The sequence below is a fragment of the Acidithiobacillus sp. YTS05 genome (assembly GCF_024396695.1).
Lineage (GTDB): Bacteria > Pseudomonadota > Gammaproteobacteria > Acidithiobacillales > Acidithiobacillaceae > Igneacidithiobacillus > Igneacidithiobacillus copahuensis.
Genome location: NZ_CP094359.1, coordinates 1,642,791 through 1,697,932, shown reverse-complemented (window position 1 = coordinate 1,697,932; position 55,142 = coordinate 1,642,791). Strand labels below are relative to the sequence as shown.

The window sequence follows — 55,142 nt, the reverse complement described above, 5'->3', positions numbered from 1 at the left end:
AGGCACCAGTGGCGCTCGCCACCAGTGCCTGCAGATTCTGTGGATGCTGGTTAGCGTTAGTTGGCCCACTTATAACTAAAAAAGCGCTATGTTCTGGGTAGTTCTTCGTGTGTCCAACCCCCTACCGATCCCCTTTGGTGCTGGCTATACCTCCACGGAGTCTTTCTTTTGTGAGGTATCGATGCCATGAAACACAAAGCCCTTTCCTCTGCCGTTCTTTTGGTCCTGTCCCTGGGACTGGTCATACCACTTCCTGCACTTGCCGGCGGTGCCGTAACCGGGGGTGCGACGTTTCCCGAGCAGATCGTGCAAGAAGCGACGTTACTCCAATCGAAGGTGGAAGGCGCCGAGCGCTTGGTGCAGCAAATCCAGATGTACGAAAACATGGCCCAGAACATGGTGAATCTGCCCCAAAGCATGATCGGAAAAATTATGCAGCCCATCGATCAGCTCTACGGCATGGCTGGGCAGGCTCAGCAGCTGGGCACCAATGCCATGAATCTCGCCAATCAGTTTCAGAACCTAAATGCGAGCTTCAATCCCCAGCTGACCTCGGAATACACGGATCATTACGAGAGCATCACCACCGGACTGAACAATGCCCTCAACACCGCCCTCGAGGCTGCCAACCTCAACCCCGATGCCTTTACGACCCAGGCACAAGCGGAAGAATCGATCCGGCAGGCACTCAGCAATCCCAATAGCCGGGATGCACTCTTGCAAGGCGCCGTTGCAGCGGGGCAGGCCACGGTATCGGCACTCACCCAGATGCAACAGACGGCCAACACCGAGGCGACAGCGGAGCTGACCTGGCGCAAGGCCCAGTTGGCGGATCAGACGGGGCAGACTGCGGCTGTAGACGAACTCAACAACGATCTCAATGGTACTGGGCAGACCGTCACCTACGGCAACCCGAACTTTGGTTGGCTGAATTGAGGACATGACCATGAAACTCCGATCTCTAGCAATTCTCACCCTGTCCGTTCTGGCCATGTCTGGTTGCAGCCACACGCCGGTGTACACCCAGGCGTACTACGTGAAGCATAAAAAAGCCCGTGACAAGGCGATCAACTACTGCCAGAAGCACAAAGAAGTTTCCCGTACGCGCGAGGCGGATTGTCAGGCGGCAGCCAATGCTGCATGGCAGATTTACGACAACGGGAAGAAGCCTGCCAAAACTGTCACCTACGGCAATCCGAACTTCGGCTGGCTGAACTGAGGAGGGATCTCCATGCGCACACGCTTTTCCATCCTCACCCCGGCACTGCTGGGAGTCTTGCTTCTCGCGGTTTCCCTTCCAGCCAGCGCGGCGACCGGCACGGTATCGCCCTTCATCAGCGCGTTTACCACGGTTGCGATCGGCTGGTACTCCGAGATTCTCAAGGTATCGGAGGAAATCTTCTACTTCCTGTTCGGCGTGGACTTTGTGTATCTCGTCGCCCAATGGCTCATCGGCGGCAAGGACGTCCACGAGATTTTTACGTCCTTTCTGAAAAAGCTCATCTCTATTGGCTTCTTCTACACCATCCTGCTGAATAGCCAGCAACTCCTCAAATGGGTATTCCAGGGCTTTCACCAGACCGGAGTGCAGGCTGGTGGAGCGCATGCGGTAGGAGTGAGTGCGATATTCAACACGCTCATGCAAATCTGGAATGCGCTGCTCAAGGGCCCCAAAACGGCACACCACGGCTGGCTCTATGATGTTACCCACATCGGGACGGCCGCACTCAGTGACGTTCTGGCCATCATGATGGCGGGAATCTGTTCGCTGATCGTCCTCATGATCATGGTCTACGTGGTCATCGAGTATTTTGCCGTAAAGCTCGAGGCGCTTCTCGTGGGATCAGTCGGCGCACTCATGCTGGGTTTTGCGGGTAGCCGCTGGACGGTGCAATACGCCGAGGGTTTTTTCAAATATGCGGTTTCGGTGGGTGTCCGACTCCTTGTACTCACGCTCTGGATTGGCTTCGTCGAAACTCAGCTGGGGACCAGCATTACTCGCATCCTGAACATTGCTTCGCACAACGGCACCAATATCGTTGGGCAGTTCGAGGGCTACGGAGAGATCCTGATCTTCTTCCTCCTGGTCGGCTGGCTGACCAAGAAGCTGCCTAGCATAGCAAACAGCGTGCTTGCGGGGTCTTCCTCGCTCTCTGGCGGAGAACTCGTCACGGCCGGGGCGACTGCGGCCGCATTGGGAGCAGCAGCGGTGGCAACCGGAGGGGCAGCACTCGCCGGTGCCGGTGCGGCAGGAGGTGCCGGAGCGCTCACCGGGGCGCAGGCTGCGGCAATGGATGCCGGGGCCGCGGGTTCCATGAGAGGGGCTGCCGGTGGCGGTGCCACGGAAATGGCCGGTGGCAGCGGCCTGGGTGCCAGTGCCGTGGATACGGGCATGGCACATGCAGTGCAGCCTCCGCCACCACCTCCGCCCCCGAAGCCCGCGGGTGTACAGCCTCCGCCTTTTCCTTCAGCAGCCGCGCGAATGGCGGACATGGCGCCTCAAGAGTTTCATGCTACCATGGCAGATGCCGTGCGCACGGGCATGCAGAGCGATCGTCCCATGTCTCTGGCGGAGAGGTTTAGAAAAACATACAAAGATGGGGCGGGGTTACACCAAGAGTTGGAGAAGCATTTGTCCCTTGGTGAGGCCTCACAAGAGGGTGTACAAGCCCCCGGCGCTGGTTTGAAGCACAGCGAGTAGTTTCGACGAGACAAACTGTGCTATCGGTAGGAGAGGATGCTGGGGAATTGATGAGGTCCCAGGAGGGTGTCATGAAGGTTGTGCTTGGTATCATTGGTTACCTGATCGTTGCCAGTATTTTGGGGCCCATCTTTCTGTTTGACATGCCCGGGATCGGGCCTTACCTATTCGCTGGGTTAGTTTTCGCACCCCTCGGATCTTTTTTGTTTTGGTTCTTTTTCATCCGCACACCTACCGGAAATGTTGGCCTTCTGTATAGCAAGGCTGACATTGATCGTGCTCGCCATAGGGGCTTCCAGGAAGGCCGCCGTAGCGCTCGCTGGTGACCCCCTTGGTGCACTGGTGATGAGAAGCCTCGCTTGCAGCGGGGCTTTTTGGTATCGGGGTCGAACCTTAGCTATGACATCTGGGCTTCGGCTGGTTGAAGTGAGTCGCAACCCAAGCGCTATTTGTTCAGATTACCAGATTGGTGGACGCGACGTTGCCATAGGTATAAACTCATTTGACACAAAATTCTGTGCGAAATGGCGTGAAACGGTGAGAAGACTATGCTGCACAGCTATGCGGTGACCAATTTTCAGTCTTTTAGAGACCGGGTCGAGGTTGATTTTACGGCTAACCAAAGGGCTTCCGACTCCGACTGGCTCGTGACCGATGGTGGTGGCCATAAGGTATCCAAGGCGATGGTGATCGTCGGTGCGAATGCCTCCGGCAAGACGGCACTGTTGAAGCCGGTAGCCTTTCTGGGTTGGTTCTTGAGCTCCTCCTTTTTGCAGACACAGCCTGGTTCCCCAATACCCCTGTCTCCACATTTCGCCAACGCTAATAGTCCAATAGAGATTGAATGCATCGCGGAGGTCGGAAACGTTCTCTGGAAATACCTACTTCGCTGCACACCGCAGCGTGTCCTACATGAGTCGCTCCATCGCAAGCAGGGTCGAAGGTATCGCCATGTGTTTATCCGCGATTGGAATGAGACAAAAGTAGGATACACCGTGAAGCAGCAGGAGTTTGGATTAGACCAAAACAAGGCACAGGAGGTTAGGCCAAACGTCTCCTTGGTAGCTTGGGCAGCACAATACGGTGTTCCTTTGGCACTGACGTTGGCCACTCCTATTGTGAGCAGCAATGTCAATATGATTGGTCGTGTCCAGACGGGTGACATGGCGGTTATTCAAGCTGGAAAAAGCCTGGCCGAAAACCCAAAGTTGCTCGAGCAGATTCAGAATCTGTTGCGGGGCTGGGATTTTGGGCTATCCGGCGTGAGCATACGTGAGTCGAACATGATGGTGCAGGCCGTGGACTTAAGCAGCCCCGATGCCGGCCAAAAAATTTGGGTTCCTATCGGTCATCATGACAGCCGTGGGAAAAGTTACGAATTACCATTTTTCTTGGAATCAAACGGCACCAAAACCGCGTTATCGTTGCTTTCGTTACTGCTACCAACGCTGAGCCGTGGTGGTCTAGCGGTGATCGATGAGTTTGAGAGTGACTTGCATCCCCATATGCTCTCTGCAATCCTGGATCTGTTCGCCAGTCGCTATACAAATCCGCATAACGCGCAGCTGCTATTTACGAGCCACGCGATTGAGGTCCTAGATTTATTGGGGAAACATCAAGTGATGTTGGTGGAGAAAAACGAAGAGTGCGAAAGCAGTGCTTTCCGTCTTGATCAGATCAATGGCGTTCGCTCCGATGTCAGCCTATATGGTAAATACATGGCCGGTGCATTTGGCGCCGTTCCCAATCTGTAATGCCAAGTCGTCGGAGGTTACGTCTGCAGCAATGTCGTACTCTTCTCCTTGTCGTCGAGGGGGAGACGGAAGAAGCTTTTGTGAATCACCTCCGAAAAATGTACGTATCACGTGGAAGCGGCCTGAAAATTACCGTGCGATGTGCTCATGGTAAAGGCGCAAAACATGTTGTTGAATATGCTGCTCGACTACGCGGGTCGGCCAGTTTTGACCGTGTGGCGGTGTTATTGGACACAGATACGGACTGGACGTCAGAGGTGCAAAGACTCGCAAAAGAAAAAGGGATTCACGTATTGGGGTCCCAGCCTTGTATCGAGGCTGTACTGTTGCGTGCCATAGGGCAACCAGCGGAGGGAAAGTCTCGGGAGTTGAAATCGCGCCTAGCTCCATTTGTCAACGATAATGCCCTAGATTCTCGCAATTATGATTCCCACTTCGGGGATGATGTATTGCAACGTGCGAGGACCACAGAGCCGGTGCTGAACGATTTATTAGGGCTACTCAACATCGAGCAGTGGTAAAAGTAGGCCCCACTCCGGTTTGGATTTATGGGGTTGGATGTGTAGCTAGGCGAAGTATTGTGGTTCTTGGTCTACGGTTGAAGCATTGCGTGTTCAGCCAATTCCGCATCAATAAAGCCGGCAATCATCGCACGATAGACCCGCTCCGTAACCGTAGAATTTGCTCCGAGCTCTTCAGGCAGGGCAGTGACTCTGGCAATGACCTGCTCAACCCGCTGAGGCGCTTTGACTGCATCAGTACTTTTCTTGAACCGTGCCGCCTGCTTGACGTAGGCCCCTCGTTCAGCCAGAAGGGCAACAATGTTTCGGTCGATATCGTCAATTTGCTGGCGAACCTCCTCAAGGCTTTGACAATTCTTGATGTGGTCCAAAAGCTTCATCCCCTAGTTGCCCATCGTCACGATTAGGACATGAGTATATCTTGATTCTATGCGGTTGGGCAGTTCGCCACATGTAGGCCAAGGGTGGCTGTTTCTTCCCTACCTATCCCCTTTTCGGCTGGCTATACCAGAACAGGAACTGGTTTTGGCCTGATGAGAGGATTGCCCGATGGCAAAAAAACAACCCCCTTCCTCCTTGGAGGAGCTGGATACATTTCTGGAGAGACTGGATGGCGAGGAAAGTTCTGCCGTCAAGGCGTATCTCGTGGCACAGCGCATCTGGCTGGAACGCTACGGAACGCATATTGCCGGCGAACGGAACTGGCGCAAGGTGGCTTTTGCGGCGCTCGGGATTGCCGCGCTGTTTGGGGCGGGTATGGTCTACGAGGCGGATCGGGTCCATACCATCCCCTGGGTGGTCCAGGTCAATCACCTGGGACAGGCAGTACACCTGGCTCAGGAGGTACAGGAGGGTACCCTGGACCTCCCCGTCGTGCGTCACGTCATCGCCAATTGGGTAGTCAAGGTTCGCGAGCGCATTCCGGTCGTGGCTGCCGAAAAGCAGATCTACAAGTCGACCTATGATGTTGTGGGCAATCGCGAAAGCGGGCGGCTCACTGCCTATTACCAGCACCACAATCCCTACTCCAACTTTACCAAAAACGAAGGTGGGCGCACCGTCAAGATTCTTTCCGTACTGCCGGTTGGGACAGTGACCGCCAAGGGCGGAACCATGCAGGTGGAGTGGCAGGAGACGCAGTATGGTTCCAGTGGCTCCATCCAGTGGCAGAAGGAATACCAGGGTACGGTCACGTATCGCGTACAGCCTCCCTCGGACAACCCCAAAGTCCTGCAGGCCGATCCCTTCGGCATCTTCATCACCTCTTTCACCTGGAACCCCATTCCATAAAGGAGAATTCTCATGCGTCAGTCGATTCTTTGTGCGGCCGTCGCCGCATCCCTCTTGAGCTGCAGTGGACTTGCTGTTGCTCATGTCGTCACCACGTCCCCGGCACCTGATGGTATCTCCGGGCAGGTACCGGCCATTCACCAGAGTATCCAGACCGTTGACCAGCCCAATGTCACTACCAATGGGGTGTCTGCAGAATCGTCTGCGGAGATCTGGCAGCAGGCGATCAAGGCGCCACCCGAGGGGAAAATCTCGGCGCGCTCCAAGAAAGCCATGGAAGCGGCCCTGGTCGCCGCCTATGAGGCAGGCAAGACCCAAAATCTACCCCCCATTGCCGGCACGAATGGGGAAGTCCTCTATGCCTTCGGGCAGAGCCTGCCGACGTTGGTGACAGCACCACTACATACCTCCCTGATCTTGCTGCAACGCGGAATGAAGAATCCGCAAGGCCAGGGGTTGACCCCTGGGTACTGGCAGCTAAAAACCCTCATGGCGGGGGATCAGCCGGAATTGGCGGTCACACCGCGCTTTGCCGGCCTGCATGGCAATCTCGTGATCACCGGCAGCTCTCGTAGCGGAAAGCCGATGATCTATGTCGTCGAGGTGACTTCCGATGCCCGCCGTTACACGCCGATGATCGGGTTTTATTACCCCGGCAGTATCGAGTATTCCTGGAAGCAGGATCAGCAGGCTTCCGCGGCCAAGGCTAAGCAGGTAGCGACCGAAACCGTCGCCACCCTCCCCAGCATCAATGCCACCGATCTCGACTTCTCCTGGAAGATGCGTTGCGCCGGTGGCGGCTGGTTCAGCAGCAGCGACTGCCGTTCCATCCTGCCAGAGCGGGTCTTTGATGATGGAAAGCAGACCTTCATCCAGTTCAAGCCGGGACAGGGAAGCCATGGCGGCATTCCCTCGATCCTCGCAGAAAATGTCGCAGGCCAGCCGGCCATCATCAATACCACGTTCCGCGACGGGTACTACATCGTCGATGGCGTGCCCCAAAAGATTCTGCTTCTCGCAGGCAAGGGGAGCAGTGGCAAGGTGGTCAAGCTCATCCACGAGCGCCCCTAAGGAGGGAAGTCATGGCAAACAACGACACTCCCCTGGGCGAGGGTTCTGCAGGCAAAGTCCACGGAACCCTGCTACCCGACAAGAATCGCCTGGGAGCGCATCTCAAATCCGGGCGGATCGTGGCCTACACGGTTGCCGGGTTCGTCATCGTCGGTGGTGCAGGTTTCGCCGCCATCGATCTGTTTCACGGGTTTGGAAGTGGTACGGGCCCTGCCAAGGAGGTCATTCATAGGCCACCCAACATCGCGCCGGGAAAGCGGGAGTCGGCTTCGATTCATAGCCCGACCAGCAAGACGCAGTCTTCCACGGCAGCAACCCAGTCGGGTGCGAAGGCGTCCACTCAGTCTCCCGTCACGCCGGCGACTACGACCCCAGCACAGCCGGACCCGCAGGTTACTGCGCTCTATCAGGCGCTCAAAGGCGCGGGCTCTACGGTGACCTGGGGAAACGATCGGGAGAGCAAGACTTCGGCGGCTTCGAGTCGGCCGATTGCGGGCGCGGTGCAGCTGGCAGCCGCGCTGGCCAAGAAAGCCGAGCACAAACAGGCGGAAAACGTATACAGCACCCATCTGGTGCGACGAGAGGTGAGCCCGTATGAACTGCTCCAGGGAACGGTCATCCCGGCCATTCTGACGCAGGGAATCAAATCAGACCTCGCTGGCCGGGTAAAAGCTGTCGTCGCCCATCCAGTCTACAACAGCCTGAATGCCTCGTATGTACTCATCCCTGCCGGATCGACCCTGATCGGCAGCTATCGCAATGCGGTGGCCATGGGACAAGACCGTCTGGGCGTAGAGTGGACGCGCATCGAATTCCCGAATGGCACTTACCTCCAGCTCAGCCGGATGCCGGGCACGTCGCCTCGCGGCTATGTCGGCTTCCATGACCTGGTGGACGACCATACCTGGGAGATTTTCAAGAACGCCTTGCTGCTCTCCCTCATCGATGTGGGCATGGCCGTTGCGAGTCCCGTCAGCACCGAGAACAACACCACGGGCGTGACGGGGAATGAGGCCTTGCAGGATGGGGAACAGGCCCTGGCGCAGACCTTTGGCCAGGCCGAGGCGCAGCTCTTTCAGCGCTACATCAATGTGTCGCCGACTCTGACCATTCGCCCGGGCTATGCCTTCAACGTGGTGGTGACCAGGGACCTGGTATTTCCCGGTCCCTATCGCCAAGGTGTCAATGACGTGGGTACGGGTGTGGGATCGGTCTCCGTCGCGGGTCCGGCGCTACCCACTGAACCCAACCCCTACGGATAAGGGAGAAAGCTCATGAGGGAATTGTTATGGAAAGGAATCGACTGGCGGGCTGTCGCCAGAGCCGAAGGGAAGTGGGCACTGGGTTTCGTGCTTTTTTGGTTGATTCTCCTGGATATTGTCCTGATTTTGATCTGCAGCAGTGCCCAATCCCTGGGTGAGATTGGGAGACAGATTGCATTGCACCCGCAAAGTGGGCCGGATATCCACCATGTTATGGCGATGTTCGGTGGATTAGTGTTTCTGGCGCTCGTGGTGATAGAAATCACTCGCCTCATAGGCACTGTGCATCGGCGGATAGCTGCCCAGGACCCTGTTCTGGCAAAGAAGATTCAGGCCTATGCCCTGATCTTCGGAGGTATCTTTCTGGTGGGGGGAAGCTCCTTTCTCCTGCACTTTGGCACGGGTTCTCGTCCGGTTCCGCCGCCGAAGCCACCAGTTTTCCATCCCTTTGTGGGTACTCGGTACCGGGCGCTGATTCACGAAAAGACGATTCCGGGCAAACTGGTGTCGGAGTACACCAAAAACATCGTTGGGCCCGCACAGGTCAAGTCGCTCGGCGCAGGTCGCTACCTGGTGCAATTCGAAAAAAGGGGGATGCCGGAATGAAGAGCCGGATCATTCCCCGCCTGCGTCGGGATTTGATGGATCCCTTGTACCTCGAGGATGCGGATGCCCGCTCGAAGCGGGTCTGTGAAGAAATCGTCCGTCGCCCCCTCGAAGAACTACGCTCCCTGGGCCTGCGGCGGGCCAATCGTCCCGCCCCGGAGCCACCCTACGAGCCGTTTGCGGTAGCACTGACCCCAGATGCCGCTGCCAAGCTTGCGCGGCTGCCGGCAAGCGTCAGCGTCTCGGCAATCGTCCAGGAGTTTCTCAGACCGGCAGGTAAAATCCAGAAGCGCAACGGATGAAGGCTATACCCGATCAGCTACCATCACCGGAGGACCTATCGTGAAGCCAAAATTTTTTGTGTTTGCCAATCAGAAGGGCGGGGTAGGGAAAACGACCCTGGCCGCGCACATGGCGATCCATGCCCACCAGATGGGATACCGCGTCCTGCTGGTCGATCTGGACCAGCAAGGAAGTGCCACTTACCTCTGTACCGGCGACGGAGAATACCACCAGACGGATGAGAATACCGCGCTGGACCTGTGGTATCCCGACCGCCAGATACCCATCCAGCAGTCGCCTGTGTATGGCTTTGACTTCCTGCAGGCCTCGTCGGCGCTCGATGTGGTCGATGACGACCTGGAAGCGGCCATACTCGCCCTGCGACGGCTGGAGACCCTGGAAACGGATCAGGGGCGGTATCACCTGGTGGTCATTGATTGCCCACCGGCACCCGGAGTGCGGCAGGTGGCACCGCTGATGGTGGCGGACAAGCATATCGTCCCGGTCACACCGGATGCGCTGGGTACCCAGGGACTCCTCTCCATCATCCAGACCAATCTCGAGAGCATTCTGCCGGTCAATCCTCAGCTGGAGTTTCGGGTCCTGATCAACCGGCTCAAGGCAAATTCCGCGAAGAATCATGCAACGGCCAAGGAGCTGGTGGAGAAGATTCCCGAATGGATCATTCCGCATCTGCTCTTCGATCGGGAAGATGTCCGCACGGCACTGCGGCTGGGCAAGCCGTACTGGGAACTGTGCCGCGACGATGGGCAAAAGGATGCCTGGTATCAGGCCTTTGACTTTCTGCTCGCCAATGTTCCAGACGACGATGACGACCCCAATCTCCGGGAGACCGACGAACCGAAGGACGCCGAGGCGGCTTTGGCATCGCAGGAGCTGGCAGCAGCCAGCGAAGGAGGATAAGCATGAAAGACTCGGTACTAAAAGGACTGAACCTCGACCGTGCGAAGGCCGCCTTGCAATCGAAACCCGAGGACCTCGGGAAGCCCTCGCTGGTGGCTTTGTACCTTCCGCTGGATGCGATCATGCCGGATCCCGACCAGCCACGGCGCAGCGTGGAGGGAGGGGAAGGAGGTGACCAGAGTCTGGAGGATCTGGCGGCCAGTATCCTGCAGCATGGGGTAATTCAGCCCATCACGGTAGAGGCGGTAGAGAAAGGGAAATACCAGATCATTGCCGGTGAGCGGCGCTGGCGTGCGGCAAAAAAAGCGTTGGAAAGCGGCCAGGCCTGCGCGCGCAAGGGGTATGACCTGCAGCGTATTCCCGCAGTGATTCTGCAGTCTGAAAGCCCCACAGACCGCATGGAAATGCAGCTGGTGGAGAACCTGGCACGCTCAGACATGCGTAACGAGGATGTCGCCCAGGCACTGCAGACCTTGCTGGAGACCCTTAAGGTGAGCAAGGCAGAACTGGCCCGGCGATTGGGACGGTCGCCATCTTGGGTGGACCAGGTATTGGCCAAAGGTAGCGAGGATGCAAGGCAGATCGCTAAGCAGATAGGACTTTCTTTGGAAACCATCGGTGGCCGTGAATTGCAGCGCATGATCTTGTGGAAAAAAGATCCTACCAGATCTTCTTTGCTGGAATTGGTAGCAAATGCCCTGCAGACGGGAATTCCGTTCTCGCGAGGACTCCTGGATGAGATGGAAACTCGCCACATCCTGGAGGGGCGTTTTCCAGAGCTTCGGGGACGGAAGCTCCCGATCGAGGATCTACAATTCGTTGCGGACCATATTCAGAACTCTGATCCGGTCAAACAGTACAGGGCCCAGCGAATCCTGGACGGAGAGCCGGAACCCCTGGAACGGCCGTTGCCGGAACGGGCAACTGAACCCGTAGTACAGCAGGAACCCAAGACTCCTAAAGTCCGTGAAGATGTGGGTGCAGAGAGTGGTGCAGACGAGTTGGAGACCAACGCAGGTGTGGTCAGGGACCCGGAGATCGAGTCTCAAGATTACGAGGAAGAGGGGGAAAAGGACCCCGGCTCTTCCCCGGTTCCTCTGGAGGAGGAAGACAGCTACCCAATCAGACCCGAAGCAGCAATGGTGGAAGGAGCCAGCGAGGAGATTCCGGAGGTCCCTCAGAGCCACGCCTCTGTGGCGCCGTCTGTTGGAGTCTCCACTCTGTCTGTGCCCATTCCCATTGCTCTGGTCGAGCGCATCTTCGATTGTGCAGGAATGTCCTGTGACCTGTCGGCTGTGGACGCCCGAGCCGTTGTGACGGCTCTGGAAAAACTGATTTCTGGCTAAATTACCCTACCCCCTGGATAGACAGCCTTGCCCCCTCGCGGGGCTTTTTTATTGCCCAGGATTGACTGGCATCTGATTTGACTGCACCAATTAGTGCACCAATTAGGAAAAATGAAGCTGGAGTTTATTCGTAACACGTTGATTTATTTGGTGCCGTTGAGGGGAATCGAACCTCTGACCTACTGATTACGAATCAGTTGCTCTACCGACTGAGCTACAACGGCATGACTGCTTTCTACGGGCCAGTAATGGTAGCGATATGGCGCCGCTTTTGTCAAAAACCGATGCCGCTGCTTGGATGTAAGCGGACTAGGCGTCGGTCTCTGTCTGCGGATCGGGTCGCTGCAGCAGGAAGCCCTTGAGGTAACGGCTCTCCGGTACGGCGGGAGGGACGGGATGGTCCAGATCCTGACCGCCTTCGGCGAGGATGACGCTGGGGCTGCGCACGGCGGCGTGGCCGATTTCCCGCAGCAGCATCTCCCGCGACATATGGAAGGAGCAGGAAGCGGTGAAAAGCAGTCCGCCAGGGCGCAGCAGGCGCAGGGCGAGGTCGTTGAGGCGTCGATAGGCCTGTACGCCTTCCTTCATGTCCTTGCGCGATTTGATCAGCGCCGGCGGATCGAGGACGATGAGATCAAAGCTCTCCCCCTGATCACGCAGCAGACGCAGGCTTTCCAGGGCATCGCCTTGTTGGGCGCGAATCTGTCCGAGGCTATTGGCTGCCACATTGCGCTGCAAGAGCGCAAGGGCGCTGGCGGAGGCGTCGATTGCCAGCACCTCGCTGGCTCCTGCCTTGGCGAGCGGCAGGGCGAATGCACCACTGTAGCTGAACAGGTCGAGCACCCGGCGCCCCGCAGCAAAGCGCTGCAACAGGCGGCGATTGGCACGGTGATCGTAGAACCAGCCGGTCTTTTGTCCGGCATACGGATCGATCGTGAAACGGCAGCCATTTTCTTCGATCTCGATGGTAGCGGGTACTTCGCCGGCCAGCACTTCGACCCGCTCGGGCAGTCCTTCCATCTTGCGCGCGACGCCAGTCGCCTTGAGCAGGATGCCCTGTTGCGGAATTTCCGCCTGCAGTGCCGCGACGATCTGGGAAAGGTCGCGTTCCATGCCCTGACTGCCAATCTGCAGCACCAGAAAATCCCCGTGGCGGTCGATGATCAGACCGGGCAGACCATCGCCTTCGCCATGCACCAGACGATAGTAGGGAGAATCGAGCAGACGCTCCCGCAGACGCAGGGCAGCGGCAAGGCGCCCGCGGTAGAAGCCGATGTCGATGGCCTCGCGTACATCGCGGGTCAGCAGACGGGCACAGAGCAAGGAATGCGGACTGAGATGGGCGAGTCCCAGGGCATGGCCCTGACTGTCTTCTACCTGCACTACGCTTCCTGGTTCCAGCTGCGCAAAGGGGGTTTGTGCGGTATCGACCTCGTTGCTGTAGATCCAAACGTGGCCCGCACGCAGGCGGCGATCTTCGTGGCGACGGAGGCGGAGGGGAGGGTAGCTGGACATGAAGGAATTCCTGAGTCGTTGTTGTCGTGGCGAATTTTACAGACTCCTCGCTGCTTCGTATATTGGCGCCAATCCATCGCCCAAGGAGTGTGCCTCATGCGTGCCGAGATCCGCCCGATTCGTTGGCAGGACCATCAGTTGCTGTTGCTGGACCAGCGCCGTCTACCGGCCGAGGAGACCTATCTGGAACTCGCGGACTACCGCGCGGCCGGCCAGGCAATCACCGATATGGTGGTGCGGGGTGCTCCGGCAATCGGCATCACTGCCGCCTACGCCATGGTCCTGGCGATGGACAGCGTCGCCCAGCAAGCCGATTGGCAGATGGCACTGGCAGCAGCAGCAGACGAATTGCGGGCGGCAAGGCCAACGGCGGTGAATCTCGCCTGGGCCATCGACCGACAACTGCAGCTGGCGCGTGCGCAATCCAGTGCAGCGGCGGCGCGGACAGCCCTGTTGCAAGCCGCCCATGATCTCCTCGCCCAAGACATCGCCGACAATCAACGCATGGGGCGCTTTGGGGTCGAAGCCCTGCCGGAGCGCGGTGGGATCCTCACGCATTGTAATACCGGGAGTCTGGCGACCGGTGGTTATGGTACCGCTTTGGGGGTGATTCGCGCCGGTTTTGCTGCCGGCCGCGACTGGCAGATTTACGCCGATGAAACGCGCCCCTGGTTGCAGGGTGCACGGCTGACGGCCTGGGAGTTGCAGAAAGAGGGGATTCCTTTCTCTCTGAATGTGGACGCGGCCTCTGGTCATTTGATGGCAACGGGCAGGATCCAGGCAGTCATCGTCGGTGCCGACCGCATTGCCGCCAACGGCGACGCGGCGAATAAGATCGGAACCTACAGCCTGGCGGTGCTGGCCCACTATCATCAGATTCCCTTCTTCGTTGCTGCACCGCTGAGCACGGTGGATTTTGCCATGCCGGAGGGCAGTCAGATTGTCATCGAAGAACGCGCGGCCGACGAGGTGCGCAACTGTGGTGGTCGCCAGATGTCCCCAGCGGAGGTGGCGGTGCGCAATCCTGCCTTCGATGTCACCCCGGCGAAGCTCATCGCCGGCATCATTACCGAACGGGGGGTGGCACGGGCACCCTACACCCAGGCGTTGGCAGCCCTGCGCGGCTGAGCGAGTGCGCGGCCCGGCGAATGCTGGCATAATCCCTTGATGTCTCGATCGTTGGATACACAATAAATGGTAGACTTCGCCAAAGAAACCATCCCCGTCAGTCTCGAACAGGAGATGCGGCAGTCCTATCTGGACTACGCCATGAGTGTGATTGTCGGGCGTGCCCTGCCCGATGTCCGCGACGGTCTCAAGCCCGTGCATCGACGTGTGCTCTACGCCATGCACGAGATGAACAACGACTGGAACAAGCCCTACAAGAAGTCGGCGCGCGTAGTGGGCGATGTGATTGGTAAATATCACCCGCACGGAGACACGGCGGTCTACGACACCATCGTGCGTATGGCGCAGGATTTTTCTATGCGCTACCCGCTCATTGACGGACAAGGCAACTTTGGTTCGGTGGATGGCGATAGCCCGGCGGCCATGCGTTACACCGAGGTGCGCATGGCGCGGATTGCGCACGAGATGCTCGCGGATATCGACAAGGAGACCGTCGACTTCGGCCCCAACTACGATGAAAAGGAAGTCGAGCCGCTGGTCCTGCCGGCGCGCATTCCCAACCTGCTGATCAATGGCTCGGCGGGTATCGCTGTGGGTATGGCCACCAACATCCCGCCGCACAACCTGACGGAGGTGATGAACGCCTGTGTGGCCCTGATCGATAATCCAGAGCTAAGCGATGAAAACTTGTTCGCCCTGGTGCCGGCGCCAGATTTCCCGACCGCGGGCATCATCCTGGGGCGCGAAGGAGCGTTGGAGGCCTATCGTAGCGGCCGGGGACGGGTGGTGATGCGCGCCCGCGCGGAGTTTGAAACCGACAAAAAATCCGGGCGCCAGAGCATCATCGTCACCGAGCTCCCCTATCAGGTGAACAAGGCTAGACTCATCGAGCGCATTGCCGAGATGGTCAAGGAAAAGCGCTTGGATGGCATCTCCGACCTGCGCGACGAATCCGACAAGTCGGGTATGCGCATTGCCATCGAACTCAAGCGCGATGCCAATGGCGACGTGGTGCTGAACAATCTCTACCAGCACAGTGCCATGCAGAGCGTTTTCAATATCAATACGGTCGCCCTTCTCGATGGCGCGCCGCGCACGCTGGGGCTGCGCGACCTGTTGCAAGCCTTCCTACGCCATCGTCGCGAAGTCGTTACCCGCCGCAGCATCTTCGAGCTGCGCAAGGCCCGCGACCGCGCCCACATTCTCGAAGGGCTCGCGGTTGCCCTCGCCAATATCGACGCTCTGATCGCCCTCATCCGCGCTGCCGCCAGCCCGGCGGAGGCCAAGGCGCAGATGCTGGCGCGGGTCTGGCAACCGGGCATGGTCGAGGCTTTGTTGCGCGAACGCGGCGAGCCATCGGCGGGACTGCAGGCGGACGGCTATCATCTCTCCGAGGCGCAGGCACAAGCCATTCTCGACCTGCGGCTGCACCGGTTGACGGGTCTGGAGCAGGACAAGATTCGCGATGAGTATCTCGGTCTGCTCGAACGGATTGGCGAGCTCCTCGCCATCCTTGGCTCCGAGGCACGGCTGATGGCGGTGGTGCGGGAAGAGCTGGTCGCTATCCGTGACCAGTACGGCGATGCCCGGCGCAGTGAGATCGTGGCGAATACCGGGGACATCAGCAATGAGGACCTGATTGCCGAAGAGGACATGGTCGTTACCTTTACCCACGCCGGCTACATCAAGGCGCAGCCGGTAACCGCCTTCAATGCGCAGCGGCGCGGCGGGCGCGGCAAGGTGGCGACCACCACCAAGGAAGAGGATTTTGTCGAGCGGATGTTCGTCGCTTCGACGCATGCCTATGTGCTCTTCTTCAGCAATCTGGGCAAGGTCTTCTGGGAAAAGGTCTATCAGCTTCCGCAGGCGGGACGCGGCGCGCGCGGCAAGCCCATCGTCAATCTCTTGTCCCTTGCCCCCACTGAGCGCATCACCACGGTGCTGCCGGTGCGCGAATTCCTCGAAGGCTACTACGTTTGCATGGTCACGGCCCATGGCGTGGTCAAAAAGACCCCGCTGATGGACTACTCGCGGCCTCGCAACCAGGGCATCAATGCCATCAATCTCGATCCGGGGGATCGCCTGGTGGCCGTCTGTCTTTCCGATGGTCAGCGGGAATTCATGCTCTTCACCCGCGACGGTATGGCGGTGCGTTTCCCAGAGGACAAGGTGCGGCCCATGGGTCGTACCGCGCGGGGCGTACGTGGTATCTCCCTGGCGGAGGAGGACCGCGTCATCTCCGCGCAACTGGTCGAGGAAAATCAGGTCATCCTCACCGCTACGGCCAATGGTTATGGCAAGCTCACGCCGGTGGCCGAGTATCGCCGCACCAATCGCGGTGGCAAAGGGGTCATCGCCATTCAGACGACTGCCCGCAACGGCAAGGTCGTTGGCGCCCTGGCGGTGCAGGACAGCGACGAACTGATGCTGGTCTCCGACGGTGGCACTCTGATCCGCATGGCCGTAAAGGAAATCCGCCGCACGGGCCGCAACGCCCAGGGTGTGCGTCTGATCAATCTGGGGGAAGGGGAACACTTGGCAGGCCTGGCGCTGATTGCCGATACGGAAGACGACGAGGAGGGGCAGGGAGAACTGCCCGTAGATCTGTGATGCCGCAAGAAATCTATAATTTCGGCGCCGGTCCGGCGGTATTGCCCAAGCCGGTCCTGGCGCAGGTGCAGGAAGAACTCCCAGACTGGCATGGCAGCGGCATGTCGGTGATGGAGATGAGTCATCGTGGCCGCGAGTACATGGGTATCATTGCGCAGGCCGAGGCCGATCTGCGTACACTGCTCGCGATTCCCGAAAACTATCGGGTCCTGTTCCTGCAGGGCGGCGCCAGCCAGCAGTTTGCCATGGTACCGATGAACCTGCTCGCGGGCGGTCGTGCCGCCTATGTCGAGACCGGTATCTGGTCGCGCAAGGCGAGCAGCGAGGCACGGCGCTTTGGCGAGATCGATGTCATCGCCAGTAACGCGACGGCAGCGGACCATGCCGTGCCGCGGCAGGAAAGCTGGCAACTGCGCCCCGAGCATCGCTACTGCCACATTGCCGACAATGAGACGATCGACGGTATCGAATTTGATTTCATTCCTGAGTTGGGAGAAGTACCGCTGGTCAGTGATGCCTCTTCCAATATCCTCTCCAAACCTTTGGATGTCAGTCGTTTTGGCCTGATCTATGCGGGGGCGCAGAAGAATATCGGACCGGCAGGGCTGACCCTGGTCATCGTCCGCGAGGATCTGCTGGGCAAGGCGGGGCCGCAGGTACCGACCATGCTCAACTATGCGGTGCATGCGGAAAACGCTTCGATGTACAACACGCCGCCTACCTTTGCCATTTACGTGGCGGGGCTGGTGTTTCGCTGGCTATTGCAGCAGGGCGGCCTGCCGGCTATGGCCGAAATCAATGCCCGCAAGGCAACGGCATTGTATGCTGCCATCGACGGTTCCGAGGGTTTCTACCGGAATGACGTCGCCACCGCCAATCGTTCGCGCATGAATGTACCGTTCTTTCTGCGCGATAGTCGTCTGGATGGTGAATTTTTGCAGGAAGCGGGGCAGCGGGGACTGCTACAACTCAAGGGCCATCGCCTGTTGAGCGGCATGCGCGCCTCGATCTACAACGCCATGCCCGAGGCCGGGGTACGGGCTTTGGTCGATTTCCTCCACGATTTTGCCCACCGCCATGGCTGAAGCGGGGGAGACAGAACTGCTGCAGTTGCGGCAGGAGATTGATCGTGTCGACAGCGAAATCCTGCGTTTGCTTTCGGAACGAGGACGTCTGGCGCAGCGCGTGGGGGTCTGCAAGCGGGCAGCCGGCAGTAGCCAGTTCTACCACCCCGACCGCGAGGGGGAGATTCTGCGTCGGGTGATGGCAGAGAACCCCGGGCCCTTTGCCGCCGAGCAGGTGGGCAGGATCTTCCGGGAGATCATTTCTGCCGGGCTGGCGCTGGAGCAGTCGCTGCAGGTGGCCTATCTCGGACCAGAGGGGACTTTTTCGCAGCTGGCTGCCGAGAAGCAGTTCGGTACGTCGGCGAGCTTCGTCCCCGTTGCCAACATTGCCGAGATCTTCCGTCAGACCGACAGCGGGTCCACGCAATTTGGTGTCGTGCCGGTGGAAAACAGCACCGAGGGGGCGGTCAACCAGACCCTCGACTTGATGTTGGACTATCCCCTGCAAATCTGCGGCGAGGTGGAACTGCGCATTGTCCACAATTTGGTAGCGTCTATCCCGCGGGCGGCCATCCGTCGCGTGCATGTGCACTATCAGACCCGCGCTCAGTGTCGCCAGTGGCTGGCGCAGAATCTGCCCGCCGTCGAGCTCTGCGATGCGCCGAGCAATGCGGAGGCAGCGCAGCGTGCGGCAGCGGATCCGGAGGGTGCGGCCATCTCCACCCTGGCGGCCGCCCAGCATGCCGGACTGGAGCTGCTTGCCCAAGGGATCGAGGACAACCCCGAAAACAGTACCCGTTTTTGGGTGATCGGCAAGATTGCTACACGCAGCACCGGTGCCGACAAGACCAGCATCGTGGTCGGTGGCGCGCATCGGGCCGGCAGCCTGCACGCCTTGCTCGCGCCCTTTGCCGACGCTGGCATCAGCCTGACGCGGATCGAGTCGCGACCCGCTCGCGGCGCGCTCTGGCAGTATGTCTTTTACCTCGACTTTCTCGGTCATCAGCAGGATCCGGCGGTACGCTCCACCCTGTTGGCGCTGCAGGAGCAGGCGGCATTCGTGCGTATTCTCGGTAGTTATCCCAAGGCGGTGTTTTGATGTCTTTCTCGGTTCAGCCCATGCCCTGGGTCCAGGGCCTGCAATCCTACCAACCGGGCAAACCCCTGGCGGCGCTGGAGCGCGAACTCGGCATTCGCGATGCCATCAAACTGGCTTCCAACGAAAATCCGCTGGGCACCAGCGCCCGCGTGCAAGAAGCCATCAGTGCCGCCTGCCGCAGCCTGGGACGGTATCCAGAGGGTGCCGCGCCAGAGTTGCGCGCCGCCCTCGCCGCCAAACATGGAGTGGCAGAACAGCAGATCCTTTTTGGCAATGGCTCGGACGAGATCATCACCATGCTCTGCCGCGCCTTTGCCGGGCCGGGCACAGAGGTGATCGTGTCCCAATATGCCTTTGCCGCCTATGCCATTGCGGCACGCTCGGTGGGAGCGGAACTCGTGCAGGTAGCCGCTCGCGACTATGGCCATGATCTCGATGCCATGGCCGCGCGAGTTGGTCCTTCTACCCGCCTGATCTTTCTGGCGAATCCCAATAATCCTACGGGCACGCATTTTTCCAGTGCCGAGCTGGATGCTTTCCTCGCGCGGGTACCAGCGCAGGTGTTGGTCGTGCTCGATGAGGCCTATGCGCAACTGATGTCCGCGCAGGACTACCCCAACGGCCTGGAACGTTTGCCAGCGCATCCCAATCTTTTGCTTACGCGCACCTTCAGTAAGGCCTACGGGTTGGCGGGGCTGCGCCTGGGCTACGCCGTCGCCCATCCCGAACTCATCGCCCTCCTCGAACGGCTGCGTTTGCCCTTCAATGTCAACAGTCTGGCGCAGGTGGCGGGCTGTGCTGCCCTGGCCGACAGCGAGCATCTGCAGGCGACCTTGGCGAACAATGCCGTGGGTCTCGCTCTGCTTGCCGATGGACTGCAAAAATTTGGATTGACAATATTGCCGGCTGCGGGCAACTTTATCACCTTTTTCACCCCCGGCCCGGCGCAGCCTGTGTATGAGGCCCTGCTGCGCCGAGGGGTGATCGTGCGGCCGCTCTTGCCTTACGGAATGCCCTCCCATCTGCGCGTCAGTGTGGGCACCCCGCAGGAAAACCGGCGTTTTTTACAGACTTTGGGTGAGGTACTCTGAATCATGATCGTCATCGTCAAACCCCAGGCAACTGCCGAGCAACGCGAGCAATTGCTGCGACGGATCCGCGAACTGGGATTGCAACCCATGGTCAGCAATGGCTCCGAGCGGACCGTGGTTGGCCTCATTGGCGACGAACGGCTGATTGCCGAGGGAATGTTGGAGTCCTTGCCCGCCGTGGAACAGGTCATGCCCATTCTCAAACCGTATAAACTCGTCAGCCGTGAATTCAAGGCCAGTGACAGTATCGTCGAAGTCCGCGGAATCCCCTTTGGCGGCAAGCAGATTCAGGTAATCGCCGGTCCCTGCTCGGTGGAAACGCCAGAGCAGATGCGCCAGGCGGCGGCGGCAGTCCAGGCGGCCGGCTGTCGCCTGATGCGGGGGGGTGCGTTCAAGCCGCGTACCAGTCCCTACACCTTTCAGGGGGTGGGGGATGAGGGGCTCGACTTTTTCCGCGACGCCGCCGACGCTTTCAATCTGCCTATCGTTACCGAACTGATGGATGTGCGCAAAATCGATCTCTTCCTGGAAAAGCGGGTCGACGTCATCCAGATCGGCACCCGCAACATGCAGAATTTCGATCTGCTCAAAGAGGTGGGTCGCCTGGAAGTGCCCATCATTCTCAAACGGGGCATGAGCGCCACCGTCAAAGAATGGCTGATGGCCGCTGAATACATCGCCGCCCACGGCAATCACCGCATTATCTTTGCCGAACGCGGCATCCGCAGCTTCGAGACCAGCTACCGCAATATCCTCGATGTTACCGCCATCCCCTTCCTCAAAAAGGAGACCCATCTGCCGGTCATCGTCGATCCCAGTCATGCCGGCGGCAAGGCCTGGTTGGTGCCTGCCCTGGCCAAGGCCGCCATCGCTGCTGGGGCCGACGGTCTGCTCATCGAGTCGCATCCCTGCCCGGAAGAGGCCTGGTGTGATGCCGATCAGGCACTGAGCCCCGAACAGCTCAAAATCCTGATGGCCGATCTGCGCAAGCTGGCCGAGGCCATTGGTCGCGAACTCTGAGATGTCCACCTTTCCCTTCCAAAACATCGCCATCATTGGCCTGGGGCTGATGGGAGGGAGCCTGGCGCTGGCGTTACGGGCGCGGGGATATACCGGGATCCTGCAGGGAGCAGGTGGCTCGGCATCGGATCTGGGGCTGGCGAGAAGCGCGCAGGGACACGGTCGCGCGGTGTTTGACGAGATTTGCGAAGACCCCGCGGATTTGCCTCTCGGCGCGGTCGACCTCCTGATCCTGGCGGTGCCGCCGGCGGCGTTATCGGTGTATTTCGCGCTGGCCGCCGAGAACTTGCCGGCGGCCGCCGTTGTCACCGACCTGGCGAGTGTCAAGGCGAACAATGTCGCCAAGGGAGAGGCGCTGCTGGGGGCGCGCTATCAATCTTCGCACCCGCTCATCGGTGCGGAGCAGCACGGTTTTGCGGCGGCGCACGCGGATCTTTACCGGGATTACCGTTGCATTCTGTGTCAGGGTTCCGTAACCGACGCAGAGGTTGATGAGCGTCTGACCGGTTTTTGGACAGCACTGGGTGCCGAAGTCTTGCACCTGGATGTGGCGACCCACGACACCGCCCTGGCCGCGACCAGTCACCTGCCGCATCTCCTCGCCTTCGCCTACCTTGAGCTCCTTGGCGCAGAGCCGGAGTTGGCCCTGCTGGCGGGCGGTGGCTTGCGCGACTTCAGCCGCATTGCCGCGAGCGACCCGCGGCTCTGGGCCGACATCCTCTGGCAGAATCGTGCTGCCGTGCGAGCTCGACTGGCGCGTCTGCAAGAGGGCTTGGGGCGGCTCGACGGAGTCCTGGCTGGGGAAGACCCGGCTCCTTTGCTTGCCAGTCTGAGCCGCGGACAACAGACCCGCTCCCGTTTTCGCTTTCCTTCGTCATGAGGCAGACCATGCAGTATCTCGTCCAGCCCGGCGGCGCCTTGCGCGGGCGCCTGCGCGTTCCGGGGGATAAATCGATTTCCCATCGCGCCGTCATCCTCGGTGCCCTGGCCGAGGGAGTGACGGAAGTCAGTGGCCTTCTGGAAGGCGCAGATGTCCTGGCTACCATCGCTGCGTTCCGCGCCATGGGCGTGCAGATCGACGGGCCGGACGACGGCAAGCTGCGGATCCAGGGGGTTGGTCTGCACGGACTGCGCGCGCCGGCAAAACCCCTCGACTGTGGGAACTCCGGTACCGCCATGCGCCTCCTGGCGGGGGTGCTAGCGGGGCAAGACTTTCCCAGCACTCTGGTAGGTGACGAGAGTCTGCATCGGCGTCCCATGGGGCGGGTGATCGACCCTTTGCAGGCCATGGGGGCACGGATCGCGTCCAAGGAGGGCAAGGCGCCGCTGCAGATCGAGGGTACGCGGCTGCACGGCATCGACTATACCCTGCCGATGGCGAGCGCCCAGGTAAAGTCGGCAATCCTGCTGGCGGGTCTGTACGCCGCGGGTCAGACCTGTGTACGTGAACCGGCTCTCACTCGCGATCACAGTGAGCGCATGCTGCGCGGCTTTGGCTATGAGGTGTCGCAAGAACCTTTGCGCGCCTGTCTGCAAGGGGGCGGGCGCTTGGCAGGACAATGCATCGACGTGCCTGCCGACATCTCCTCGGCCACCTTCTTCCTGCTCGGCGCGACCATCGCCCCAGGCTCTGACCTGCTCTTGGAAAATGTCGGTATCAATCCCACCCGCACCGGCGTCATCGAGATCCTGACCCGTATGGGCGCGCGCATCGACCTCACCCAGTTGCGTGAGGTAGGAGGCGAAGCGGTGGCGGATATTCGGGTGCGGTCCAGTCAGCTGCACGGCATCGATATTCCGCCGCGTCTGGTGCCCCTGGCCATCGACGAATTCCCAGCGATCTTTATCGCCGCCGCCTGCGCCGAGGGGCAGACGCGGGTGCGCGAGGCGGAAGAGCTGCGGGTCAAGGAAAGCGATCGCATCGCGGTGATGGCCGCGGGATTGCGGAATCTGGGAGTTCTGGTGGAGGAAACCGCCGATGGCGCGCGCATCGATGGCGGCCAAATACGTGGGGGAACAGTGGACAGCCACGGTGATCATCGCATCGCCATGTCCTTCGCCATGGCTGCCTTGCGTGCCGAGGAAGCGATCCAGATCCTGGATTGCGAAAATGTCGCTACCTCGTTCCCCACTTTCCCCGTGCTTGCCCGCCAGGCGGGCCTGGATCTGGCGCAGGTGGTCTCATGAGCAACGTTCCGGTCATCACCATCGATGGCCCTGGTGGCGTCGGCAAGGGTACCCTCAGCCGACTGCTCGCCGCGCGCCTCGGTTGGCATTTACTCGACAGTGGCTTGATCTATCGCGCCGCGGGGCTGGCGGCGGCGCGTGCTGGCCTGCTCCAGGCGCAGCCGCTGGATGAGGTGCCACTGATTGCCCTGGCGCGGGATCTGCCGTTGCATTTTGCAGAACAGGACGCTGCGACCCATGCGTTCCTCCATGGCGAGGATGTTACCGAGGAATTACGTAGTGCCGAGGCGGGACAGCGTGCCTCGCAACTGGCCGTGATTGCGGATCTGCGGCGCGCACTGCTGCAACGGCAACGGGATTTCCGCCAGCCGCCCGGTCTTGTAGCTGACGGTCGCGATATGGGAACGGTGGTGTTTCCTGATGCGCCCCTCAAGGTATTTATTACTGCAAGTGTCGAAGAACGTTCCAAGCGGCGCCTAAAACAGTTGCTAGAACAGGGAGCTAGTGCTACTCTCGCGCAGGTTGAAAGGGAGATCGCCGAGCGCGATCGCCGTGATCGCGAGCGCAGTGTCGCGCCTCTGGTGCCTGCACCGGATGCGCGCGTTCTGGACAATAGCGGTCAGACCATTGAACAGACTTTTCGGGTTCTCGAAGGGTGGACGCGTGACGCCCTCGGGGAGTTTTTTTGTTGCCAATGATGGCAGTTACAGCATGTATCGGGGCAGAGCAGCGCTCCATCACGAGGTTTAGCGAATTTTATGACCACCCTACACAGTGAAGTGCAGTCCGAACCCAGTTTTGCCGAACTCTTTGCCGAGAGTGAAAGCTCCCAGGGCCTCAAGCCCGGTGACCTGCTCGTCGGTACCGTGACCCGGGTCGACAACGACATCGTCATGGTCGATGTCGGGCTCAAATCCGAAGGACCCATTCCCGCCGAGCAGTTTCGCAATGCCGAAGGCGCCTTGGAAGTCCAGGTTGGTGACCAGGTGGAGGTCTGTCTGGAGTCCGTCGAAGATGGCATGGGTGAAACCCGTCTGTCGCGCGAGAAGGCGCGGCGCGCCAAGACCTGGGAAGAGCTCGAGGCGGCCTTTGCCGACAATGCGGTGGTCAAGGGCTTCCTCACCGGCAAGGTGAAGGGCGGCTTTACCGTCAGCATCGACGGTGTGCGCGCCTTCCTTCCCGGCTCCTTGGTGGACGTGCGTCCGGTGCGCGATGTTGCCTATCTGGAAGGCAAAGAGCTGGAGATGAAGATCATCAAGCTCGATCGCAAGCGCAACAACGTCGTCGTTTCGCGGCGTGCGGTGGTCGAGCAGGAGCAGAGTGCCGAGCGCGGCCAGCTGCTGGAAAGCATTCAGGAGGGCGCGATCCTGCAAGGTGTGGTCAAGAATCTTACCGACTATGGTGCCTTCATCGATCTGGGTGGCATCGACGGGCTGCTGCATATCACCGACATGGGCTGGCGTCGCGTCAAGCATCCCAGCGAAGTGGTCAACGCCGGTGACGAGGTCAAAGTCATTGTCCTCAAGTTCGACCGCGAGCGTGGCCGCATCTCCCTGGGCATGAAGCAGTTGGGTGCCGATCCCTGGCAGGACATCGCCCGTCGCTACCCCGAACACACCCGTATTTTTGGCAAGGTCACCAACATCACCGACTATGGTGCGTTTGTCGAAATCGAGGACGGCGTCGAGGGCCTGGTGCACGTCTCCGAGATCGACTGGACCAACAAGAACGTCAATCCGGCCAAGGCGCTGCATCTGGGCCAGGAAGTGGAGGTCATGGTACTCGATATCGACGAAGATCGTCGCCGTATCTCCCTGGGCATCAAACAATGTCTCCCCAATCCGTGGGAAGACTTTTCCGACAACTTCCAGAAGGGCGACCGGGTATCCGGGCAGATCAAGAGCATTACCGACTTCGGCGTGTTCATTGGTCTGGACGGTGGCATTGACGGTCTCATCCATCTCTCCGACCTGTCCTGGGATCGTCCCGGCGAAGAGGCCGTTCGCGACTTCAAGAAAGGCGACTCGGTGGATGCCGTGGTGCTCAGTATCGATCCCGAGCGGGAGCGTATCAGCCTGGGCATCAAGCAGCTCGAAAACGATCCATTCCTTCAGTTTGTGGCGGCCAATGACAAGGGCGAGATGCTCGACGGCGAAGTCATTAGCGTCGACGGTAAGGGGGTCCTGGTGCGTCTGGCGGAAGGGGTCGAAGGATTTCTCCCCACGCGCGAGATCGCCAAGGGTACGCAGCTGCAAGAGGGAAGCCCGGTGCGCGTCGCGATCGCCGTGGTGGACCGGAAAAATCGCAGCTTGACCTTGGGCAGCAAGGCGCGCGAAGCAGTACACAGCCAATCTTCGGAAGACCAGGCAGCCCTGGTACAGCAGTATGCGCGCAGCGCCGCCACCGGCACCACGAGCCTCGGCGACCTGATCAAGGAGCAGCTCAAGCGCAAGCAGGAAGAAGAGGGCTGAGTTCGCCCTCTGGGTGGCCATCGACCTGCCGTGTTCGATGGCCTGCTTCTTTCCTGCAGATTGGGAGGATTGCCAATGACAAAGTCAGAATTGATCAAATATATCAGTGCGAAACACCCACTGTTGCCGCCGCGGGATATTGAAAATGCCACTCGCCACATTCTCGAATATCTGAGCGACGCCTTGCAGCAGGATGAACGGATCGAGATCCGGGGCTTCGGAAGCTTTTCCCTGCATATTCGTCCGGAGAAGGTGGGGCGCAATCCTCGCACTGGCGAATCGGTACGAGTGCCGGAAAAACGGGTGCCGCATTTCAAGGCCGGCAAGGAGTTGCGTGAGCAGGTCGACTACGCCCCTGCGTCCGTAAGTTAGTTGTCGCCGCTGCCATGGGTACGCTGACCCTGGCCCTGTTTCTGCTGCTTCCAATCGCCTTTTTGGCAGGTTGGTGGGTTTCCGCCCGTCGTGTCCGTCGCCCGACGCCAGTTCCATTGCCGCGTGCCTATGTGCAGGGTTTGGGGCACCTTCTTGGCGAACGCAACGACGAGGCGGTCAAAACCTTCCTCGACGCCCTGCGCCGCTACCCGGAGAGTTCCGAGCTGCTGCTGGCCCTGGGGCGCATGTTCCGACGTCGCGGTGAGCTCGAACGCGCGCTCAGCGTGCATCAACATCTGCTCGATCAGCAAGAGCTGGACCTTGTCGGCAAGCAGGAAGTGCTGCTGGAAATGGCCCGCGACTATCTCAAGGCCGGAATTCTCAATCGTGCTGAGGCGATTTTGGTGGATTTGTTGCGCAAGGACGGTGACTCGTTGCCGGCGCGCGAACTCCTGGCGGAGGTCTATGAGTTGGGCGGCGACTGGGAGCAGGCCATACGCACGCGGCGAGCATTGCGTGAGCGTGGCCAGACGGGACAGAACCGGATTATCGCCTTGCTCTACTGTGAGCTTGCGGAAGAGGGGTTGCGCCGCAAGGAAGCCATTGAAACCTATCTGAGCGAAGCGGAACGGGCAGATGCGCAGTGTCCCCGGCTCGTCCTGCTGCGTGGTCGTATTGCCCATGGGCAGCGTGATTGGGAAGTTGCGGCGCGCCATTGGTCGACGCTGTTGCAGCCTGACCGATTCGCGGTCTTGGCGCAGATTCTGGTACCGTATCTGGAAACCCTGCGCAACTGCGAAGCGTCGCTGGATTGCCGCGCCTGGCGCGCGCAATTGCTGACTCTGGCAGACAGTGCCTCTCTCCTGCTGCCGCGGCTTGTGGAGGCTGTCCGTCAGGTGGAAGGAGACGCAAAAGTTATCGCGTTACTGCAGGATAAGCTGCGTAACGGCGATGATCGGGTCGTCCTGCAACTCTATCTGCGCGCCGGCGGCGATGCTGCCGCCGTCGTACCGCAAATGCAGCGGGCAATTGCGGAATTGCCCCTTGCCGACGGGCTCTTTCACTGCCAGCAGTGTGGCTACCAGACCGCAGAATTTTATTGGCGCTGCCCCAGCTGTCGCCATTGGGACACCTTTCGCAGCGGAGGACTGGCAGCATGACCCCACTCATCGTAGCTCTCGATTTTCCGGACGCTCCATCGGCCCTCGCTTTGGCCGATCGTCTTGACCCGCAACAATGCCGGGTAAAGGTCGGCAAGGAGCTGTTTACCCGCGCCGGCCCGGCAGTGGTGGAAAATCTGCAGGCGCGCGGCTTTCAGGTATTTTTGGATCTGAAGTTTCATGACATCCCGGCAACTGTTGCCGGCGCCTGTCGGGCGGCAGCCGAGCTGGGCGTATGGATGCTCAATGTGCATGCCAGCGGCGGGCGGGCAATGCTCGAAGCGGCGCGGGAGGCCGTGTCCGTCAGTGCTGCGCCGCCGCTGCTGATTGCCGTTACTGTCCTCACCAGTCTGGATGCTGCTGATCTGGAAGAGATTGGTTGCCACAGCAAGCCCGCCGAACAGGTGCGACGGCTCGCCGCACTGAGCGCGGAGACCGGGCTCGCCGGTGTTGTATGCTCTGCCCAGGAGGCTGGGCAATTGCGGCAGGAGCTGCCGGCTTTGCTACGCGTTACACCGGGAATTCGTCCCGCGGGCTTTGCCCGGGACGACCAGCGGCGTGTCCTCACCCCCGCTGCGGCCCTGGCCCAAGGCGCCGATTACCTGGTGATCGGAAGACCGATTACGGCCGCCCCCGATCCCGGTGCCGTCGTCGCCGCGATCGTTGCCGATATGGCCGCGGCGAGTGTACGGTAGGCCCGTTCCATTGTGGAGAAACGATAAATGGTGAAGCCAATGCTCAATCCCGATCAACTTGTCGCCCTGTATGAGCAGGACGGCGCCCTCCTGCACGGTCACTTTTTGCTTTCCTCGGGTTTGCACAGCGATACCTATCTGCAATCGGCTCGGGTTTTGCAGCATCCCGAGCACGCTGCCCAGGTCGCCGAGGCGATGGTCGCCGGTATCCCCGCGGCATTGCGTGCACAGATCACCGCGGTTGTCGGTCCGGCCATGGGCGCGGTCATCGTTGCCCATGAGTGCGGACGGGCCCTGGGGGTGCGCGCCTTCTTTACCGAGCGGGAGGGCGGACAGATGAGCCTGCGGCGTGGCTTTGCCCTCGATCCCGGCGAACGGGTGCTGGTGGTCGAAGACATTACCACTACCGGTGGCTCCACCCGCGAATGCATCGCCGTGGTGCAGTCCGGTGGGGGAAAAGTACTGGCAGTATCGGCAATCATCGACCGTAGCAGTGGGGGCATTCCGGATTTCGACGGAGTGCCGTATTATCCGCTGCTTCGTTTGCCCGTGCAGACCTGGGAGGCGGCCAACTGTCCCCTCTGTGCCGCGGGTTCACCGGCAGTCAAGCCCGGGAGCCGCGGCTTGCGTTGAAGTTGAGCAAATTCGGTCAAGGTCTTAGGATGGTCCTATGACCATGGAAACACAGCAGAGAAAGGATCAAGTCATGGAGTTGAGTACCCCAGCCGATGCGCCGTTGCAGCGGCATATGCGTTTTACGGTGCCTGCCGCCGATGTCGAAGCACATTACAAGGAATCCCTGCGCCACAAGGCGAAACATGCCCGCTTGCCGGGGTTTCGCCCGGGCAAGGTACCGATGCCGGTGGTCGAGCGCCAGTTTGGACGTGATGCCCTGCTCGAGGCCTTCGACGAGTTGATCAACGAACAGTATGCCAATGCCCTGCGCAGCCACGAACTGCGCCCGGTAGCGCGGCCTGAGGTCAACGTCGAGCAGGGGGCGCCGGGACAGGACCTGATCTTTACCGCGGTGGTCGAAGTCTATCCAGAGTTTACCCCGCAGACGCCTAGCGCCTCGCTGACGCGCAATGTCGTGGAAATTACCGACGAGGACGTCGAACGCACGCTCACCGTCATGCGCCAGCAGCGCCAGGACTACGTCTCGGTGCAACGGGCAGCGCAGGCCCAGGATCGCGTGCTGATCGATTTTGTCGGCAAGATCGATGGCGAACCCTTTGCTGGCGGAACCATGGATGATTATCCGGTTCTCATCGGCGCGGGGCGTCTTTTGCCGGAGATGGAAAATGCCTTGATTGGGATGTCTGCAGGAGAGGAAAAGCAGGTTGCCGTCCCCTTCCCGGCAGAGTATCCAGTGGCCGAACTGGCTGGCAAAATGGCGGATTTTCTGGTGCGGGTGAAGGACATTGCCGAGCCACGACTGCCTGAGCTGGACAGCGAGTTCGCGCGCTCCCTGGGTATCGAGGATGGCGACGTTACGACTCTGCAGGAAGAAGTGCGTGCCAATCTCCAGCGCGAAGCCGAGCGACTCAGCCGTCAGCAGCTCAAGGCAGGACTGATGCAGGAAGTGCTGGCCGCCAACGTAATCGAAGTACCCAAGGCGTTGCTTGAGCAAGAGGCGGAGCGGCAAAAGCAGGGTCGAGAGGGTGAACTCAGTGCGGAGCAGGTTGCCGAAGTGGAAAAGCGCGTGCGCTTGGGTCTTATCCTCTCCGAATTGGCTCGCCAGCAGCAACTGCGTGCAGCAAGCGCAAAGATGGAGCAGGCCCTGGCGGAAATGGCCGAGCAGTACGAAGACCCGCGTGAGTTCATGGCCTGGTATCGCAAGGATCAAGAACGGATGGAAAATCTGGAATCGATGGTCCTGGAGGATGCGGTAGTGGACTGGCTGCTGGAGCGTGTTACAGTGGAAGAACAGAAGATCGGGTTTCAGGACCTGATTGGTGGTCGCGCTGGCACAGGCAGTGAGGGCTGAAGCAGGATAACCTGGAGGGCAGTGGTGATGAAGCGGATATTGCAGGACGAAAATATGCTGGAAACGCGGGCTCTGGGGTATGTTCCCATGGTTATCGAGCAGACCGGACGTGGCGAGCGCGCCTTTGATATCTACTCCCGCCTGCTCAAGGAGCGAGTCATTTTCCTGGTCGGCCCGGTGGAAGACATGATGGCCAATCTGGTAGTGGCCCAGCTCCTGTTTCTGGAAGCGGAAAATCCGGAAAAGGATATCGCCCTCTATATCAACAGCCCGGGGGGTTCGGTGACGGCAGGGCTGGCCATTTACGATACCATGCAATTCATCCGACCCGCTGTCAGTACGGTTTGCGTGGGGCAGGCGGCCAGTATGGGGGCAGTGCTTCTCGCCGCAGGGGCCGCTGGCAAGCGCTACGCCCTTCCCAATGCACGGATCATGCTGCACCAACCTTCGGGCGGCTTTCAGGGGGTGGCGCACGATATTGACATCCACGCCAAAGAGATTTTGCGGATTCGCGAGCGTCTGAACGAGATCCTGGTGCATCACACCGGTCAGGACAAAGAACGGATCGAGCGAGATCTCGATCGAGATTTCTTCATGTCTGCCAATGAAGCAAAAGAGTATTGTTTGGTTGATGCCGTCATCACCCATCGCGGTGATGACGAGAGTGCCTGAAGACAGGCAGGAGTGTAGCGATGTCTGGAAAAAACGAGAGCAGTGGTGACAAGAACCTCTGTTGTTCCTTTTGTGGCAAAACGCAACACGAAGTACGCAAGCTGATTGCCGGACCCAACGTCTTCATCTGCGACGAATGTATTGAGCTTTGTAATGATATCGTCAAGGATGAATCCTTGGACGAAACTGCCAGCGACAAGGAGCAGAAGCTTCCCAAGCCGATGGAGATTCGTCAGACCCTGGACGATTATGTCATTGGTCAGGACGTCGCCAAAAAGGTCCTGTCGGTGGCAGTGTACAACCATTACAAACGCCTTGAACATGGCGGGTCGGGTAGCGATGTGGAGCTCGACAAGAGCAATATTCTGCTCATCGGCCCCACCGGTTCGGGTAAGACGCTGCTGGCGCAGACCCTTGCGCGCCTGCTCAATGTCCCCTTCGCCATGGCCGACGCCACGACCCTGACCGAGGCCGGTTATGTCGGTGAAGATGTCGAGAACATCATCCAGAAGCTGCTGCAGAAGTGCGACTACGACGTTGAGAAGGCGCAGACGGGCATCGTTTATATCGATGAAATCGACAAGATTTCCCGCAAGTCCGAAAATCCCTCCATCACCCGTGATGTGTCGGGGGAGGGAGTGCAGCAGGCCCTGCTCAAATTGATCGAAGGCACGGTCGCCTCGGTGCCGCCGCAGGGTGGCCGCAAGCACCCGCAGCAGGAGTTTTTGCAGGTCGATACCCGCAATATCCTCTTCATTTGTGGAGGTGCCTTTGCCGGCCTGGAAAAGGCCGTCGCCAGCCGTCTGGAGAAGGGCGGTATTGGCTTTGGGGCCAAGATCAAGAAAGGTAAGGAAAACTTGGCCACGGCGACGATGATGGAAAATCTCGAACCCGAGGATCTGGTGCGTTATGGACTCATCCCGGAGTTTGTCGGTCGCCTGCCCATCCTCGCCCTGCTCGAAGAACTGGACGAAGATGCCTTGGTGACGATCCTTACCGAGCCCAAGAATGCCCTCGTCAAGCAGTATCAAAAGCTCTTTGCCCTGGAGGGCATCCAGCTCGAGATCCGCCCCGAGGCCCTGCGCGCCATTGCCAAGAAGGCCCTCACCCGCAAGACTGGTGCGCGTGGACTGCGCTCGATTCTCGAGCATATTTTGCTCGATACCATGTACGAGCTACCCTCCATGTCGGGTATCAAAAAGGTCGTGATCGATGCCGGGGTCGTCGAAAATGGCAACCAGCCGCTGCTGGTTTACGATGAAGCGGCCAAGGTGGATGCTTCTCACCCTGCCTGAACCTTCCTGATCCGACGCTGTTGAAAACGACAGCGTCGGCCCCCATTTCCTCCTTCCATGGGGAGAGTTTTTCTTCCCCGCTACCCTGGAGTGAAGCGTGGCTGAATCCAAAACGAGTTCTCTCATGAGCGAAGAATCCCTCATCGTCCCCGTCCTGCCCCTGCGCGACGTGGTGGTGTTTCCCTTTATGGTCATCCCTCTCTTTGTCGGACGGCCAAAATCCATCCGCGCCCTGGAGGACGCCATGGCCGGCGACAAGCAGATCCTGCTCGTTGCCCAGCGCAATGCCGCCGATGACGATCCCGAGCCGGAGCGGATCTTCCGCATGGGAACGGTCGCGACCATCCTGCAACTGCTGAAGTTGCCGGATGGCACGGTGAAGGTGCTGGTGGAAGGTACCGACCGGGCCCGTATCCAGGCCTTTCTGCCGGCCGAAGAGACCCTGCGCGCGCAGATTGCCGTGGTGCGTTCCGGTACCGCCAATGACCGCGAGCTGGAGGCCTTGGTTCGTTCGGTGCAGGCGCAGTTCGAGGCCTACGTCAAACTCAACAAGAAGATCCCGCCCGAGATCCTGCAAACCCTCGCGAGCATCGACGACCCGGCGCGCCTGGCCGATACCGTGGCCGCCCATCTCAACCTCAAGCTCGAGGAAAAACAGGAAATCCTGGAAAAGGCCGAGACCCGCGCGCGGCTCGAACATCTGCTCGGCATGATGGAGTCTGAGATCGATCTGTTGCAGGTGGAAAAGCGGATTCGCGGTCGCGTCAAGCGGCAGATGGAAAAGAGCCAGCGCGAGTACTATCTCAACGAGCAGATGAAGGCCATTCAAAAGGAGCTGGGGGATCTGTCGGAGGAGGGCGGCAACGAGGCCGACGAGCTGGCACGCAAGATTCAGAAGGCCGGCATGCCTAAAGACGTGCGTGCCAAGGCCGACGCAGAGCTGAAAAAGCTGCGCATGATGAGTCCGATGTCGGCGGAAGCCACCGTGGTGCGCAACTACATCGACTGGCTCGTTGCCGTGCCGTGGAAGAAGCGCAGCAAGATGACCCAGGACCTGGCCCATGCCAAGGAGATTCTGGATGCCGACCACTACGGCCTGGAAGACGTGAAAGAGCGGATCCTGGAATATCTCGCAGTGCAGCAGCGGGTCGGCAACAGCCATGGTCCGATCCTCTGTCTGGTGGGCCCGCCAGGGGTGGGTAAGACCAGTCTCGGCCGTTCCATCGCGCAAGCGACGGGGCGCAAATTCGTGCGCATGTCTCTCGGCGGCGTTCGCGATGAAGCGGAAATCCGCGGGCATCGCCGCACCTACATCGGCGCCTTGCCTGGCAAAATCGTGCAGAGCCTGTCCAAGGTGGGTACCCGCAACCCGCTGATGTTGCTCGACGAAGTCGACAAGATGGCCATGGATTTTCGCGGCGATCCGGCCTCGGCCCTGCTCGAAGTCCTCGATCCGGAGCAGAACAACACCTTCAACGATCATTACCTGGAGGTGGATTTCAATCTGTCCGAGGTCATGTTCGTCACCACTGCCAATACCCTCAATATCCCGGCACCGCTGATGGATCGTATGGAGGTGATTCGCATCTCGGGGTATACCGAAGACGAGAAAATCCACATCGCCAATCAGTACCTGCTGCCCAAGCAGATTGAGAAGGCCGGTTTGCAGAAGGACGAAATCCAGATCTCGACGGCCGTGATTCGGGATATCATCCGTCATTACACCCGCGAAGCTGGGGTGCGGAATCTCGAACGGGAACTGGCACGCCTTTGCCGCAAAGTGGTCAAGGAGCTGCTCCTCGACAAAAAGCGCCGCAAGATACAGATCAGCGAGCGCAATCTCGACAAGTATCTCGGCGTACAGCGCTTCGATTTTGGCAAGGCCGAGAAAGAGAATCGCATCGGCGAAGTCACTGGTCTGGCCTGGACAGAGGTGGGTGGCGAACTGCTCAGCATTGAAGCGGTGGTGGTCCCCGGACGGGGTAAGTTGCTGATCACCGGCAAGCTGGGCGACGTCATGCAGGAGTCGATCCAGGCAGCGATGAGCGTGGTGCGCGCCCGTTCCGGTATTCTCGGTATTGCCCCGGATTTCTATCAGAACCGGGATGTGCATATTCACGTGCCGGAAGGCGCCACCCCCAAGGATGGTCCAAGTGCTGGTATCGGTATGGTCACAGCCCTGGTTTCGGCGCTGACCGGTATCCCGGTGCACGCCAGTGTGGCGATGACCGGTGAAATTACCTTGCGTGGCGAAGTGCTGCCGATTGGTGGATTGAAAGAAAAGCTGTTGGCAGCACATCGCGGTGGCATCAGCACCGTGCTGATCCCGGCAGAGAATGAAAAGGATCTGCAGGATATTCCCAAAAACGTGCGCGATGCCCTGACCATCAAACCGGTGCGCTGGATAGACGAGGTCTTTGCCATTGCCCTGGAACGGATGCCAGAACCGGTACCGGCCAATGAAGAGGGCGCCGTGGCGGCGGCTGCCGTTCCGGTCGAGGAAGGCACTGGCAAACGTGGTGCGGCGCACTGAAACTAATTGCCGCCCCAGAATAAATCTGGGGCGGTTTATTTTTGCGGCTGTTCTTGACAGCGCTTTTTTTGTCCTGCTATAAAACTCTGGCCTTAATCGTCAAGCCTTACAGTACACACTCAGGAGACAGGGAAATATGAACAAATCCGAATTGGTCGAAAAAATTGCAGAAGAAGCCGACGTATCCCGCGCTGCAGCCAGCCGCACTCTCGATGCAGCGATCAAGGTCGTTACCGAGGCACTGCAAGCCGGTGACCAGGTAACCTTGGTCGGGTTTGGTTCCTTTGTGGTTGCTGAGCGTGAGGCACGCAAGGGTCGTAACCCTGCCACGGGAGCAGAGATCATGATCCCTGCCAGCCGCTCGCCCAAGTTCAAGGCTGGAAAAGCGCTTCGGGATGCAGTAAACTAGGTCTTCTGGTCGGGCGGTTAGCTCAGTTGGTAGAGCGTCGGCTTTACACGCCGAATGTCGGGGGTTCGAGCCCCTCACCGCCCACCAAAGCCCTTGTGGGGTGGTAGTTCAGTTGGTCAGAATGCCGGCCTGTCACGCCGGAGGTCGCGGGTTCGAGCCCCGTCCACCCCGCCACAACGCAGGCGATCCCGATGGGGTCGCCTTTTTTTATGTCTCGGTGCTTACGGATAGTCCACACCTTTGAGGTTTTTCTATGCTTGATGTCTTTCGCAGTCTGGCCCAATCCTGGGTGGCAAAAATCGGGATGCTCGTCATTGGTTTGTCTTTTATCCTTTGGGGCGTAAGCGGCTACCTATTCAACCAAGGCGATGCCACCGAGGTGGTCGCCAAAGTGGACGGCGAAAAGATCAGCAGTAGCCTCTTTCAACACCGTCTGCAACAGGCGAAAGAGCAGTACGCCCATGTTTTTGGCAGTGACACGGCTAGCAAAGTGACCAAGACCCCAGCTTTCGCGCAGCAGGTTCTCGATAGCATGATCGACGATCTGCTGCTGGCGCACCAGGCGAGCAAACTGCATCTGCAGGTACCGGATAGCGCCCTGAGCGCAAAGATCGTTGCCATGCCGGTTTTTGCAGAAAACGGGAAGTTTTCCCGAACCCGTTATGATCAACTCCTCAAAGAAAATGGTCTGACTCCCGCGCAGTTCGAGGCTCAATTGCGCCAGGGGATGCTGCTGGAGCAATTACAGGCCCTGCCCCAGATCCTCGCCAGTGCCTCGCCCCAGGAGGCGCAACAAGTCTGGCAGTGGTCCCAGGAATACCGCGATGTCTCCGTATTGACCCTGCATAATGCGCAATTCATTGCCCAGGTGCATCCCAGTGCCGCAGAGATCGACCAGTATTACCAGGCCCATAAGGCAGAATTCCAGCAGCCCGCGCAAATGCAGGTACAGTACCTCGTTCTGGGGAAGAAGGACTTTGCCGACGAGCTGCAGTTCGAAGCACAGATCGACAACTTTAAAAATCTCTTATTCAGTAGCCCAAATCTCCAGGCCGTGGCCAAGCAGTACCATCTGACGCCAGAGCAGAGCGGCCTTCTCGAGGAGGGAAAAGCTGGTACCGGAGTATTCGCTGAACCGGCAGCCGTCAAGCTGGCCTTCAGTGCGGCGGTGCGCGCCGGCAAGAACAGCAGCGCCTTGCGACTTGCCAACGGCGATTTGCTGGCATTGCACCTGATGCATTACCAGCCTGCCCAGACACGGAGCCTGCAGGCAGTGGAAACGCAAGTCCGCAGTGCAGTGCTCCAGCAGCAGGCGGCCAAGATGCGTCTGGTAGAAGCCAAGCAATTGCTGGCAACGGCACGCAAGGAGCAGAGTATTGCTTCCTGGCAAAAGGAATATTCCGCAGAGCTCGTGCATTATCCCGAAATCTCCCGCCGGGAAGCGCATGGCCTGTTATCGCCGTTGCTCCAGAAAATATTCCTGGCAGCGGCCCCTGCCAGCGGCAAGGTCACTGTGGGATCGCTGGAAGATACCTCTGCAAGCACCTTGTACGCGGTTGCCGGGGTGGTCCTGCCCAGTCCCGATTTGCTCAATCCCTCGGTGCGTGATGAAATTCAGAAGTCCCTGGCGGAGCAACGGCTGCGACTGCTGAGTCGAGCCTACCTGCAGGCCCTGCGCGATCAGGGAAAGGTAAAGATCTATCAAAGTAATCTACAACAGGCAATTGGATGATCGTCACGGAAATTTGCAGAAAGTAGCCGTTCATCCGTAGAGGGGGAGGGGAGCGGGGTGTCGGAGAGTCTCGAGAATCTGCAGCACAAGCTGTTCAGCGAAGAGTACCAGATTGGGGCGGGAAGCAAGGCGCTACAGATAATCGAGCGCATTACCCGTGAACACCTTTTCTGTACCCTATTCTTTGCAGAGCGTGATCGTAGTTACACCTCCATGCTGCTTCCCAATGCCGACTCTGGCAGCCTGGTATTGGATCTTCCTCTCGACCTGCCGACGCAAATTCAGTCGGGGACCCCGGTAGTGCTGCTGGCGCGTATTGATGGCGTGATCACCGGCTTTCGTTCAAATCTGCGCGAACGAAGCCCGGAGGAACTGGTCCTGGATTTTCCCGAGGCCCTCTATCAGATGCAGCGGCGGCAGCTCTATCGGGTGCCGCCGGCAGTCGGCGATCCCGATCAGGTAATGATCTCCCGCCAAGGAGCTGAAACGTTTTTGGGCACAATGCAGGACATCAGTGTGGGCGGTATGCGTGCCCTGTTTCGACCGGCGCCGCGAGATTTTCCCGTGCAGGCAGGAGAGCACTTTCCTGACGTCCGCTTTCAGCTGCGCGGCGGCAATGAGCTATCGCTGTCAGCGATCGCCCGCTTTACTGATCTGCACAGTCAGCGTGGCGATGCCCTGGTGATTGGTCTGGAGTTTCAAGACATGTCCGCCGCGATCCGAGAAGGCATCGCGCAATATGTTCAAAGCCGCGATCGCGAAATTCTCAAGGCCCTGGGCATTGGTCTCGGTGGTGGGAGAGCCAGCGGAACCGCTGAGCAACCGGCGGGTCTGGGGCGCAAGCTACGTCGCTGGTGGCGGGGTTGAGCGGGTGACCATGAGGGGTGTCAATGTCCGCTGATCTGCCCCGAGTTCTGAATGCCCTGCGTCCCGTGCAGGGCCGCGCCCTGCCGGACGGCGGTAGTGCGGATCGAGGCTTTTCGGCGCATACTGCAGCCGGTACCCTGTTGACCGGGCAAATCATTGGTCAATCTGGTGAGTTGAGTCTGGTTCGCATTCGTGGCCAGGATTTTCTGATGCAGCTCCCGCAACGCTGGCCAACGGCACTGCGGGAGCTCTCCCTGGTGTACCTGGGTGGACAGGAGGAAGCCAAGTTTCTCCTGCTGCAGCCCCAGGGCGCATCTTCCTCCGCGGCAACCAGTCTATCGCCTCTTCTCCGAACGCTGTTCGCGGCGGCGCCGGCATCCGCCCCAGCAACCCTCGCCTTGGGCGGCGTCAATTCTGGCGGACAAATCCTGGCTTCGTCTCTCGCCGCTTCTCTGCAGAGCGGCGTGGAGAGCAGCGGAATGTTTTATGAAAGTCATCTGCAAGCCTGGGCGCAGGGAAATTATCCTTCGCAACGCTTGCTCCAGGAGCCGCAGGGAAAATTGAGCCCATTGCTCCATAGCGATATGGCGAACGGTGGGGCCGAAGCCTTGTCCTCGCTCAGTCCTGCCCCGTTTCGTTTGGCGCAGGCGCAACAGGCGCTGGGGGTCTACGCGCAAGTGGCGGCCCAGGGTTCTTCTGCCTTTACCGTGCCAGCGGCGCTGCATACCGTGCTGCAGCAGCAGGGGCAGGTGCTGATGCAGCAGCAATTGCTCTGGAACGTGGCGGTGTGGCCGGGGCAAAACGCTATTTGGACGGTACGCCGTCGCCACGAGGATGCCCAGGATGGCAAAGCGCTTGCCGTGGAAGAGCGGAGCTCTTGGGAGAGCCGGCTGGAAATGGATCTTCCCTCCTTGGGGCACCTTGACGCACGCATGCGCCTGCGGGGCGACAAGCTGAGCTTACGGATGCAAGTGTCATCACAGATTCTGAAGAGTCTACACGCCAAACTCGAAGAATTGCGCTCGGCGCTGGAACTGCTGGGATTGCAGGCAAATATCCGCCTCGAAGCGGAAAATGGCTGAAACGATCGACCCAAAGCGCAAAAAAGCTGCCGCAGCGCTCCGCTATCAGACCGGTGATGCGGCGCCGACCCTGGTGGCCAAGGGGCAAGGACTGATTGCCGAGCAGATCATCGCCGCCGCAGAATCTGCAGGGATCTATGTGCACCACTCGCAGGAATTGGTCAGCTTATTGATGCAATTGGATCTGGATCAACAGATTCCACCAAAATTATACCAAGCGGTGGCGGAATTATTGGCGTGGGTGTATCGCTTGGAGCAGGATCATTCCGCTCGCTCCAGATAGGAGCACCGTGTTTATCCGCCGTTTCCTTTCAGGAGCCGACCGAGCAGCAGCAAGGCAATGCCATCGAAGATCAGGTTGATGCCCACAAAAATGCCCACCAAAACCAGCGAGCCTCGGGGCCAGGTGAGGAGAAACAACAGGGCGATCAAGACATCGACGATGCCACTGAAGATGAACCAAGGGCGGCCTAGCCCCCCGGAGCGTTGATGCGCGGTAAAATTCCGGTAGGCATCCAACAGAAAATAGAGAATGAACAGCAGGCCGAGGCTGGCAATCCCCGCGGCCGGTTCCCAGACGATGATGAGACCGGTGATGAGTAGGAGCAGGGGCCGTAGCCAGTCGGAGAAATGCCGCTGACTATCGCCGTAGAGGTGTACGGACCAGAACACTCCGCCCAGAATCAGGATGGCGGCGACAAGCCCAACGGTAAGGGTGGAGAGAAATACCGGGCTAATGAGGCCAATGATGCCCACCACGATGAGAAGGACGGCGACTGGGCGGGCAAATTTTCCCAGGCGTTTCTGCTCTGCCTCGATGATCGTGGAGAGGTCTGGTGGTCTGAGGTTCATACTGGACTCCGCTGGCGATGATTTACGCCTTCAGCTTAGCACAGCTGGTTTCTGCCGCCTCCAACGCTTGCCAGTAGGCATCTTGAGGCTGAAGCCGCTGGATCTGCTCGCGCAAGACTGCAGCCCCCACCGGATAAGAGCGGCTCTGGTCTTTGCGAATCAGTTCGACCAAAGGCTGAGCGGGAAAATATTGCAATGCCATTTCGCGCACTCCCATCTCGCACAGAAGGCTTGCCTCACGCGTCAACTGCTCGGGATCAATGTGGGTATCGGCCAGAACCAGCACATCTGCGCTCAACAGATCATGTAGCCGCTCCACCCATTGCTTCTGAATTTCGCTTTCTTGCCCAACATCCCAGTCCGTCCAGGAGAATGCCGTGTCATGACTCTTGCCATATTGTTCGCGGCGCAGTTGGTCGCGTTCGAGGATTGCGATTTGCAGATGGGGAAAGCGCTTGCCAAGATCCTGTGCCCAGGTTGATTTGCCCGAGGCGCTGGTTCCTACCGTAAAAAGTACTAAAATTTCCGGATTCATCGATGGTTTCTTTGTAGGTGATTGCCCGGACTGCAACCTGCAGACGCATGGACAAAAGGCTCGCCTTCAGGGATAGTAAGGCAAGTCAGCTTGCAAACATTGAATGAAATGACCAAAAAAATTCTAGGAGAGTGGTACCGAGGACTGGATTCGAACCAGCACAAGCTTTCGCTCACTAGGACCTGAACCTAGCGCGTCTACCAATTCCGCCACCTCGGCAATAGCGCGCATCATCTACCAACAAGGAGTTTTTGTCAATGCCGGAGCAAGAGTCGCCCAGCCTGTCCCTGCCAGATCGGGATCCCATGTACGAGCGGGAAAAAGAAAAATATGAGCGTCCCATCGTCAGTCGCGAGTTTATTCTGAGTTACCTGGAGGGATTGGGGCATCCCGCCCGATTGGAAGATCTCATCGAAGACCTGGAGGTTGCGGAGGAGGATCAGGAGGCGCTACGGCGGCGCCTGCGCGCCATGGAGCGTGATGGCCAGGTACTGCGCAACCGGCGTGGGGCCTATGGGCTCGCGGAAGCGATGGAGCTGATCCGCGGGTCCGTGATCGCCCACCCCGATGGCTTCGGGTTTCTCTCGCGCGACGATGGCGGCAAGGATCTGTTTCTCTCCCCCCGGGAGATGCGCAAGGTGTTCCATGGTGATCTTATTCTCGGTCGGGTGATTGGTGAGGATCGGCGCGGGCGCCTCGAGGGTGCCGTCGTGCGCGTACTCGAACATGCCCTGACCCAGGTGGTGGGACGCTACCATGCGGAGGGAGAAAGCCGTTACGTGCTGCCGGAAGACCGCCGGCTCAGCCAGGAATTCGTGGTAACCGGCGCCGGAGAGCTGGCGCCGGTGCATGGCCAGATTGTTGTGCTGCAGATTGAAACCTATCCCGACGGGCGCAATCTCCCCGAGGGACGCATCGTTGAGATCCTTGGCGAACATATGGCCCCGGGTATGGAGGTCGAGATCGCGGTGCGCAGCTACGGTCTACCGTTCCAGTGGCCAGTGGCAGTCGAGCAGGAGGCCGCCACCATTGCGCCGGAGGTCCCGGAAGAAAAGAAGCAGGGGCGCTACGACGTGCGCGACCTGCCGCTGGTGACGATCGATGGGGCTGACGCCAAAGATTTTGACGACGCCGTGTACGCGGAGCGGATGGGGGAGAGCGGATTCCGCCTCTTTGTGGCCATTGCCGATGTGGCGAGTTATGTACAACCGGGGTCGGCTCTCGACCAGGAGGCGCGGCGGCGGGGCAATTCGGTCTATTTCCCGCGCCGCGTCATTCCCATGCTCCCCGAAGTGCTCTCCAATGGCCTGTGTTCCCTAAACCCGCAGGTAGATCGCCTGTGCATGCTCTGTGAGATGGAAATCGCCGACAATGGAGAGGTGCAGCGTTTTCGCTTTGCGCGTGCGGTGATGCGCTCCCAGCGGCGCTTTACCTACGATGAAGTGGCGCAGCTCCTGGCTGGCGAGATGCCCGCCGAAGGGGCAGATGCCGCCCTGCTTCCCCATCTGCAGACCTTGCACGCGCTCTATACTGCGTTGGCAAAGGCACGGGAAGAACGTGGTACCATCGAGTTCGACAGTCAGGAGAGCCGGATTCTCTACAATGAGCAGGGGCGGATCGAGGCCATCGTACCGTTACAGCGTAACGTCGCGCATCGCATGATCGAAGAGTGTATGCTCGCCGCCAACGTCTGTGCGGCGCAGTATTTCCGCATTCATCAATTTCCCATGCTGTATCGGGTACATCCAGAACCAAATGCCGACAAGATCGAAGATCTGCGCCGCTTTCTGGGCGAGTTGGGCGTCCCGGTACGCCTGCCGGTACGTCCACGCAGTGCGGATCTGGCGCAGATCATCGAGGCCACCCGCGAGCGTGCCGATGCCACCCTGATCCAGACCATCATCCTGCGCAGTCTGTCGCAGGCGTTCTATACCGTGGATACCAGCCTGCATTTTGGTCTGGCCTATCCCGCCTATACGCACTTTACCTCGCCCATTCGCCGCTATCCCGACCTGCTGATCCATCGCGGCATTCAGGAAATGCTGGATGCCGCAGCGGCTGGACGCCCGGTCCGAACCCCTGCGCTGGCGGAGCTGAAAGAGCTGGGACAGCACTGCTCGATGACCGAGCGCCGTGCCGACGAGGCCTCCCGCGAGGCCGTGCAATGGCTCAAATGCGAATTCATGCTCGATAAAGTTGGCAATGAATATTCGGCCATCATCACCGGCGTCACGGGCTTTGGCCTCTTTGTTGCGTTGCGGGAGGCCTACGTGGAGGGGCTGGTACACATCAGTACCCTGGGTGCCGACTACTACCATTTCGATGCCAAACATTATCGCATCGTCGGCGAACGCAGCGGAGAAGTCTTTCAGCTGGGGGAGGAGCTGCGCGTGCGCCTGGTGCAGGTGAATCTGGACGAGCGCAAGATCGAGTTCGAGCGTGTGCTGGCTGAGGGCGAGGAAGGAGCGGGGCGCCGTCGTCGGCGCGCTTGACGCCGACCACGGCAGTGTTGTGCCCCAGACTATGGGGCGATGCCGCCCTTTTCCAGATAGCTCGGGTCGTAGTCAAAAATGACATTGCGATCCGGGCTGACCAGTTCCACATCCTTGCCGTCGTAATCCAGACGCAACAGGATTTCCTTTATGATCTGTAGGCGCGCCACTTTCTTATCGTCGGCGCGGACGATGGTCCAGGGGCAGAGGGTGCCGTGGCTGCGCGCAAACATCTCGTTGCGCGCCTTGGAATAGTCCTTCCAATGTTTGACCGCCTGTTGATCGATGGGGCTGGTTTTCCATTGTTTCAGTGGATCATCTTCCCGGGCTGCCAGGCGGGCCTTCTGTTCTTTGCGGGTGATGTCCAGATAGAACTTGCGCAGGTGGATGCCGGAGCGCATCAGCATACCCTCCAGTTCGCCAACTTCCTGAAAAAATTCTTCCAGCTGCTTTTCCGTACAGAACCCCATGACCCGTTCGACGCCAGCGCGGTTGTACCAACTGCGATTGAAAAGCACGAATTCCGCTGCCGCCGGCAGGTGTGCGATGTAGCGTTGAAAATACCATTCCGTCTGCTCGCGGTCCGACGGCTTGGGTAAGGCGACGACGCGGGTTTCCCGTGGACTCAGGTGCTCGGTGATACGCTTTATGCTGCCGTCCTTGCCCGCGCCATCGCGTCCTTCGAGAAGGATCAGGATCTTGTCGCCGCGCTGGATGATATGCCGTTGCAGCTTGACGAGTTCGATTTGCAGCAGCCGTAGTTCTTCTTTGTAATGCTGGGAATTCTCTGCCTTCTTGTTCATTTTCTGTTCCTCGGATGCGCCTGTCTCATTATTTGTAGGGCGCGGGGAGGGTGGCGTCAAGTAGATGTTGTTCGATCCGACTGTACAGAACTGGGCGCTGGCTGGCCTTGGCTGCGATAAATCCGCTGGCGTCCATCCCGTTTTGCCCGATACAGGGCCTGATCGGCGTCAGCAAGGGCCGTCTCCAAGCTGGTGGCGGGGCTCCACCCCACTACCCCGGCGCTGAAACTTACTATGATTCCCTGCTGTTTGCCGGTCAGTAGCGGCTGCGCGTGCAGGGAAGTTTGCAGGCGCTGCAAAATCTGTATGGCGGTATCGGGATCGGCTCCGGGCATGAGAATGACAAATTCCTCCCCGCCATAGCGCGCAATGGCATCTTCAGCACGCAGGCTCTGGCGCAGGAGTCGGGAAAAATGGCGCAGAACTTCGTCGCCGGTTTCGTGACCATAGTGATCGTTGATTTTTTTGAAATAATCGAGATCCAGCAGGGCAATGCTCAGGACCCCATTCTGCCGTGCCAATCGCGCTGATTCCCGCTCGAAGGCCAGATGCAGTCCGCGACGATTGAGGAGGTGGGTCAGGGGGTCTTCATGCACCAGGAGATTGAGTTGGGAGATCTCTTCCTCCATGTCCTGCACTCGGCTGCGGGCAGTCTCCAACTGTACACGCGCCTCGCGCAGCGCAGTACGGGATTCGCGCAGCATGTCCTGTAAACCGCGACTGCGCTCGACCAGGTGGCCCACCAGCTGGCGAATTTGCGTCGGATCTTCACTCTGCTCTATCTCCGAGCTCAGGCGCACAAATTCCGTATAGGTTTCAGTGCTTCCTTCACTCAGGTTTTCGATATACTGAAAAACGAGTTGCAACAGCTCTTCCAGGGTCTTATCCACGTCGTTGACGAGTTCCCGGCGCTGTTCCTGCCGGTAGAGCAGTTCGCTCAAGCCGGAAAGCAGTTCCTGGGCGCGGCGAGCGCTTTCGGGGGGCGCGTCGAATTCCTTGCCGAGGCTTCTGAGTTGTTCGCCAAACCAGGGAGTTTTGGTAAACGATTCGGCGCTGGAGGAAAATAGCAAGCGCAAGGCGCGGCGATAGATATCCTGAATTTGTTCTTTTTCTCTCTCCTTCTCTTCCAGAAGATGCCAGAGGTTTCGCAGCAATTGGACAAGATCTTCGGCAGGTGTGGCTGTATCGCCTACCAGCCTGTCGACGGCCTCGATGATGGCCTGCCCTTGGTCATCATTTTCCAACGGAATGGCAAAGCCGGAACGCAGTCCACGAAACCAGATCTGTGGCATGGTGACGGAGCTGTCACCGCTTTCCTCGTCGCAGGCGCTGCCGCGCGTCGGCAGGGCTCGCCAGCGCGCGACGAGTTTCGCCATGGCTGCGAAGATTTCTGCGCTGTCCCGCGCTTTTGCCAGAAGCGTGTGGCGCTGCTGGAGCTTCTGTATATGAGCGAGCCCAGCCTGGCTACGGTCCCACTCCTGAAGAAAATTGCCAAGGGTTTCCCGCCAATCAGCCGGTAATGCACTCTTGGGCGTGAACCCTTCTTCAGCGCCAAATAATTTGTGGTAAACGAGTCGATAGTTTTCGGGATCGGCGGAAAGATTTTCTTGCAGCAGGGTCTTCAGGACGGAAAGGCCAACCTCTTTCGGATCGAGTTCGGTCATGAGTTACCAGCCGCGCAGCAGAGAGAATCAGCGGGATGATACGGCGGGTTGCTGCTTTTCGGAAGCCCTTGCAAAGCCTAATCTTGCCCTGCCACGCCCCTCTGCTTTGGCCGCGTAGAGTGCTGCGTCGGCAGCAGCGAGGGCAGTTTCGTGGGAGCTGTCTGCCGTCAGGGCGGCAATGCCGACAGAAATGCTCAATCCAAAGGAGCTGCCATCGTCAAAATATTGGCGACTTGCAAGCAGGCGTTCGCAGAGTCGATTAGCCATCCGCAGCGCGCAGGATTCTGTCATCCCCGGCAGAATCAGGATGAATTCCTCGCCGCCAAAGCGGTACACGCCGTCGTACGGGCGCAGGGAGCTGTGCAGAAAGTCAGCCAATACTCTCAAGGCCTGGTCCCCGGCGAGGTGACCATACTGGTCGTTGAAGGCCTTGAAATGATCGAGATCGACGATCGCGACGCAGGCGGCTGCACCGCGGTGCACCATCGATTGCTGGCGCAGGAGATCCTGCGCCAGTCGCCGGCGGTTGGGCAGGCCCGTCAGCGCATCCGCTTCACTTTGCGCTCGCTGACGTTGCAGTAATGCATTCCAGCAGTCGTTTTGAAAGTGAGACACCCTTTGCAGGAGTGTCCGGTCGCAGAAGTCCAGTCGGTTTTTTGACGAAGTATCGGCGCGCAGCTCATGTAACAGGGCATGACATGCCTGTTGGAGCGAGGACCAGGTTCTCCGATCTTCCGCCCGCAGGATTGGCTCTGGATCATGCAAAGCCCGCAAGAGCTTCTGCTCCGCCGCCCGCGTGTCGGTCTGGTCGAGCCACGCAGACCAATAGACATTCCAGACGTTGATGAGCCGATCCAATGCGGCAAGAACAATGTCCTGACCCTCATCGCGTAGCTGCGGGGACTTCGGTTTTTGCCAAGAGCGCTTTTCCATGAGATTTCCCTTCACCGTTGCTATGGGTCCACAAGCACAAGTCGTACCACCTTTGTCACGAAGGAATTCAAGAAATTCTCCAGGTGTGTCGCTATTCAACTCAATGGCTGACTTCCGCGAGGTGAGGCGTGCTGAACCATTTGCAAGCAGGTGAGAGGTATGAGGGTGCCGGCGAAATCGGCAGCAGAAATAATGATGCCTTACCGCTATTCATCTTTGGCGTTGAGCAGAGTTTGCGACGGGTGCGCACGCGTGCCGGTTGTGCGGTAGCCCTGGAGCCCTGGCCCGAACTCGCCCATGCCGAGCGGATCGTGCAGCATCAGCTCCTGCAATTACCGGAAAACTGGACCAGAGAGCGGCAAAGTCTTGCCGATCGACTATGTAGATTGCTGTTATTGCGTTTTGCCCATACCCGTATTTTTGCGGATACCTCCGCGTTGGAGCAGTGCCCGGCAATTCTTCTGGCGCTTTCTCGGGTATGGTGGGGGGAGGGCATGGCTGTGCGCGGCCAGGACGCGGAGGCGCTTTCGCTGGGTTAGCGGAAGGGGACTGGTTGGGGCTTTTTTACGACAGGGATCGATACGGAAGATGGCAGGAAAAGAAAAATCGGGCAAGAGAAAGATCATGTTGCTGGCGGTCATTGCCGTCCTGTTGCTGCTGATTGCCGCTGGCGGCGCCTGGTGGTTTCTGCTGCGCTCGACTGCGGCGCCAAGCAAGGCCCAACTGCAGGAGCAGCGTGCTCAGCAAACCAAGTTCATCGACCTGGGGGAGCTGGTAACCAATCTGCAAAGTACGGATGGGGGTACACACTATATCCAGGTAAAAGTCGAGCTCAAGACCTATGACGCCGATCTGGAGAAAAAAATTCAGACCTATCTGCCAGAGATCAGGAATCAGGTATTACAACTGCTTGCGGCACAACAGGCGGACAAGGTCAGCGATCCTGCGGTAAGAGGTCAACTACTGGACAAGATCAAAGCCGATGTCAACCAGATTCTGCAAACCGATGGTGGTGCGTTGTCCGCTCCGGTAAACAGTAAGAATCCGCCCATCGTGGCTGCCTATTTCAGTAGTTTTGTCGTCCAATAGGCGGGGAAAAGCATGTTTCTTATCATTGGGTATGTGATTGCGCTCGGCGCCATCTTTGGCGGCTTCATGGCCGAAGGCGGCAAACTCGCAGCGCTCATCCAGCCGTTTGAGGCACTGATGATCATTGGCGGCGCGTTTGGTGCCTTTTTTGCCTCCACTTTTCCCAGAAGTTTCAAGGCAGTTCTCAAGACGTTACCGATGGCGCTCAAAGGCAGCAAATACACTCGCGCTGCCTACATGGAATTGCTGAGCCTCCTCAACGAAATCTTTGGGCGCATTCGCCAAGGCGGACTGATGTCCATCGAGGCAGATGTCGATGACCCGCAGAACAGCGAATTGTTCAAGAAATATCCAACGATTTTGGCAGATCATCATGTGTTGGAATTCCTTACGGACTATCTGCGGCTGATGGTGGGTGGCACCCTTGGCGCCTTCGAGATGGAAAATCTCATGGACGTGGAGATCGATACCCACCATCGGGAACTGGAAGTCCCTATCCATGCCCTGACCCGAGCGGCGGACGGCATGCCGGCCTTCGGTATCGTGGCGGCGGTGATGGGGGTGGTCAATGTGATGAGCTCGGTCGACAAACCGCCCGCGGTGCTGGGGGAACTGATTGCCGCCGCCTTGGTAGGCACCTTTCTCGGCATTCTGCTGGGCTACGCCGTGGTGTCGCCAATTGCGGCGCGCATGGAAGATCGCGCGGCGGAAAGCAGCAAAATGCTGGAGACCATCAAGGTCTCGTTGCTGGCGACCATGAATGCCTATCCGCCGCAGGTCGCCGTGGAGTTTGGGCGGAAAGTCCTCTATTCCACCGAGCGTCCAAGCTTTCAAGAGCTCGATGCGCATCTGCGCGAGATGAAGGGCAAGTAAGCGATGGCAGAGGGAAAAAAAGACCAGCCGATCGTCATCAAGCGGATCAAAAAGGGAGGGGGCAGCCACGGTGGGGCGTGGAAAATTGCCTACGCGGACTTTATCACCGCCCTCATGGCCTTCTTCCTGTTGATGTGGTTGCTGGGATCCACCACCAAGGCGACGCTGCAGGGGATTGCGAACTGGTTCAAGAACCCGGAGCGAGTCTCGCTCATGGGCGGGCCGGGGACCGGGTCGTCCAATTCCATACTGAATGGTGGCGGCAGTAATCTGAACAAGACGGTTGGCGAGGTGCAGCGTGGTGAGAAACAGCAGGTGTTACCCAGCCCACAGCCGCCGGGGGCCGAGGCGCAGGCGATCGATCGGCATAATCTGGCGCACCTGCAACAGGAACTGGAGGCACAGATCCGCGAGAATCCCGCCTTGGCTGCATTTCGCAAACAACTGCTAATCAATATCACGCCCGAGGGCTTACGCATCCAGGTGGTGGATAGCGCCAAGAGACCCATGTTCCCCAATGGCAGTACCGATCTGGAGCCCTATGCGCGTGCAATTTTTGAGGCCATCGCGCCCACCCTCAACACCCTTCCGAACCGGGTCAGCATCACCGGACATACGGATGCCTTGCAGTATCTCAATGGGGGCAGAGGGTACAGCAATTTCAATTTATCCGCAGGGCGGGCCAACGCGGTACGGCAAGTCATGGTGCAGCATGGTCTGGCGGAGGCCAAAATTCTGCGGGTGATGGGGATGGGATCGGCAGTGCTGTTTGACCGTCAGAATCCCGACTCGCCGCTCAATCGTCGCGTAACCATTGTGGTGTTGAGCAACACGGCAGCCGATCGCATCATCAAAAACCAGCAGGCGGTGATGAATGTGAGTGCGCCTTCCTCGGCAAACGATGCGCTGCGCAGCGTCGCCGCGGCTCGTTCCTGATTCTCCATTCTCCGATTTTGTTTCCTGTGATACTGTCCCGATAAATCATCGGCAGTGGTCAGGAAGAAATCCGGATGGTAGAGCCAGCGCAAGGGAGAAGATCGATGACAGGTGAGCCTGATTCTCAGGGGGGTGTCCTGGTCGATGATGCAATAGTCGAATATCTGCTGTATTTGCGCGAGAGTGGCGGGGCGATTGCCCTGAGCGACTTGCGTCGAGGAATGCATGGGATTGGTCGAGTGGTACGGCTCTCTTCGCGGGGCGTAACGATTGCCTGCGAAAATTTCTGTAGCGCGCATGCTAAGCTCCTTGTCGCCCACTATGAGCCGCGACGCTCGGTTCATTTTCTCCTGCAGGAAGGCAAGGAAGAGGAACCGGGCCTTTGGCTTTTCCCCTACCCAAGCAGCATTCAGATCCGTCAGGAGCGCAAGCATCTGCGCTATACCGTCAGCAGTCCCGTTCTCGCGACCTGGTATGATCTGCAGGGGAAGGAACTGGTTTCCGGCGATGTCGTCGATATCGGCCTTGGCGGGTTTCTGGCCAGCATTTATGTGTCGAGTGAACACGCTCCAGATGCCAGGACTGGTAAGGAGGGTGATCGCGGCCAGATCGTCCTGCGTCGCAATGACTCCCAGCAATGGAAAGGGCAGGCGGAGCTGCGGCGGCGGGTCCTGCTCGATCCTCCCGCAGATGGGAAAAAAGCGGCAGGCGCTGCCGAATTTGTCTTGCTGGGCTTTGCCTTCCAGTTTAGCAATCCGCAAGCAATGAATGAGCTGACCGAGTTTTTTCAGGGGGTCCTTGGGCCGGTCGCCTAAAAGGGGGGGCGGGGATCAGTTCTGCACGCTGGGGACGGCGTGTGCCTTGGGAACGCGCCGACGCTGGGCCTGCCGCTGTTTGGGTAAGCCGAAGCTTTCCTTGGCAAAACACCAGCCAAAGAGTCCTACCCAGAGCAGAAGCATGACCGATAAGGCAGCGACAAGGGCCGCCGCCGCGGCCTGCTGGAGAATATGGGCGAGATAGCTGATCCCTGCTTGGAGGAGCAGGCTGGCGAGCAGAAAGACCAGCCAGATCCGTACATTGCGTAATACCGCCAGAAAGCCGGCGAGGAGGGCGAGATAGCCCTGCCGTACCAGCCCCAGTACGACGGCACCCACCGAAAGCATCAAAAATACATTGCCGAGCAGGGTTTGCGCATTCCCCAGACTGTTGCTGAGAAGATTCTTCAGCCACAACGGCAGCCTTGCCCAGCCGCCCGAGTGTAAGGTCTTCAGCGTGGCTGCCGAAGAAATATGGTCATGGGCCAGAATTCCCTGCAGGTAATGGTGCAGCGACCAAAGTACCAACAAAATGACAAAGACCAGCAGCGCGAGGACCAGCCCCAGACGAAGCAGGGGCAGCCAGGGCAGATCGCGAAAGGCAAGCAGCAGGTCCGGTATCTGCCAGCCTCCCAGTTCCACGGTCATGGCGGTGGCGAAGATGAGGGCAGTTTCCAGACCGGCAAAGGGAATGGTCAGGATCAGTGGCTGGTGACTGAGGTTGATCAGCATCAACAAGCCCGAAAGGAAAATGAAAGCGACGGGCGCCTCCCTTTGCAACGCCCAGGACTCCCGGATCCAGCGCCTGAACCAGCCCGGTGGCACGGAATGTGGCTGCAGGGTCGAAGCCAATCTACTCCTCCCGCTCCAGCACCTGGCTGTGCAGGTGGCCGCGCCAGAGTTGCACATCGATGCGCGTACCCACGGCCACATCCGTGCTGCTGCGCAGAACGGTACCCTGTTTGTCGCGCACAATGGCATAACCGCGCTCCAGAACGGCGGCCGGATTCAGGGCCAGCAGCCGCAAACGGCGCCGGTCCAGTTCTTGCTCCCGCTGTTGCATTTGGTACTGGATGCCCAGACGCAGACGATCGCGCAACCGCGCGATATGGTCCAGGTGGCGGTCGATAGCTTGGTGGGGATCGAGACGAAGCAGACGGGCCTGGAGAGCGGTCCGGTGTTGCTCTGAACGTGCGAGATGCAATCGCATCTGCCGGCCTAGGCGGCTCTGCAGCTGCGCGACCTCACGCTCCTGCTGCTGCAATGCCGTGAGAGGATTGCGCAGGCGGACGCGTAAATAATCGAGGGCGAGGATGGCGTCGCGCAAGTGGCGTTCCATACTACGGATCAGCTGCTGGCGCTGGTTGCGAATGCGCTGAGCCCATTCCTCCCGATCCGGACTGATCTGTTCGGCGGCAGCGGTGGGTGTGGCGGCGCGCCAGTCCGCCACGAAGTCGGCTATGGTAAAGTCGATTTCATGGCCGATGCCGGTTACCACCGGCAGGACGCTGGCATGGATGGCACGGGCGATGCGTTCGTCATTGAAGCACCACAGGTCTTCGGCGCTACCACCACCGCGGGCCAGAATGATGAGGTCTTCCTGGGCGCGCCGATTGGCGTTGTGCAGCGCGGCAACGATCTGCGTCACCGCTGCTTCCCCCTGCACCTGAACGGGGTAGAGTAACAGCTCCAGCAGAGGCCAGCGCTTGGCCAGGGTGACGCGGATGTCGTGCCAGGCGGCCCCCGTCGCCGAGCTGATCACCGCCACCCGGCGCGGATGTTGCGGCAGCGGCCGTTTGTGCTCGTTGGCAAAGAGCCCCTCGGCGGCGAGCTTGTCTTTGATGCGCTGAAATTCTGCTGCCAGGTTGCCAGCGCCCAGCTCTTCCATCTGTTCGACGATGAGCTGAAATTCGCCGCGTCCCTCATACAGGGTGGGCTGGGCGATGACCTGCACCTGCTGCCCGTCGCGCGGGCGCCAGGATTGCAGCCCATTGCGATTGCGAAACATGGCGCAACGCACCTGCGCCTGGGCATCCTTGAGCGAAAAATACCAGTGCCCGGAACTGGGGCAGGCAAAATTGGAGATCTCGCCCTCCACCCGCAGCGGTGGAAAGTTTCCCTCGATAATCTCCCGCACGGCGCTGTTGAGGTCGCTCACGCGGAGAATCGGCAGCGACGTGGCGAACTCGCTCATTCGTCCTCGGTTATCAGGATTTTCCTTGACCTTACGGGGAGCGGGACTTAAGGTCAACCTACACTCGCTAGACAAGGAGGCCGTATGGCCGTGGTAGAACTGACGCAGGACAACTTCGAACAGATCATTACCGGCAACGAACTGGTGCTGGTGGACTTCTGGGCGCCGTGGTGTGCCCCGTGCCGGGCTTTCGCGCCCATCTTTGAGGCCGCTGCCGAGAAGTATCCCGATGTCGTCTTTGGCAAGGTGAATACCGATGAAGAACAGGAATTGGCGGGTGCCTTTCAGATCCGTTCCATTCCGACCCTGACGATTTTCCGGCAGCAGATCGGCATTTTTTCGCAGGCGGGCTCCTTACCGGCCAGCGCCCTCGATCAGGTCATCGAGCAGGCCAAGGCCCTCGATATGGAGCAGGTGCGGGCGGAGATCGCCGCGCAGCAGCAGGAAGGCGGCGCGCAGCACTAAGACGCGCCGTGGGACGGGGCAGCCTCGCTGGCTTGCGGTGTTGCCCCGCTCTTGCCGATGCCGGCGGGCTGGATATTGGTGAAGCCGATGACGACCAGGGCTACCATCGCTGCGGCCCAGAGCACTAAAAACAGGAACATCAGCAGGGTGGATCGCTTGGGTTTTTTCACGGGCTCTCCTCATTGCCAGACATTTACCTGGCGTACGCCAAGGAAATGCATATTCAGTGGGATCTCGATGCGCCGCGTCTGCTTTTTGAGCTGCTCGGAAAACGCGGTATAGGGGAAGGACAGGCGGATGATCTGCTCGGCCGCGGCGTCGAGTTTGGGATTGCCGGAAGATTGGACCATGATGATGCGCTGCAAGCCTCCCCCGGGGTTGAGTACTACCTTGACCTTCAGGTTCCCCACCATCTCACCAGGATAGTTCAGGTCGCCTATCCGCTCCAGTTTCTGAATCCAGCCGGCAATGTAAAAATCGGCGGCGGGGGTTTCCGGATTGTGGAATTTGGGCAGGGCAGGGGCTGCGGTCGCACTGCGCGCGGCGTTGTCCATCTGTTCTTCCAGGCGTCCCAGACTGATGCGCGGGACGACTTTGCCTGGGGATACTGTGCTCGGTGCCGCGGCCGGTTGGCTCGGCGCTGGTTGCTCTACGGCAGGGGCCTGGGTGCTGGACCGCGGCAGCGGATGGACCTGCGGCCGTGGTCGGGGTTGCACCTGTGGCCGCGGCGTGGGCCGGGGGCGCGGTTGCACCTGCGGTACCGGCAAGGCAGGCTGGGCTCTGGCTGGCCGGCTGGGAGCGACCGGCCGGGTCGGCTCGGGCATGATCTGAAAGGTCTTATGCTGCTCCTGCTTGCCCTGGAGCGTGAGATGTTTGGGCGGATGTTCATAGAGCAACAGAAAGAGCAGCAGCGCGATCAGCAGCGCAGCGGGCACCATCCACGGCAGAAGGCTGTCGCTCCAATGCGGCTTGCCCTCGGGCACCAAGAAATAGAACGGACTGCCGACGCTCACCTCACCACCCACAAAGTCTCTTGCAACCTGCGCAGGCTGCAAGATTGAAGCATCCGCAACGCGGAGTAAAGCCGGAGAGACCTTTGTTCACATTTCCGCCGAGGGGGAGCAGATGCCTCCAAGAGGCTGGATTTTTGCTGATGGTTTATACTGAATACGTTGTTTGCATCTCTCCCAGCACAGGCAACCATGACCGATATCAGAAATGCTTTTCCGCTACAGGTGGCCGACGTCCATGGGCTGGTTTTTTCTGGACAATGTGTTTTTCTGGCCTTGCCAGGGGAACTCGGGGAACTGGGCATCCTCGCCCATCACGCCCCCCTGCTGACCATCTTGCAGGCGGGAGAGATGCGCATGCATCTGCCGGATGGCAGCGTGGAGGTCTTGTTTCTAGAGGGAGGGTTTGCAGAAATCCTACCCAATGGAGTGATGGTCCTTGCCGATCTGAGTATCCGTATTCCCGACCTGAACCCCGCCACGATCCAGGAGAAGGTCGCGGAGGCAAAGGCCGCTGTTGCCAGCAGCAAGCCGGGTGAGATGGATTTTCTGCGGGCAGAGCAGGAGCTGCGCCGTGAGCTGGCCAAATATCGCGCCCTGCAAAAATATGCCAGTATGCCGCCAGAGGAAAAAGGCGAATATGACTGGCAGCGGCCGCCGGTGGCAGAGCCACCCAAAATCAATCCATCTGCCTTGGAGGATTGATTCCCGGCAGCCCTGTCAAATTGCGTCCAGTCGGTCCAGTACGCGCAAGGCTGTCTCGATATTTCCCTGTGCCGCCATGATCTGAAAACGGCGTTCTACGTCCCATTCGGCAAGAGCTTGGGTAGCCCACTCCTCAACCAGCTTGTTCATGCTGATTCCGCGTCTGCGGACCAGCGCTTTCAGCCGTTCCGTCTTGTCGTCGGGCATGCGGATTGTCAATGTGCTCATGAAAATTTCTCCAAACATTCCGATGGTTTCAGGATATGCAGGCCAGGCCATCGCATTTCTCCCCCGCGCAAGTCTGCCACGTTGTGGGTAATAATGACTGCGGCACTGCCCGCAATCGCCAATTCGATCAGATGATTATCTCCTTCGTCCGCGAGGTTCGGGCGCCAGCCATAATAGATGGAGATCCAGACTTCCCTGCTGGCGAGCGCGGCCATCACTGCCCGGCGCTCCCCATCGGTTGTGGCTTGGGTCCAGAGGGGCTGACCCAGAACATCCTCGTATTCCAGCCACAAAGCATTGCCAAACAAAGGGATATAACGGCCATGCAGTGCTCGTCGCAAAATCTCTCGAGACGCACCCCCCTCTGCCCGCATGGCAACCACGAAGACATTAGTATCGATGACGATCCTGACCATTGATGAAAGCATATATGCTTTCATTGATCTGATCCAGTGCAGGGGGGACGGTGACCAGCGGTTGTGTGCACTCCAGCCAGGCGGGTTTGTTATGGAGATTGCCCATGGTGCTGGACGCATACACAGCCTGGCGGAAAAGGGCTGAAAGGTGTATAAACACCTACGTACCCAATTGACACATTGGAGGGCACTATGAGCACCGTCCGCTGGAACATTGCCGTGTCGCCGGAAGTGGATCAATCCGTGCGCATGTTCATCGCCGCGCAGGGCGGTGGGCGCAAGGGCGACCTGTCGCGCTTCATCGAGGAAGCCGTGCGCGCCTACCTGTTGGAGCGCGCCGTCGATCAGGCCAAAACGGCTGCTGCCAGCATGAGCGAAGCCGAACT

The 55,142-nt window shown here is 59.3% G+C and carries 56 protein-coding genes, 4 tRNA genes and 1 pseudogene (1 of these 61 only partly in view); 46 read left to right on the top strand and 15 right to left on the bottom strand.

What is annotated here, in order from left to right; all coding sequences use genetic code 11:
- Positions 1-186: 186 nt before the first annotated feature.
- The 5 genes from MQE22_RS08410 (at position 187) to MQE22_RS13870 (ending at position 4,976) form a co-directional block, all read left to right on the top strand.
- Complete coding sequence (locus MQE22_RS08410) at positions 187-936, top strand: TrbJ/VirB5 family protein (RefSeq protein ID WP_255789529.1); 750 nt, start codon at positions 187-189, stop codon at positions 934-936.
- 10 nt (positions 937-946) lie between these two features.
- Positions 947-1,219 (top strand): EexN family lipoprotein, encoded by a 273-nt coding sequence (locus MQE22_RS08405; RefSeq protein WP_255789528.1) that lies wholly within the window; start codon positions 947-949, stop codon positions 1,217-1,219.
- Between the two features lie 12 nt (positions 1,220-1,231).
- Entirely contained in the window at positions 1,232-2,701 is a 1,470-nt protein-coding gene (gene trbL, locus MQE22_RS08400; protein ID WP_255789525.1) for a P-type conjugative transfer protein TrbL, read from the top strand.
- A gap of 548 nt (positions 2,702-3,249) precedes the next feature.
- Positions 3,250-4,455 carry an AAA family ATPase gene (locus tag MQE22_RS08395; protein WP_255789524.1) on the top strand — a complete coding sequence of 402 codons (1,206 nt, stop codon included), beginning with the start codon at positions 3,250-3,252 and terminating at the stop codon, positions 4,453-4,455.
- Positions 4,455-4,976 carry an RloB domain-containing protein gene (locus tag MQE22_RS13870; RefSeq protein WP_483190446.1) on the top strand — a complete coding sequence of 174 codons (522 nt, stop codon included), beginning with the start codon at positions 4,455-4,457 and terminating at the stop codon, positions 4,974-4,976. Before MQE22_RS08395 ends, MQE22_RS13870 begins: the two co-directional genes overlap by 1 nt.
- 71 nt (positions 4,977-5,047) lie before the next feature.
- Here the strand turns inward: MQE22_RS13870 and MQE22_RS08390 are convergent, their stop codons facing one another.
- Positions 5,048-5,356, bottom strand: a complete 309-nt coding sequence (locus MQE22_RS08390) for a chorismate mutase (RefSeq protein WP_255789523.1) — start codon at positions 5,354-5,356, stop codon at positions 5,048-5,050.
- Between the two features lie 169 nt (positions 5,357-5,525).
- On the opposite strand from MQE22_RS08390, the gene MQE22_RS08385 reads away from it, so the two are divergent.
- The 7 genes from MQE22_RS08385 to MQE22_RS08355 are packed head-to-tail and all read left to right on the top strand — an operon-like array spanning position 5,526 to position 11,757.
- A complete protein-coding gene (locus tag MQE22_RS08385; protein WP_255789521.1) occupies positions 5,526-6,266 on the top strand; it encodes a VirB8 family type IV secretion system protein in 741 nt (246 codons plus the stop codon).
- 12 nt (positions 6,267-6,278) lie between these two features.
- The gene (locus MQE22_RS08380) at positions 6,279-7,337 is read left to right on the top strand and encodes a TrbG/VirB9 family P-type conjugative transfer protein (RefSeq protein WP_255789519.1); all 1,059 of its coding nucleotides are present in this window, start codon (positions 6,279-6,281) and stop codon (positions 7,335-7,337) included.
- A gap of 11 nt (positions 7,338-7,348) precedes the next feature.
- Positions 7,349-8,599 carry a TraB/TrbI/VirB10 family type IV secretion system protein gene (locus MQE22_RS08375; protein WP_255789518.1) on the top strand — a complete coding sequence of 417 codons (1,251 nt, stop codon included), beginning with the start codon at positions 7,349-7,351 and terminating at the stop codon, positions 8,597-8,599.
- Between the two features lie 12 nt (positions 8,600-8,611).
- A complete protein-coding gene (locus MQE22_RS08370; RefSeq protein ID WP_255789517.1) occupies positions 8,612-9,205 on the top strand; it encodes a hypothetical protein in 594 nt (197 codons plus the stop codon).
- The gene (locus MQE22_RS08365) at positions 9,202-9,507 is read left to right on the top strand and encodes a hypothetical protein (protein WP_255789516.1); all 306 of its coding nucleotides are present in this window, start codon (positions 9,202-9,204) and stop codon (positions 9,505-9,507) included. The genes MQE22_RS08370 and MQE22_RS08365 overlap by 4 nt, the downstream gene beginning before the upstream one ends.
- Before the next feature lie 40 nt (positions 9,508-9,547).
- A complete protein-coding gene (locus MQE22_RS08360) occupies positions 9,548-10,411 on the top strand; it encodes a ParA family protein (RefSeq protein WP_255789515.1) in 864 nt (287 codons plus the stop codon).
- A 2-nt stretch (positions 10,412-10,413) separates the two neighbouring features.
- On the top strand, positions 10,414-11,757 hold the full coding sequence (locus tag MQE22_RS08355) for a ParB/RepB/Spo0J family partition protein (protein ID WP_255789514.1): 1,344 nt from the start codon (positions 10,414-10,416) through the stop codon (positions 11,755-11,757).
- A 148-nt stretch (positions 11,758-11,905) separates the two neighbouring features.
- On the opposite strand, the gene MQE22_RS08350 is transcribed toward MQE22_RS08355, so the two are convergent.
- Positions 11,906-11,981 (bottom strand) — tRNA-Thr (locus MQE22_RS08350).
- Between the two features lie 85 nt (positions 11,982-12,066).
- A complete protein-coding gene (locus MQE22_RS08345; protein ID WP_215871845.1) occupies positions 12,067-13,272 on the bottom strand; it encodes a class I SAM-dependent rRNA methyltransferase in 1,206 nt (401 codons plus the stop codon).
- Between the two features lie 96 nt (positions 13,273-13,368).
- Here MQE22_RS08345 and mtnA point away from each other — a divergent pair, with 96 nt between their 5' ends.
- The 25 genes and pseudogenes from mtnA (at position 13,369) to MQE22_RS08220 (ending at position 39,029) form a co-directional block, all read left to right on the top strand.
- On the top strand, positions 13,369-14,400 hold the full coding sequence (mtnA, locus tag MQE22_RS08340) for an S-methyl-5-thioribose-1-phosphate isomerase (protein WP_215871844.1): 1,032 nt from the start codon (positions 13,369-13,371) through the stop codon (positions 14,398-14,400).
- 66 nt (positions 14,401-14,466) lie between these two features.
- Positions 14,467-17,010: a DNA gyrase subunit A gene (gene gyrA, locus MQE22_RS08335; RefSeq protein ID WP_215871843.1), complete on the top strand. Its 2,544-nt coding sequence runs from the start codon at positions 14,467-14,469 to the stop codon at positions 17,008-17,010.
- Positions 17,010-18,095: a 3-phosphoserine/phosphohydroxythreonine transaminase gene (gene serC / locus MQE22_RS08330; protein ID WP_215871842.1), complete on the top strand. Its 1,086-nt coding sequence runs from the start codon at positions 17,010-17,012 to the stop codon at positions 18,093-18,095. The genes gyrA and serC overlap by 1 nt, the downstream gene beginning before the upstream one ends.
- Complete coding sequence (gene pheA, locus MQE22_RS08325; protein WP_215871841.1) at positions 18,088-19,173, top strand: prephenate dehydratase; 1,086 nt, start codon at positions 18,088-18,090, stop codon at positions 19,171-19,173. The genes serC and pheA overlap by 8 nt, the downstream gene beginning before the upstream one ends.
- The gene (hisC, locus tag MQE22_RS08320; RefSeq protein ID WP_215871840.1) at positions 19,173-20,264 is read left to right on the top strand and encodes a histidinol-phosphate transaminase; all 1,092 of its coding nucleotides are present in this window, start codon (positions 19,173-19,175) and stop codon (positions 20,262-20,264) included. Before pheA ends, hisC begins: the two co-directional genes overlap by 1 nt.
- 3 nt (positions 20,265-20,267) lie before the next feature.
- On the top strand, positions 20,268-21,284 hold the full coding sequence (aroF, locus tag MQE22_RS08315; protein ID WP_215871839.1) for a 3-deoxy-7-phosphoheptulonate synthase: 1,017 nt from the start codon (positions 20,268-20,270) through the stop codon (positions 21,282-21,284).
- 1 nt (position 21,285) lies between these two features.
- A complete protein-coding gene (locus MQE22_RS08310; RefSeq protein ID WP_215871838.1) occupies positions 21,286-22,164 on the top strand; it encodes a prephenate dehydrogenase in 879 nt (292 codons plus the stop codon).
- 8 nt (positions 22,165-22,172) lie between these two features.
- Positions 22,173-23,471: a 3-phosphoshikimate 1-carboxyvinyltransferase gene (gene aroA / locus MQE22_RS08305; RefSeq protein WP_215871837.1), complete on the top strand. Its 1,299-nt coding sequence runs from the start codon at positions 22,173-22,175 to the stop codon at positions 23,469-23,471.
- A complete protein-coding gene (cmk, locus tag MQE22_RS08300) occupies positions 23,468-24,169 on the top strand; it encodes a (d)CMP kinase (RefSeq protein ID WP_215871836.1) in 702 nt (233 codons plus the stop codon). The genes aroA and cmk overlap by 4 nt, the downstream gene beginning before the upstream one ends.
- 60 nt (positions 24,170-24,229) lie before the next feature.
- Positions 24,230-25,942, top strand: coding sequence for a 30S ribosomal protein S1 (gene rpsA / locus MQE22_RS08295; RefSeq protein ID WP_255789512.1), 1,713 nt, complete (start codon positions 24,230-24,232; stop codon positions 25,940-25,942).
- 75 nt (positions 25,943-26,017) lie between these two features.
- On the top strand, positions 26,018-26,314 hold the full coding sequence (locus MQE22_RS08290) for an integration host factor subunit beta (protein ID WP_215871834.1): 297 nt from the start codon (positions 26,018-26,020) through the stop codon (positions 26,312-26,314).
- Between the two features lie 14 nt (positions 26,315-26,328).
- The gene (locus MQE22_RS08285) at positions 26,329-27,474 is read left to right on the top strand and encodes a tetratricopeptide repeat protein (RefSeq protein ID WP_215871833.1); all 1,146 of its coding nucleotides are present in this window, start codon (positions 26,329-26,331) and stop codon (positions 27,472-27,474) included.
- Positions 27,471-28,169: an orotidine-5'-phosphate decarboxylase gene (gene pyrF / locus MQE22_RS08280; protein ID WP_215871832.1), complete on the top strand. Its 699-nt coding sequence runs from the start codon at positions 27,471-27,473 to the stop codon at positions 28,167-28,169. Before MQE22_RS08285 ends, pyrF begins: the two co-directional genes overlap by 4 nt.
- Positions 28,170-28,196: 27 nt before the next feature.
- On the top strand, positions 28,197-28,802 hold the full coding sequence (gene pyrE / locus MQE22_RS08275) for an orotate phosphoribosyltransferase (protein ID WP_226827308.1): 606 nt from the start codon (positions 28,197-28,199) through the stop codon (positions 28,800-28,802).
- Positions 28,803-28,839: 37 nt separating this feature from the next.
- A complete protein-coding gene (gene tig / locus MQE22_RS08270; protein WP_255789511.1) occupies positions 28,840-30,156 on the top strand; it encodes a trigger factor in 1,317 nt (438 codons plus the stop codon).
- Positions 30,157-30,183: 27 nt separating this feature from the next.
- A complete protein-coding gene (gene clpP / locus MQE22_RS08265; protein WP_303652381.1) occupies positions 30,184-30,828 on the top strand; it encodes an ATP-dependent Clp endopeptidase proteolytic subunit ClpP in 645 nt (214 codons plus the stop codon).
- Between the two features lie 20 nt (positions 30,829-30,848).
- Complete coding sequence (gene clpX, locus MQE22_RS08260) at positions 30,849-32,123, top strand: ATP-dependent Clp protease ATP-binding subunit ClpX (RefSeq protein ID WP_215871831.1); 1,275 nt, start codon at positions 30,849-30,851, stop codon at positions 32,121-32,123.
- A 124-nt stretch (positions 32,124-32,247) separates the two neighbouring features.
- Positions 32,248-34,656, top strand: a complete 2,409-nt coding sequence (lon, locus tag MQE22_RS08255; protein WP_215871830.1) for an endopeptidase La — start codon at positions 32,248-32,250, stop codon at positions 34,654-34,656.
- A gap of 112 nt (positions 34,657-34,768) precedes the next feature.
- A pseudogene (locus MQE22_RS08250) lies at positions 34,769-35,065 on the top strand (HU family DNA-binding protein); the annotation flags it as partial.
- A gap of 11 nt (positions 35,066-35,076) precedes the next feature.
- Positions 35,077-35,152: transfer RNA gene (locus MQE22_RS08245), tRNA-Val, on the top strand.
- A 10-nt stretch (positions 35,153-35,162) separates the two neighbouring features.
- Positions 35,163-35,239, top strand: a tRNA-Asp gene (locus tag MQE22_RS08240).
- A gap of 79 nt (positions 35,240-35,318) precedes the next feature.
- Positions 35,319-36,797: a peptidylprolyl isomerase gene (locus tag MQE22_RS08235; RefSeq protein ID WP_215871828.1), complete on the top strand. Its 1,479-nt coding sequence runs from the start codon at positions 35,319-35,321 to the stop codon at positions 36,795-36,797.
- Between the two features lie 57 nt (positions 36,798-36,854).
- Complete coding sequence (locus MQE22_RS08230; protein ID WP_215871827.1) at positions 36,855-37,664, top strand: flagellar brake protein; 810 nt, start codon at positions 36,855-36,857, stop codon at positions 37,662-37,664.
- 23 nt (positions 37,665-37,687) lie between these two features.
- Positions 37,688-38,746, top strand: coding sequence for a flagellar hook-length control protein FliK (gene fliK / locus MQE22_RS08225; protein ID WP_215871826.1), 1,059 nt, complete (start codon positions 37,688-37,690; stop codon positions 38,744-38,746).
- Positions 38,739-39,029, top strand: coding sequence for an EscU/YscU/HrcU family type III secretion system export apparatus switch protein (locus MQE22_RS08220; protein ID WP_215871825.1), 291 nt, complete (start codon positions 38,739-38,741; stop codon positions 39,027-39,029). The genes fliK and MQE22_RS08220 overlap by 8 nt, the downstream gene beginning before the upstream one ends.
- 11 nt (positions 39,030-39,040) lie before the next feature.
- Here MQE22_RS08220 and MQE22_RS08215 read toward each other — a convergent pair whose 3' ends face one another.
- The 3 genes from MQE22_RS08215 to MQE22_RS08205 all read right to left on the bottom strand — a co-directional run bounded on the left by MQE22_RS08215 (position 39,041) and on the right by MQE22_RS08205 (position 40,352).
- Complete coding sequence (locus tag MQE22_RS08215) at positions 39,041-39,598, bottom strand: DUF308 domain-containing protein (RefSeq protein WP_215871824.1); 558 nt, start codon at positions 39,596-39,598, stop codon at positions 39,041-39,043.
- Between the two features lie 22 nt (positions 39,599-39,620).
- A complete protein-coding gene (locus tag MQE22_RS08210) occupies positions 39,621-40,133 on the bottom strand; it encodes an AAA family ATPase (RefSeq protein ID WP_215871823.1) in 513 nt (170 codons plus the stop codon).
- 132 nt (positions 40,134-40,265) lie between these two features.
- Positions 40,266-40,352 (bottom strand) — tRNA-Leu (locus tag MQE22_RS08205).
- 38 nt (positions 40,353-40,390) lie between these two features.
- Here MQE22_RS08205 and rnr point away from each other — a divergent pair.
- The gene (gene rnr, locus MQE22_RS08200) at positions 40,391-42,625 is read left to right on the top strand and encodes a ribonuclease R (RefSeq protein WP_215871822.1); all 2,235 of its coding nucleotides are present in this window, start codon (positions 40,391-40,393) and stop codon (positions 42,623-42,625) included.
- Positions 42,626-42,654: 29 nt separating this feature from the next.
- Here rnr and ppk2 read toward each other — a convergent pair whose 3' ends face one another.
- Genes ppk2 through MQE22_RS08185 form a run of 3 tightly spaced genes read right to left on the bottom strand, consistent with a single transcriptional unit; the run spans position 42,655 to position 46,025 of the window.
- The gene (gene ppk2, locus MQE22_RS08195; RefSeq protein WP_215871821.1) at positions 42,655-43,428 is read right to left on the bottom strand and encodes a polyphosphate kinase 2; all 774 of its coding nucleotides are present in this window, start codon (positions 43,426-43,428) and stop codon (positions 42,655-42,657) included.
- 56 nt (positions 43,429-43,484) lie between these two features.
- Complete coding sequence (locus MQE22_RS08190) at positions 43,485-45,092, bottom strand: GGDEF domain-containing protein (protein ID WP_215871820.1); 1,608 nt, start codon at positions 45,090-45,092, stop codon at positions 43,485-43,487.
- A gap of 27 nt (positions 45,093-45,119) precedes the next feature.
- A complete protein-coding gene (locus tag MQE22_RS08185; protein ID WP_215871819.1) occupies positions 45,120-46,025 on the bottom strand; it encodes a GGDEF domain-containing protein in 906 nt (301 codons plus the stop codon).
- Positions 46,026-46,153: 128 nt separating this feature from the next.
- Between MQE22_RS08185 and MQE22_RS08180 the strand changes: the two genes are divergently transcribed.
- The 5 genes from MQE22_RS08180 (at position 46,154) to MQE22_RS08160 (ending at position 49,738) form a co-directional block, all read left to right on the top strand.
- Positions 46,154-46,564 (top strand): hypothetical protein, encoded by a 411-nt coding sequence (locus MQE22_RS08180; protein WP_215871818.1) that lies wholly within the window; start codon positions 46,154-46,156, stop codon positions 46,562-46,564.
- Positions 46,565-46,613: 49 nt separating this feature from the next.
- Positions 46,614-47,114 (top strand): flagellar basal body-associated FliL family protein, encoded by a 501-nt coding sequence (locus MQE22_RS08175; RefSeq protein WP_215871817.1) that lies wholly within the window; start codon positions 46,614-46,616, stop codon positions 47,112-47,114.
- A 12-nt stretch (positions 47,115-47,126) separates the two neighbouring features.
- Entirely contained in the window at positions 47,127-47,987 is an 861-nt protein-coding gene (motA, locus tag MQE22_RS08170) for a flagellar motor stator protein MotA (protein WP_215871816.1), read from the top strand.
- A gap of 3 nt (positions 47,988-47,990) precedes the next feature.
- Entirely contained in the window at positions 47,991-48,923 is a 933-nt protein-coding gene (gene motB, locus MQE22_RS08165; RefSeq protein WP_215871815.1) for a flagellar motor protein MotB, read from the top strand.
- Between the two features lie 104 nt (positions 48,924-49,027).
- Entirely contained in the window at positions 49,028-49,738 is a 711-nt protein-coding gene (locus tag MQE22_RS08160; RefSeq protein WP_215871814.1) for a hypothetical protein, read from the top strand.
- Between the two features lie 15 nt (positions 49,739-49,753).
- On the opposite strand, the gene MQE22_RS08155 is transcribed toward MQE22_RS08160, so the two are convergent.
- Together MQE22_RS08155 and xseA are read right to left on the bottom strand one after the other, a co-directional pair.
- Entirely contained in the window at positions 49,754-50,590 is an 837-nt protein-coding gene (locus tag MQE22_RS08155; protein ID WP_215871813.1) for a hypothetical protein, read from the bottom strand.
- A 1-nt stretch (position 50,591) separates the two neighbouring features.
- On the bottom strand, positions 50,592-51,932 hold the full coding sequence (gene xseA / locus MQE22_RS08150) for an exodeoxyribonuclease VII large subunit (RefSeq protein ID WP_215871812.1): 1,341 nt from the start codon (positions 51,930-51,932) through the stop codon (positions 50,592-50,594).
- A gap of 84 nt (positions 51,933-52,016) precedes the next feature.
- On the opposite strand from xseA, the gene trxA reads away from it, so the two are divergent.
- Positions 52,017-52,397: a thioredoxin gene (gene trxA / locus MQE22_RS08145; RefSeq protein WP_215871811.1), complete on the top strand. Its 381-nt coding sequence runs from the start codon at positions 52,017-52,019 to the stop codon at positions 52,395-52,397.
- Here the strand turns inward: trxA and MQE22_RS08140 are convergent.
- The gene (locus MQE22_RS08140; protein WP_215871810.1) at positions 52,394-52,567 is read right to left on the bottom strand and encodes a hypothetical protein; all 174 of its coding nucleotides are present in this window, start codon (positions 52,565-52,567) and stop codon (positions 52,394-52,396) included. The genes trxA and MQE22_RS08140 overlap by 4 nt on opposite strands.
- 9 nt (positions 52,568-52,576) lie before the next feature.
- Positions 52,577-53,452, bottom strand: coding sequence for an energy transducer TonB family protein (locus MQE22_RS08135; protein WP_226827312.1), 876 nt, complete (start codon positions 53,450-53,452; stop codon positions 52,577-52,579).
- A gap of 147 nt (positions 53,453-53,599) precedes the next feature.
- On the opposite strand from MQE22_RS08135, the gene atpC reads away from it, so the two are divergent.
- Entirely contained in the window at positions 53,600-54,112 is a 513-nt protein-coding gene (gene atpC, locus MQE22_RS08130) for an ATP synthase F1 subunit epsilon (RefSeq protein WP_215871809.1), read from the top strand.
- Positions 54,113-54,127: 15 nt separating this feature from the next.
- On the opposite strand, the gene MQE22_RS08125 is transcribed toward atpC, so the two are convergent.
- A complete protein-coding gene (locus MQE22_RS08125) occupies positions 54,128-54,340 on the bottom strand; it encodes a ribbon-helix-helix protein, CopG family (RefSeq protein ID WP_226827314.1) in 213 nt (70 codons plus the stop codon).
- Complete coding sequence (locus tag MQE22_RS08120) at positions 54,337-54,780, bottom strand: putative toxin-antitoxin system toxin component, PIN family (protein WP_215871807.1); 444 nt, start codon at positions 54,778-54,780, stop codon at positions 54,337-54,339. Before MQE22_RS08120 ends, MQE22_RS08125 begins: the two co-directional genes overlap by 4 nt.
- A gap of 168 nt (positions 54,781-54,948) precedes the next feature.
- On the opposite strand from MQE22_RS08120, the gene MQE22_RS08115 reads away from it, so the two are divergent.
- Positions 54,949-55,142, top strand: partial view of a ribbon-helix-helix domain-containing protein gene (locus MQE22_RS08115; protein WP_215871806.1) — the 5' portion only. Its footprint extends 46 nt past the window's final position; 194 of the gene's 240 nt are visible here — the first part of the coding sequence; it begins with the start codon at positions 54,949-54,951; its stop codon lies beyond the right edge, outside the window.

Excerpts from the sequence above, each read along its gene's own strand:
- MQE22_RS08120 (WP_215871807.1), bottom strand. The coding sequence starts at position 54,780 with ATGAAAGCATATATGCTTTCATCAATGGTCAGGATCGTCATCGATACT.
- MQE22_RS08310 (WP_215871838.1), top strand. The coding sequence starts at position 21,286 with ATGTCCACCTTTCCCTTCCAAAACATCGCCATCATTGGCCTGGGGCTG.
- rpsA (WP_255789512.1), top strand. The coding sequence starts at position 24,230 with ATGACCACCCTACACAGTGAAGTGCAGTCCGAACCCAGTTTTGCCGAA.
- MQE22_RS08345 (WP_215871845.1), bottom strand. The coding sequence starts at position 13,272 with ATGTCCAGCTACCCTCCCCTCCGCCTCCGTCGCCACGAAGATCGCCGC.
- pyrF (WP_215871832.1), top strand. The coding sequence starts at position 27,471 with ATGACCCCACTCATCGTAGCTCTCGATTTTCCGGACGCTCCATCGGCC.
- MQE22_RS08220 (WP_215871825.1), top strand. The coding sequence starts at position 38,739 with ATGGCTGAAACGATCGACCCAAAGCGCAAAAAAGCTGCCGCAGCGCTC.
- atpC (WP_215871809.1), top strand. The coding sequence starts at position 53,600 with ATGACCGATATCAGAAATGCTTTTCCGCTACAGGTGGCCGACGTCCAT.
- clpX (WP_215871831.1), top strand. The coding sequence starts at position 30,849 with ATGTCTGGAAAAAACGAGAGCAGTGGTGACAAGAACCTCTGTTGTTCC.
- xseA (WP_215871812.1), bottom strand. The coding sequence starts at position 51,932 with ATGAGCGAGTTCGCCACGTCGCTGCCGATTCTCCGCGTGAGCGACCTC.
- MQE22_RS08190 (WP_215871820.1), bottom strand. The coding sequence starts at position 45,092 with ATGACCGAACTCGATCCGAAAGAGGTTGGCCTTTCCGTCCTGAAGACC.
- ppk2 (WP_215871821.1), bottom strand. The coding sequence starts at position 43,428 with ATGAACAAGAAGGCAGAGAATTCCCAGCATTACAAAGAAGAACTACGG.
- MQE22_RS08160 (WP_215871814.1), top strand. The coding sequence starts at position 49,028 with ATGACAGGTGAGCCTGATTCTCAGGGGGGTGTCCTGGTCGATGATGCA.
- motB (WP_215871815.1), top strand. The coding sequence starts at position 47,991 with ATGGCAGAGGGAAAAAAAGACCAGCCGATCGTCATCAAGCGGATCAAA.
- pheA (WP_215871841.1), top strand. The coding sequence starts at position 18,088 with ATGGCTGAAGCGGGGGAGACAGAACTGCTGCAGTTGCGGCAGGAGATT.
- MQE22_RS08175 (WP_215871817.1), top strand. The coding sequence starts at position 46,614 with ATGGCAGGAAAAGAAAAATCGGGCAAGAGAAAGATCATGTTGCTGGCG.
- cmk (WP_215871836.1), top strand. The coding sequence starts at position 23,468 with ATGAGCAACGTTCCGGTCATCACCATCGATGGCCCTGGTGGCGTCGGC.
- motA (WP_215871816.1), top strand. The coding sequence starts at position 47,127 with ATGTTTCTTATCATTGGGTATGTGATTGCGCTCGGCGCCATCTTTGGC.
- gyrA (WP_215871843.1), top strand. The coding sequence starts at position 14,467 with ATGGTAGACTTCGCCAAAGAAACCATCCCCGTCAGTCTCGAACAGGAG.
- tig (WP_255789511.1), top strand. The coding sequence starts at position 28,840 with ATGACCATGGAAACACAGCAGAGAAAGGATCAAGTCATGGAGTTGAGT.
- MQE22_RS08210 (WP_215871823.1), bottom strand. The coding sequence starts at position 40,133 with ATGAATCCGGAAATTTTAGTACTTTTTACGGTAGGAACCAGCGCCTCG.
- MQE22_RS08395 (WP_255789524.1), top strand. The coding sequence starts at position 3,250 with ATGCTGCACAGCTATGCGGTGACCAATTTTCAGTCTTTTAGAGACCGG.
- MQE22_RS08185 (WP_215871819.1), bottom strand. The coding sequence starts at position 46,025 with ATGGAAAAGCGCTCTTGGCAAAAACCGAAGTCCCCGCAGCTACGCGAT.
- MQE22_RS08370 (WP_255789517.1), top strand. The coding sequence starts at position 8,612 with ATGAGGGAATTGTTATGGAAAGGAATCGACTGGCGGGCTGTCGCCAGA.
- trxA (WP_215871811.1), top strand. The coding sequence starts at position 52,017 with ATGGCCGTGGTAGAACTGACGCAGGACAACTTCGAACAGATCATTACC.
- MQE22_RS13870 (WP_483190446.1), top strand. The coding sequence starts at position 4,455 with ATGCCAAGTCGTCGGAGGTTACGTCTGCAGCAATGTCGTACTCTTCTC.
- MQE22_RS08375 (WP_255789518.1), top strand. The coding sequence starts at position 7,349 with ATGGCAAACAACGACACTCCCCTGGGCGAGGGTTCTGCAGGCAAAGTC.
- MQE22_RS08390 (WP_255789523.1), bottom strand. The coding sequence starts at position 5,356 with ATGAAGCTTTTGGACCACATCAAGAATTGTCAAAGCCTTGAGGAGGTT.
- MQE22_RS08290 (WP_215871834.1), top strand. The coding sequence starts at position 26,018 with ATGACAAAGTCAGAATTGATCAAATATATCAGTGCGAAACACCCACTG.
- MQE22_RS08380 (WP_255789519.1), top strand. The coding sequence starts at position 6,279 with ATGCGTCAGTCGATTCTTTGTGCGGCCGTCGCCGCATCCCTCTTGAGC.
- lon (WP_215871830.1), top strand. The coding sequence starts at position 32,248 with ATGAGCGAAGAATCCCTCATCGTCCCCGTCCTGCCCCTGCGCGACGTG.
- hisC (WP_215871840.1), top strand. The coding sequence starts at position 19,173 with ATGTCTTTCTCGGTTCAGCCCATGCCCTGGGTCCAGGGCCTGCAATCC.
- serC (WP_215871842.1), top strand. The coding sequence starts at position 17,010 with ATGCCGCAAGAAATCTATAATTTCGGCGCCGGTCCGGCGGTATTGCCC.
- MQE22_RS08285 (WP_215871833.1), top strand. The coding sequence starts at position 26,329 with ATGGGTACGCTGACCCTGGCCCTGTTTCTGCTGCTTCCAATCGCCTTT.
- MQE22_RS08385 (WP_255789521.1), top strand. The coding sequence starts at position 5,526 with ATGGCAAAAAAACAACCCCCTTCCTCCTTGGAGGAGCTGGATACATTT.
- MQE22_RS08405 (WP_255789528.1), top strand. The coding sequence starts at position 947 with ATGAAACTCCGATCTCTAGCAATTCTCACCCTGTCCGTTCTGGCCATG.
- MQE22_RS08215 (WP_215871824.1), bottom strand. The coding sequence starts at position 39,598 with ATGAACCTCAGACCACCAGACCTCTCCACGATCATCGAGGCAGAGCAG.
- MQE22_RS08365 (WP_255789516.1), top strand. The coding sequence starts at position 9,202 with ATGAAGAGCCGGATCATTCCCCGCCTGCGTCGGGATTTGATGGATCCC.
- clpP (WP_303652381.1), top strand. The coding sequence starts at position 30,184 with ATGAAGCGGATATTGCAGGACGAAAATATGCTGGAAACGCGGGCTCTG.
- MQE22_RS08410 (WP_255789529.1), top strand. The coding sequence starts at position 187 with ATGAAACACAAAGCCCTTTCCTCTGCCGTTCTTTTGGTCCTGTCCCTG.
- pyrE (WP_226827308.1), top strand. The coding sequence starts at position 28,197 with ATGGTGAAGCCAATGCTCAATCCCGATCAACTTGTCGCCCTGTATGAG.
- rnr (WP_215871822.1), top strand. The coding sequence starts at position 40,391 with ATGCCGGAGCAAGAGTCGCCCAGCCTGTCCCTGCCAGATCGGGATCCC.
- mtnA (WP_215871844.1), top strand. The coding sequence starts at position 13,369 with ATGCGTGCCGAGATCCGCCCGATTCGTTGGCAGGACCATCAGTTGCTG.
- MQE22_RS08235 (WP_215871828.1), top strand. The coding sequence starts at position 35,319 with ATGCTTGATGTCTTTCGCAGTCTGGCCCAATCCTGGGTGGCAAAAATC.
- aroF (WP_215871839.1), top strand. The coding sequence starts at position 20,268 with ATGATCGTCATCGTCAAACCCCAGGCAACTGCCGAGCAACGCGAGCAA.
- trbL (WP_255789525.1), top strand. The coding sequence starts at position 1,232 with ATGCGCACACGCTTTTCCATCCTCACCCCGGCACTGCTGGGAGTCTTG.
- MQE22_RS08125 (WP_226827314.1), bottom strand. The coding sequence starts at position 54,340 with ATGAGCACATTGACAATCCGCATGCCCGACGACAAGACGGAACGGCTG.
- fliK (WP_215871826.1), top strand. The coding sequence starts at position 37,688 with ATGTCCGCTGATCTGCCCCGAGTTCTGAATGCCCTGCGTCCCGTGCAG.
- MQE22_RS08355 (WP_255789514.1), top strand. The coding sequence starts at position 10,414 with ATGAAAGACTCGGTACTAAAAGGACTGAACCTCGACCGTGCGAAGGCC.
- aroA (WP_215871837.1), top strand. The coding sequence starts at position 22,173 with ATGCAGTATCTCGTCCAGCCCGGCGGCGCCTTGCGCGGGCGCCTGCGC.